The organism is Exiguobacterium sp. s59 (assembly GCF_018617475.1).
Classification (GTDB): domain Bacteria; phylum Bacillota; class Bacilli; order Exiguobacteriales; family Exiguobacteriaceae; genus Exiguobacterium; species Exiguobacterium aestuarii.
Window position 1 is genome coordinate 340,680 of the sequence record NZ_JACSKG010000002.1, and the last position, 57,671, is coordinate 398,350.

Below are 57,671 nucleotides of genomic sequence, written 5' to 3' on the forward strand. Positions count from 1 at the left end.
TCGAACTGAACGATTTCATCAAAACATCCTACGAAGTTGCCGATAAAGAAGGCAAACCCGTAGGATGTTTTTTAAGTCTTTTCATTGTAGAAACTACCAGATACTTGTACAATCATGTAAATGAAAGTCAGAATTTATTATAATTTAAAGTAGCATTTGAATGGAAATGGATGAACCCATTTTTTTCGGCGTATGCCGCACTCTTCGGACGTTGCTTCGAAGACACGGTCAACGCCTTGATGCCGTATCGTGCATCGAGGTCACGTAGTTCTTGGATGCGGTCTTTTGACCATTGGTCTTTCGAAATAGTCGTATAGTTGAAGCTCTCCCACATGACGCCATCCACGTACGGGTACGTATACGTCTTGAGTGTCGCAAATCCCCAGTTTTGAATGAGAGAAAGGGTAGGGTGGTTAGCCTTGATCGTCTTCATGAACTGACTCATCCCGTCACGCTGTGCTTTCAAGATGGTCGGTTGTTCCGAATGCTCGTTGTCGATATTGCCGACAGTATCTAAGAACGCCCCGTCTAATCCTTTGGCGACGATTTGTTTCTCCACTTCACGCGTCAATAGCTCACGATAGTGCGTCGACGTCATGTCGACCAAATACGAATCCCACTCCGCATAATGGACACGTTGTCCGTTGCGATGGAAGAAGTCCGACTCGTTCATCTGCTTGATGAAATCGACGTTCCAATTGTCAGCTTCCATCGTATTGATGTAGCCGTACACTTTCGTGCCGTATTTTTGTAACTCTTTAATTTGAGCTGCAGTATAATAGACAGGCTCGATGATGACCAGGTCATATTGTTGCATCTTTTTGATTTTACTCTTGCTCGGCATGTCGTAATAAATCTTGTATGATTCGACGTTCGCGAGCGGGTTGCTCGCCTTGGCGACCGCTTGTTGCGGCGTCCATAACGCGAATCCGACGACGAATGCACAACAGATGGACACGATGCGTTTGACTGAGAAAATACCCATAAAAAACCCTCCTGATAATCATCAGAGAGCGGCCGCGGCTATTGCAGACTGGCGATCGGTATCTAACAAGATCGACGACCCATGTCTTTGCGCCCTTACTTTTCAGTAAGTTTGCCCGTCTCGATATGAAATTTTTTGAACAATCCATTGAATGTCCTACTACTAAAATACCACGCAAAGGAATGAGTGACACTATGATTTATACCCAACATCGCACATCAATCAAATGGATTGAAATGATTGTGACTATTTTACTTATCGGCATTTTGGACTATACGTTTAGTCTTTCTTTGGCTGATTGGGCGATTGACCCATTAATTTTTTATATTCTCCTCTTCTCACTTCGCTACGGTCTACTTGGAGCGTTCGTCAGTTTCGCATTGACGAGTCTCTATCATTTCTCGTTCCTCTTGATGGAAGGGTCTGATTTACTCTTATTCCTTTATGATACGAATGAACTTGCGTGGATCTTGCTTCATTTCTTCGTCGCCTTGAGCGCCGGGGTCTTCAGCACGTCTTACCGTGAACGTTACCAGTCGCTCCACATCCGTCAGGAAGAAGTGGTCGATGAGAACGAACAGTTGAAACAGACCGTCCAACAACTGCAGGAGTCACAAGGCGAGATGCGGAAGCGTGTGCTCGACTCGACGTATACGCTCTCGAAAATCTATGAGGTCGGTCTCAAGCTCGACCAGGACGCGACCGACTTGGTGCGCGACCACTTGATTGGCACGTTTACACGCGTGTTCCGGGCACGACAACTCGCGCTTTACCACGTCGACACGTCACGCCGTACGCTTCGCCTTCATGTCCGTTCGGGAGAAGTCGAGCGGTTGCCACAGACGCTCTTCATCGATTCGGAGCAGGGCATCTTCGCACGGATGTTCCAGTCACAAAAGCCGACGCTTCGCTTGGCCGATGAGCTCGAAGGTCCACTCCTCGTCGCCCCGATCTGTTACGAGGGAACGGTGAAAGAAGTGTTGATCGTTCATGAAATCGATATTCTTCGGTTGCGCAGTCACGAGATGAACATGATGAAGCTCGTCCTCGATTGGGCGGGCACGCGCATTGAGAAGGCGGATGCGCTCGAATGGATGCTCGTCAGCGACCAGCTTGTCGAGGGGACGCGTATGTTCCGTATGGACGCGTTCGAGCAGAAAGTCGCGCAGCAAGTGTTGCGCCATGAACAGTATGACCAACCGTACAGCACGGTCACGATTCCGGTCGAAGGCGTCGACTTGTCACTCATCGAGATGGAGCTCATCCTCCGTCAATCGATGCGGGAAATCGACGTCATCGGATATGACGAAGATGAGCGTGTCCTTCACTTCCTTCTCCCGGGCACACCGGTTGAGTCGGCGGAACGATTCAAAGAGCGGATCGAGCATGTGTTCTATGTGAAAGGTGGGAAACGCCTATGACCGGATGGATGATTCTCTTATTCTTTCTCCTTCATGCCGTGATCTTATTCGTCATCTACCGTCTCGTCGTCCGCCCGAGAGTAGATGCGACCGAGAAGGGCGTCTGGCTCTCGATTTTTCTCGTCAGTGCCGTCGTCCCGATCATCGGCGAACTGTTCGGGTTGATCGCGTACGGGGTTGCCCGTCGCTTCGCCTCGTCGAAGACGCTTCTCGATTATGACGAATATATTAACTTCGACACGGTCAACTTGGAGCGCTTGCAGCAACAGGCAAAAGAAGATTTAGACCTCGTCCCATTGGCGGAAGCCTTGCAGATGGACGGGAAAAAGCGGAAACAGTCGATCACCCAACTCATGTCGACACCGCTTATGAACACAGAAGAATACTTACATTTAGGTCTCGAGCATGAAGATACGGAAACCGTCCACTATGCGGCGACCGTCCGGAACACGTTGTTCGACCGTTATGATTTGATGCTCAAGCAGCGCATCGCGCAAGTGAACCCGGATCGACCGGAGACGATTTATCCCGTCATCGAGACGGGCGTCTCGTTTTTAGAGAGCGGTCTCTTGGACGAGGATATGAAAGCCCGCATCCAGCAACGGACGATGTTCCATCTTGAACAACTAGGGGAACACGATGCGACAGACGAGACCTATTTGCGTACGAAAGCCCGTCTATCGTTTCAAGCAGGTGACGTCGAGACGGGGGAACGGTTGGCGGAGGCACTCACGTTGTATCATCCGGAAGTGCCGGATGGTTATATCTTATTGATTGAACATCATATGACGAATGGGGACTGGGCGTCATTACGTCCAATCCTCGACCGACTCCATCAACATCTCGACCTACGAGACGTTCCAGAAGATTATCGCTTTGTCATTCAACAGTTAGAAGGTGCAAAATCATGAATAAATCGATTACGACGTATCTCGCGTCCTTGTTCTCTTTAATCATCGCGATGATTGTCGTCGTCCAGTTTTTACGGCTCGACTACGGTCACCGGCTCATTCCGAATGAAGCACATGAGCCGACGACGTTTACGACACTCGCAGGCGAGGTGAGAGCAGTGGAAGGGAAGCCAGCTCAAATCTATATCCATCAAAACGAGGACGACTTGTCGACGTCCGTCTTGAACAACTTGAAATACGCGCTCGACTACGCGAAGTTGCCATACACGTCCATCGAGGCAGATGAGATTGCCTCGATTGAGCCTTCTCCGCAACACGTCCTTGTCGTCAGTGGAGAAAATACGAAATCATGGCCATATGAGACGATTCGGTCGTTCGTCGAGAACGGGGGACGCCTCTATGTCGCTGGTCGTTTCATCGATCAAGAGTGGGCCGATCTCATCGGTGTCGCTGATTTCGGGGACTTTAAGGATGGCATTAACGGATTGATTTTTGAGAAAGAAATCTTCCCCGGTTATGTCGACTTACCGCAAGACTCTGGCTTGTTCGTCCATAGTATCGCCGACGTCGAATTAAAAGAGGAGGCGGATGTCCTCATCTCGGCGAAAGACGAACCGATTTTATGGCAGTCCTCTTACGGGAAAGGAGAGGTCATGTTTTGGAATACGACGTCCTTGACCGATAAGAACTCACGAGGTCTGATGGTGCAGACGCTGTCGATGCTGTTCCCGGCGTTTGTCATGCCGCAAGCGGGTATCAAGGTCGTCCACCTCGACGACTTCCCAGCTCCGGTACCGAGTTATTCGAACCCGGTCATCACTGAAGAATACGATCTCTCCATCAAAGAGTTCTTCTCCGAAGTATGGTGGAAAGATATGAAACAAATCGGGGAAGATTATGACGTCACGTATTCCGGCTTCTTGATCGGCAGTTATAAAGCGACGAATGAAGAAACGACCGAACAACTCATTGAGAAGATTCGTGCACCGATGCTCGAATACGGGCGTGGTTTGCTGCAGACGAACGGAGAAGTCGGATTACACGGCTTCAACCACCAACCACTCGTCATGGGTGACGAGGTAATGGATCCAGCGCTCGGTTATACGAAATGGGAAAGTCAGGACGCCATGCGTTCGGCCGTCGACCGTGTCGTCGAGGCGTTCGATTATTACTTGCCGAATGAACGAATCCGTAGCTACGTCCCACCGTCCAATATCATCGGCGACTCAGGGCTCAGTGTGTTGAATGATAAGTTCTCGGAAGGATTGATTGTCGCCGGGCTCTATAGCGGGGATGCGAGTAAAGGAAGTTATATCCAAGAGTTCGGACCGGACCCGGTCTATCCGAATTTGTATGATTTCCCGCGCGTGTCGAGCGGGTACAACGAGACGCCAGATGATATGTTCGTCGTCATCGATGCTGTCGCCAACTTCGGGCTCGTCTCGCACTTCATTCACCCGGATGACGTGTTGGATGAATATCGTTCGAAAGGAAAAGGATGGGGCATCATGAAAGAGTCGTTTGAAGGACTGTTCCAGACACTCTACGCCAAATATCCGCACCTTGAAGGATTGAGCCAATATGACGCATATCGGAAATATAAGTTGTATCAAGAGGCACAAATCGACGTCGCCTACACGAGCGACGCGATTGACATCAACGCCCAGCAATTGCCTGTCCCGTCGACGCTACTCGTTCGGGTCGAGCCTGGGAAACGGTTGGATACAGGAAGTTTCGCGTTTGGCGAAGTCAAACCGTTCGATGAGAGCGATACGTTATATCAAGTCGAATTGAAAGAGACGTCTGTTCGTCTCCCGATATTGGAAGGAGCGCGCCCATGAAGATTGGAATTGTCGTCGAAGGGAGTTATCCGTATGTGAGCGGAGGCGTGTCGAGCTGGGTGCACATGCTGATGCAACAAATGCCAATGCATGAGTTTGAAATCATCTCGATCATGCCAAACTCGAAGTCTGAGGCGGATTATAAATATACGTTACCGGAGAACGTCACAGGTGTGACCACGCTCGCCCTCAACCAGCGCGCGACACGGAAACGTCGTCCGGAAGCGTTGACGCAAGAAGAACGTGACCGAATCAAGACATGGATGACGTTCGGTCACGTTGAGTCATCGATTTATCCGATGTTAGCATCACAAATCGGGACACCGGAACAGTTCTTCTCGAGCCGTCTCTTCTATCAACTCGTGACAGAGAGCTATCAAGAAGAAGGGCAGGCCGGTTCGTTCATCGATTACTTTTGGATGTGGCGCAGCATGTATGCGCCCGTCCTCGACCTCCTCCAGGCAGACTTGCCACAAGTCGACCTCATCCATTCCGCGTCGACAGGCTACGCAGGATTAATTGCGAGTGCGATAAAAGAGCGTCAAAACATTCCGTTCTTATTGACGGAGCACGGCATCTACTCACGTGAGCGGGAAGAGGAACTGTTACAGGCAGCGTGGATTCCACCGGAGTTCCGTTCGCACTGGATCCAGTTCTTCCACCATATTTCCCGGGAAGCGTACCGGAAAGCGGACGACGTCATCACGCTGTTTGAACGAAACGGAGAGTTGCAACGTCAGCTCGGGGCACCGGTCGAGAAGTTGAGCATCATTCCGAACGGGATCGATGTGACGGGCTTGTCGGCACTCGGTCACGTGACGGGGGGAGAGAAACTCCGTATCGGCGCTATCGTCCGCGTCGTCCCCATCAAAGATATTAAGACGATGATTTATGCGGCAAAGCTCTTACAAGACATGCTCATCCCGTTCGAGTTGACCATCATGGGACCGCTCGACGAGGACAAAGAGTATGCGGCCGAGTGTGAGGCGCTCATCCGACAACTCGAGCTCGAACAAGCCGTCTTCTTAGTCGGGAAAGTCGATATCCGCAAACACCTTCCGGAATTCGACGTCTGTCTGTTGACGAGTATCTCGGAAGGGCAGCCCCTCGCCGTACTTGAAGGGATGGCCGCAGGCGTCCCGTGGATCGTGACGGACGTCGGGGCCTGTGCAGAACTCGTGAACGGGCGACCGGACGAGCCGTTCGGTCCGGCCGGATTCGTCGTCCCACCGGTCAATCCGCGCCGAATTGCGGAACGTTGCGTCTGGTTCTATCAGAACCGCGAAGACGCGCGCCGACTCGGACGAAACGGGCAACAGCGCGTCGAGACATATTACCGCACCGACCAGTTCATCGATGCGTACTTAAATCTATATGAAGAAAGGAGAACGGCATATGGCGGGCATCGGGTTTAAGTTACAACAGCTATTCCAAGAAGATTATTTTTCCTCGCGCATTAAAGCGTACGCCTTTGCCGGTCTCGTCACGTCCGGCCCATGGCTCATCGTCATCGTCACGATTGCGCTCATGCAGTGGCTGACGAGTTACCTGTCGATTGCGACGCTTGAGGAACGGACGACGTTCAACTTGATTGTCTCGTATAGCTTCATCTTCTCCCAGGTCGTGCTCGGTGTGCAACAGCTCGTCGTCACGCGCTATTTGGCAGACTGTTTCTATGAGAAGCGGTACGAGGACATCTTTCCGGCGTTCATCGGCATGATGAAGACGACCGTCGCCATTGCCTCGGTGTTGTTCGCCGTCTTCCTCTCGTTCTCCGAGCTGCCGGCGTTGTTGAACGCGTTGGCATTCATCTTGTTCATGACGGTCAACTTGATCTGGGTCCACTTCTTGTTCCTGAGCGCGGCGAAATTTTATCAGGCAGTCGCCTATAGTTTTGTCGCCGGTGGGGTTGTCGCCGTCGTGGCAATCATCATCACCGATCAGTTCTTGATGTCGTATTTGACGGAGTCTTACATGAAGAGTTTCGCCCTGACGGCGAGCATGACGCTCGGACTTGTCGTCACGTTGTTCGGACTGTTCACGTCGATGCTCCTCACGTTCCCGAATCGGAGCACGGTCGGTCAGTTCTCGTTCTATCGCTATTTCGACCGCTATCCGGCGCTGTTTTGGACGAGCTTTCTCTACAACATCGGGATTTGGGTCGGGACATGGATCATCTGGTTCGCCGAAGGTGGGGCCGTCCACCTCGATACGTTCCGCTACCATCCGATTTATGACACGGCCATCTTCTTGTCGTATTTGACGATCATCCCGACGATGACGATTTTCGTCGTGTCGGTCGAGACGCGCTTTTATGAGCGCTATCGCGTATTTTACGGATACGTGAATGAAGGCGGAACGTATCAACAGATTCAACGGTCGAAGGCGGCGATGCTACTCGTCTTACGACAGGAGTTGCAACGCTTGTTCCGAAACCAAGGGCTCGTCTCGCTTCTCTTCGTCATCTTCGCAGCCGTCTTGTTCCCGCTGCTCGGGCTCTCGCCTGAGATTCGCGACGTCTTCCAAATGACGACGATTGGGGCCTTCTCGAACGCGATGGTCCTCGTCCTCACGCTCGTGTTGCTGTATTTTGAAGACCATAAGGGAGCGGCGTATACATCGGCCCTCTTCATCACGATGAACGCGGGACTGACGTTCTTGTTGCTTCCACTCGGACCGGACAGTTATGGGCTCAGTTTTGCGATTGGCTGTACGATTGCCTTCGCCTTTTCGCTCATCCGATTGATTCGATACGTCTCGGAGATTGATTACCATACGTTCAGTCGAAGTGAGGCACCTCCTCGGACGGACACGTTCCGTCGCGTCGGGGAATGGCTTAACGAACGCGCGGCATCATAAGATAAGCCGCCTTCTCACGAGAGAGGGCGGCTATTTATATACTATTTACTAATTCTTTTATCGCTGATGCTTTCCAAACTAATCCAATATCGGATTCACTATTAATTCTTCCACTATATATACCTAAAAATTTTGTCATAGGACCACCAGTAATTGCATATCCACCGGGCATATTAAAGTTTCCGCTAGGACGATATGCTACAACCGCTGACCCGGATTGACCTTGTCTACTCCTACAATCTATAAGAAACAGCGGCAAATTACGATAATCTAATTCTGGCTCTGATGCAATAAATCCCGTTGCCCAAATCGCTGTATTACTTCCAACTTCTATCCCAAAAGGAAATCCTACTACACTAACAGTCTCTGCGACACCGATAATCATATGATTACCTTCGTCTAGATTGTATGGATAGAGTTCAACATCTTCTAGACTGGTCAGTTTTAAGGCAACAAAGTCTACCGAAGAATTCCATTCAGGGTGTTCTATCCATAAGGGCTCATCCAAGCTATCTATATCTCTATATAGATTTTCAACTTTTGCGATGTTAGAGCCTAATTCATCTACTTTGTTATGATAAATTTTAATTTTATTTGGGACTGCGCCGCGTTTTGAAAGACAGTCACCAGTTATATTGTTCTTGCCGGTAACATTATGTCTGTTTGTTAAAAGTACAGGTCCTGATGGTGATGTCGCAATAAAAGCGGTCGCTGATGAAAGATACGACTCATTGTAATACATTTTAATTAATAAAGACTTCACAGATTCCATTCGAAAATTCATAATAATCTCCTTTGTTGTTACAGAAATAGTAGCGGAAATAGCTTCATCATTAGTGTTAAACTCTTTTGGCCTACTACAGATTTAAACTTGATTTTTAATTACTACAAAGTTGGTATTCTACTGAGCACTAGTTGGCGATATCTAAAGATTTTATCATGTACATCAACTCCTCAACCTAGCAGTTCTGCTTCACATGAACAAAATCCTTCGAAAGGCATTAAGAAGCATTGGGAAGGGGAACACGTAACTGTTGGAGATTATTCGAGGAGGGATTCCATGAAAGCACTATTTTTGAACTGCACGTTAAAGGGTGGCGACACGACGTCGCATACAGAAGGATTGATTCGCGACATCTTGCCGCATTTTGATGCGCTTGGGGTCGAGTCGGAAATCGTTCGGATCGTCGACTATAACGTCGCATTCGGGGTGACAGAAGATGAAGGGAACGGAGATGAATGGCCACAGATTTTCGAGAAAGTAAAAGGGGCAGACATCGTCGTCATCGGGACGCCACTCTGGCTTGGCGAGAAGAGTAGTGTCGCGACGCAAGTGGTCGAACGGTTATATGGCGGCAGTGGCTTAACGAACAAGTCAGGTCAGGCGATCTACTACAATAAAGTCGGCGGGGTCGTCGTCACCGGGAATGAAGACGGGGCGAAACACGCATGTGCCGGCATTCTCTATGCCTTATCCCATATCGGATTCACCGTGCCACCGAACGTCGATACGTATTGGGTCGGGGAAGCGGGACCAGGCGACTCGTACATCGATGCCGGGCGCGACAACGCGTTCACGAAGTCACACGGGAAGACGATGGCGTACAACCTCGTCCATTTTGCGCGCATGTTGAAGGCGCATCCGATCCCAGCAGAAGGAAATACGATGGAATAAAAAATGGCTTCGGCAATTGCCGAAGCCATTTGGATTACTCTTTCTTCTCCACCGCATGTCCTCCGAACTCATTTCGGAGCGCGGCGACGACCTTACCAGAGAATGTGTCGTCTTGAAGCGAGCGTTGGCGCATCATGAGCGAGAGGGCGATGACCGGTGTCGGCACGTCGTATTCGAGCGCCGTCTCGACCGTCCACTTGCCTTCTCCTGACGCATGCATGACCCCGCGGATGTCATCGAGCTTCGCATCTTTGGAGAAGGCACTCTCGGTCAATTCCATAAGCCATGAACGGATGACGGATCCATGATTCCAGACACGGGCGACGTCCTCATATTCATAGTCGAACGGACTCTTCTCGAGCACTTCGAACCCTTCGGCAATCGCCTGCATCATGCCGTACTCAATCCCGTTATGGACCATTTTCAGGAAGTGGCCACTCCCACTTGGTCCGGCGTACAGATAACCGTTGTCGGTCGAGACGTCTTGGAACAGCTGCTCGATTTTCCCGAACGCCTCCAAATCCCCACCGATCATCGTACAGGCTCCGTTTCGTGCCCCGTCCATGCCGCCACTCGTCCCGACGTCAAAGAAATAGATGAGCTTCTCTTTGAAGTGGTCGGCGCGACGCATCGACTCTTTATAGTTCGAGTTGCCCCCGTCGATGACGATGTCCCCAGGTGAGAGAGCTTCATATAAATCGTTCAACACATGCTCGGTCACGTCTCCTGCCGGTACCATCACCCAGATGACGCGTGGCGCCTTCAGTGTATCGACGACTTCTTCCAATGACTGTTTCGTCTCGAACTGACTCGTCGAGACGTTCCCCGGGTCATAGCCAAAGACGCGATGTCCATTATCCGTCAAATTCAATGCCAAGTTCAGCCCCATCTTCCCGAGCCCAATCATTCCGATTTCCATTCGTTCCACCCCACTTATCAGATTTGTTCTCCTAATAGGGTTACCCGAAACAATGGAGATTCAAAAGAGCGGCTTGATTGAATCGACGCGATAAGCGAGTATACGTGATACCGGGATGGCTTCGCCGTCTGATAGTACGATTTGTCCGCTTAATGAATTTAAAGATTGAAGAGTCTGTTCAAATGTTCGGTAAGCATCGTACTCGGAACTGCCGTACACGATAAACTCACAAGTTTGTTCTTTGTCTAAAAAACACGTCACGATGAAGCGCATCGATCAATCCCCTTATGTATGAAATGGATGACTATTACATTTATGTTAATTATCAATACGTATTTTACAAAAAATAAAACGAATGTACCATTATGTTTTCTGGAAATAAGGAAATGGTCCTACGAAAAGTGTTGAATCGTCAAAATTCTTTCAATATTAGCACAAAAAAGGTAGATATCTATTGGAATCGCGACCAATGGCTTAGTGCCGTCGTATGAAACGAAACAAACTTTCGAAAAAGCGTATGTTATGATAGACAACAACTTGCTAAACTTTCAAAAAACCTTGTCGATACTAGCGATGTGAGCAATCGACAAATGGTGACAAGTATTCACCTCTTTTATAAAAATACGGAAAAAACTGTCGATTCAGCGTGATAAAATAAAACCTGTGTCAATTACGGTCAATTGGGGATAGAAAGGTGCTATGTCATGGAAGAGCAAAAGCCTAAAAAGAGAGTCAAGAAACGTCGTCGTAAAGTGTCACCCGCGAAGCGCATCGCCATCATCGCAGGTGCTGTCATCGGAGTGTTCCTGCTCATCGGAGCTGGGATGGCCTACTATTTATATAATCAAGTCGATACAACGGTCGACCGTTTGAATGAATCGGCCGGGCTCAGCCCGGATCGGATGAATCAACAAACGATCTCAGATAAGAAGCCGGTCTCAGTACTGTTACTTGGGGTAGACCGTCGTGCGGACGAACAAGGGCGCAGCGACTCGATCATCGTCATGACGCTCAACCCGAACTCGGATGAGAGCGCAATGCTCAGCATCCCGCGTGATACGAAGACGGAAATCGTCGGTAAAGGCACGATGGACAAGATTAATCATGCCTACGCATTCGGTGGCGCAGAGATGGCGATGGATACGGTCGAAAACTTCCTCGACATCCCAATCGATTATGTCGCGGAAGTCGACATGAAAGGTTTCCAGGATGCCGTAAACTTATTCGGTGGTGTCGAAGTGACAAACAAGTTCGCTTTCACTTCGGGTGAGTACACGTTCGAACCGGGAACGGTCAATCTGGACGGGGCGGAAGCGCTCGCCTATACACGGATGCGCTACGATGACCCGAACGGGGACTTCGGTCGTCAGGAGCGTCAACGTGACGTCATCACGGCGCTCGTCGACAAAGGAACGGACAGCTTTTCGATTTCTCGCTTTAACAATATGCTCGACGTCCTCGGCAATAACGCCAAGACAAACGTGACGTTCAAAGACATTCGAACGCTCTCGAGCGACTACATGACGGCTTTCAAAAACCAAAGCGTTCTTCGTTTGGAAGGAAGCGGCGGCAAAGAGGGCGACGGCATCTACTACTGGAACCCGGACGAGGCATCACTTGATGAAGTGAAGTCGTATCTCGGACAATTGATGGAACAATGACAGCGGCACTCGATTCGGATGAATCGGGTGCTTTCGTTTGTGGCATAATGAAAAGAAAAAGGAGTGACGGCCGTGCTCGATCGACTGACCCGACTTGCCATCGATGTGAGACATCGCTTCAAGGACCATCATATTAACGACTATAGCGCCACGCTCGCTTTCTTCTGGTTTCTCGCCATCTTCCCAATGTTCTTCGTCCTGTTCGCGGTCATGGCGTGGTTCAAAATCGACCAGGCGCTGTTGATCGAGCAGATCGAGACGCTCGTTCCGGGATCGAGCGTGCGAGAGCTGTTGTCGATTGTCTACGACGTCAGTGGCAACTTGAATAGCGGACTCGTCTCGGTCAGTGCCATCATCGCCTTCTGGTCCGCCTCGAACGGGACGGCCCGTCTCGTCAAACTGACCGTCTTCGCTTACGGGGAGACGGAGGCGCGCGGCTATGTATGGCGTCGTCTGATTGGACTCTTAACAATCCTTGCCAGTAGCATCGGGGCCGTCATCCTCGTCGTCTTTCATGTGTTTGGACAGGAATTCATCGACTTGTTGTATGCGCTCTATCCTCAGGTAGAGGAGTTCGATCGTCTCTCGACGCTCACGCGCTATACCGTCTCGACGATCATCTTAATCTTTGCGTTCTCATTCTTTTACATGATTGCTCCGCAACAACGAGTCCGATTTATCGAGACGTTACCGGGCGCCATTTTTGCCGTCATCTCATGGCAACTTATTTCGACGGGCTATAGCGTCTATGTCGAGCAATTCTCGATTCTCGGTGATACGTACGGCACGATCGGGATCGTCATCCTACTTCAAGTCTGGCTCTATTTGACGGCAGCGACGATGCTCATTGGGGCGGAAATCAATGCCGCCTGGCCGCATCATATGCACCGCACACCGACAAAAACACATTTTCCGTGATAACTGGAAAGAAATGATTAGCATTTTTTGGAGACATGCTATAATCCAATGTGCAGTCTGGGAAAAGATATACAAACTGAATTTACGGAAGAAGGTGGCCCGATATGGCGAAACATCAGAAGAAATCACGGTGGAAACTCATCCTTGGCATCACAGCGGGCGTACTGACACTCATGCTTGTCGCAGGTGGTCTATTCGTCTGGTCGATGGTCGACGAGGTCAATGACACGGTGACGAAAGTGAACGATAACTTACAGATCAGTCCGGAACGAAAACAAGTCGAGACGATCGAAGAGAAGCGCTCGGTGTCCGTGCTCTTACTCGGGATTGACCGGCGAGGGACTGAACAAGGTCGAAGCGATTCGATCATCGTTTTGACCTTGAACCCGGAACTGAACGAAGGGGCGATGCTCAGCATCCCGCGTGATACGAAGACGGAGATCGTCGGGCGCGGATATCGCGATAAGATCAACCACGCTTATGCGTTCGGTGGGGCCGAGATGGCAATGGACACGGTCGAGAACTTTTTAGACATCCCGATCGATTACGTCGTCGAGGCGGATATGGAGGCGTTCACGGAAGTCGTCGATGCGCTCGGTGGCATTACGGTCATGAACAAATTCGCCTTCACTTCGGACGAGTATACGTTCCCAGTCGGCGAAGTGACGCTCGACGGACAAAAGGCGCTCTCGTATACACGGATGCGCTATGATGACCCGAACGGGGATTTCGGTCGCCAAGAACGACAGCGTGATGTCGTCGCCGCCATCATCGAGAAGGGGCGCTCGGACTTCTCGCTCGACAAGGTGACGAACTTGCTCGACGTCGTCGGCAACCGGGCGAAGACGAACATCGAGTTCAACGAGCTCGTGACGCTCTCGACCGACTACATGGGTGCGTTCCGCAACGCGAGCACGCTCCGTATCGAAGGTGGGGGTGGACTCGAGTCGGACGGCATCTATTATTGGAACCCGGACGCCGAGTCACTCGACGGGATTCAGACCGAATTGAAGCGCTTGATGGAATGAGTCGTCCAATAGGGACGGCTTTTTTGTTTTGAAATGGGCAAGAAGTGAAAAAAGGTAGAGAGAACAGAAGGAGGGAATCGTATGAACTGGCAACGGATTGAACCGATCATCATGAAATGGACGACGCATTCACAAGAGGAATGGCAGCGTTTGTTCGATAAATGGGAGAGTCACACATGGCATGACCACGAGGCACCGAGCGAAAAGACGAATGTCCTGCTCGTCGATGCGAGTCTCGTCACGACGGAAGGGAAACCGGACATGGGGGCACTTCATGACGTCCTCGCCAAGCATGTCGCAGGTACGATCAGCGACTTGCACCTCGTGTCCCTCTTCCCGTATATCGGACGGCAAACGGACACAGCGGTCGACCCGCGTATCCGATTATATGAGGACCTCGGCGAATTGAGCGACGACTTTCAACTGATGTATGAACTCGACCCGGTCGCCTACAATGCGGAGCAATTCGACGTGCTTGCCGAGACGGACGCACTCATCGAGCGCCTCGCTTACGGGGCGACGAAAGTTCGGGTGCATGCCCAGTCGTTCAAAGGGATGACGAAAGAGCAAGTAAGGGACGTGCTCCATCTTTGGCATACGGTCTTACATCACTATAAGCCGAACGGGCAGCTCATTCTCGCAGAGGATTCGCTCGACGAGGCCGAGAGCTATATCGAAGTGGTCGATGCCGTCTGTCATTTCGATTTGGCAAGCCATGTGACGCTCGGCCTCGCGCAAGGAGAGGCGACGCGATTGACCGAATGGGCACGGAAAATCGGTACACCACCTGAAGGGAAGACGTACTTCCACTTCTTGTCGAGTGCGGAGCGTGACCCGTTTGAGAAGAATTTGTTGGAGTCTCACGAACCGATGCTTCTCGCGGCCCACAGCATCCTGTTCTCGCTTCAAGGAATCCCGTCGGTCGACTATCGGACGCTCTTCGGGGTTAGTGGACCGACCGACCGTGACGAACTCGTCCATGCCTTGAAGAAAGAAGAGACGCGACTGAATCGCTTCTCCGGCATCATGGGGCAATTGAACGTGAAGCGGGCAGAACCAGCCTTGTCCCCATACGCTACGCAGCACATCTTGGACGTCGACAAGCACGTCTTTGCCGTCGAGCGTCAAGTAGACGGACGGACGGTCCGCTTGTATACGAACGTGAGCGATAAGGAAGTCAATTTGGAGATTCGAGGGACGAGCTTATTTACGGGAGAGCCGGTCGACAGCGCGCGACTTCAGCCGTTTGGATATGTGTGGGTGAGTATATGAAAATAATAGCCCTTAGAAATCTTAAATGACTGGAGACCTCAATCTCTACCCGAGTTTATGAATTAGAAAGATGAATCAAAAAGCCAGCTGACTGAAGAGTACTTCTTCTAATGTCAGCTGGCTTTTTTAGTGGATTATTGTAAAATGAAATTTGTTACGATTTGGTAGGAGGATGAGGTATTTGACAAGAGAAAAAGACAATAAAGATTCTCAGCAAGACGCGAACAGTGTCGAGACAGTTACACTGACAACTTCAAATGCAAATAGCGGTGCAAATCAATTTCTTGTGAACGGGGGCGCCCTGTTTCTGATTTCTTTACTGGGCTATTACTACTACACTACATATTTAAGAATTGAGGCAAAGATATGGAGTCACCCCTTAGAATACATCAGTGTCCCGTACATTAAGGAATTAGATAAGTTGAATGACGTCATTACTTATATGATTCCTGCAATCATCATCTTTTCATGTTTGCTTTCTTTAGTTTTTAAGCGAAAATACTTTACAAAAAAAGACCATTTATCAGATGATGATTATGATCGATATGATTATGATTCATGTAATTTTTATAGGAGACACATAGGTATAACATTACTTTTTTTATGTGTTCTTGTAATTTTTATCATATGCGCCCCGAAGTATGTAGAAATTCTACTACCTGTTTATTTATTGAGTATGATATTCACAGTTTCATTAATGTTTTACGTTGCAATTAAGGTTGATCGTTCCTCGTATAAACAATTTTATAGACAGGAAAAAATATTTAAGTTGCTTGTTAATTTATATGGTTTGATTTTCTTACTACCAATTACTATGATTCTTTTGTTTGCTCTGAATGATTACTCTAAACCAACTCTTTTGACTACTTCCTGCGAAAAAATTGTTAAGGACACAGAAAAAGCAGCTTGCGAAAAATATGGGAAGTTATACTTAGTCTCTGAAAATAGAGGGATTGGTGTGTGGCGTGCCTTTTCAGAACAAAATAACAATATAGTCGAGCTATCCGATCAATATTTTCACATTGAAATGAAAAATACTCGTGTTGAATCAAAAACATATACTCATGTTGAAACAAAAACAACTAATAATGAATAATCTGGCACTCTGTCGACAGAAAAAGATGACTTCGAAACAATCGAAGTCATCTTTTTCTTGTACATCAAAGTACGTATTTTTTAGTTATATCCATCCGGGTTGTTCGACTGCCAGTTCCAGGCGTCTCGGCACATGTCACGAATGTCATGCTTCGCTTCAAAGCCGAGCATCTGTTTCGACTTCGTCGGATCGGCGAAACACGTGGCGATGTCACCAGGACGACGATCCGTCACTCGGTAAGGGACCGATTTCCCACTCTCTTGTTCGAACGCACGGACGAGGTCGAGGACACTATATCCCGTGCCCGTACCGAGGTTGAACGCCTCGACACCCGTTTGGTCCATCACGTAGTCAAGTGCCTGCAAATGACCTGATGCGAGATCGACGACGTGAATATAGTCACGGACGCCCGTCCCGTCCGGTGTGTCGTAGTCGTCACCGAAAACGCTCAGTTCGTCCAGCCTGCCGACAGCGACTTGCGTGATGTACGGCATGAGGTTGTTCGGCACATCGAACGGGTCTTCGCCGATCTGACCGGACGGATGTGCCCCGATCGGATTGAAGTAACGAAGGAGAGCGATGCTCCAGTCGGAGTCAGCGACGGCAATGTCACGCAAGATGTCCTCAATCATCAGCTTCGAACGACCATACGGGTTCGTCGCGCTGAGTGGGAACGATTCGTCAATCGGTGTCCGTTCGGGCATTCCATATACGGTCGCTGATGAACTGAAGACGATTCGTTTCACGTCAAACGCCTGCATGACCTCTAACAGGACGGTCGTGCCGACGACGTTGTTTTCATAGTAGCGGAGCGGCTCTTTCACCGATTCACCGACAGCTTTCAGCCCTGCGAAATGAATGACCGCATCAATCGTATGCGTCAAGAAAATCTGTTCGAGTAATGCTCGGTCGAGGATGTCACCAAGATAGAAGGCGACTTCTTTTCCAGTCATCGCCTCGACCCGGTTCAGTGCCTCTCGGCTACTGTTCGATAAGTTGTCGAGCACAATCACCTCGTGTCCGGCTTCAAGTAATTGGAGGACGGTATGGGTACCGATATAGCCGGCACCACCCGTCACGAGAATCGTTTGAGTCATATGAAATACTCCTTTATTGATTGAGTTTCGTCAGACGAATGCGTGTTGAGTCGTCTTCGCCCACGAAGAGACGTAGTGAGTACGTCTCACCTTCATAGACGACACTGTCTTCGGTCTCGTACGTCGGTTCACCGAGCTCGAGGAACGCTTCTTTCGTCTGATCCGTATTTGACCAGTCTATTGCCTCGACTTGTCCACTCTTCATTGTGAAGAAGAGACCAGGGTAGACGAGATACTCGTGTAGAGCATCTGAGTCGAAGCCACTTGCGGCGCCGACATTTCCGACCAATTCATTCTCGTCCATTCCGAAGTAAGTTTCCGGCGATTCGTCAAATAACGTTTGGTTGACAGAAGTCGACAACCACTCCAACACATCAGCGTCATTGATGGAGGCAGCTGTCCATTCCGTCACGACTTCATCGCGTGACACCCAGCCCGTCAACTCATTCAATCCAAGGTCGAGTAAGAGCGCATCGTCGCGCTCTTCGATGACGTCATAACGATCACCGATATCAGCGACATAGACGACGTCTTCACTGGCTGGTTCACTTACGAGTGGTGCATTTTTGACACCAATCCATACTTCCTCAAGTGCCTTCGTTTCAACGACCGGATCAGGTTCTGGTGTGACCGGTTCTTCCGTAGCAGTCGGTGTCGATGAAGGTTGGATGAGGTCCTTGACCGTCGGATAAGCGGCATAACCACCGACGGATAAAAGAATGATGGCAACTAGACCGATCAACCAGCCACGACCTTTATTGCGGCGTGGATGTGCCGGTTTGATCTCACGATGTAATTTCATACGTTCTGTCCGTGATGGAATCGTCGACTCTGGGACGTAACGTGGTTTCGGTGGCGTCGGGTCAACGGGTGTCTCGGCTTCTAGTTCCATCGTTTCTTCGGGAGATGGTTCCATTACCGGTTTCGAAACGACTGGTTCAGCAATAGGCTGTGGTGTTGGCTCCACCGTTTGTGGCAAGGCTTCCTCAGATTGAAGCTTCTCGCTCTTTTCTAACAAAGCGACATAATAGGTCAAAAGGTCTAGCTCCGTCTTTCCGTCTTTCAACCAGTTCGAAAAATCTGTAGCTGACTTTTCTTCATCGGAGAGGGAGTCGTTCGTCTCTCCGGTCAGTTCATGATAAGAGGCGGCAAGCGATTTGCCGTCTGCTAAATTTGTCTCAATACGTTGCTGCACGATGTCTCGTGTTTGTCGGTCGAGTGTGGCGTACAGCTGGAGTAGGCGCTCACTTACATGCACTAGGTGTCTCCTCCTTTGTTAAGTTCTTCCTTTCAAAGTTTAGCAGATTTGCATGTCAAAAAACCCATTTTTTAAAAAACGGGTCATCAACCCATGAAAATTTTGCTATACTGTTCTGGTATTGTCATTTTAAATATTATCTGCGGGAATTTTCCAGCAGTGAATTTACTGAAACAAAGGAGAGAAGGACAAAACATGAACGAAGAAACGATTTCCCTTGGAGAATTGTTCTCCATCTTGAAGCGGAGCAAGTGGCTCATCGCAAGTTTAACCATCCTCGCAGCACTCATTGCCTTTCTAGTGAGCTCATTTGTAATTAGCCCTACATATGAGGCGTCGACACAAGTACTCGTCGCACCAAAAGAATCACAAAACAACATGATCGACAGCAGTCAAATTCAATCGTCAGTCACACTCGTCAATACGTATCGTGTCATCATTCAAAGTCCAGCCATCCTTGAACAAGTCCAAGAAAATGTCGTCGGGGCACCTGACAACATCAGTAACTTGATCACCGTGAACAGCGAACAAAACTCACAAGTCATCAACATTGCCGTCCAACATACGAGCCCGGTCATCGCAACGGATATCGCCAACGAGATTAGCCGCGTCTTCTCGAAAGAAGTGCCTGAACTCATGAGCGTCGATAATGTCAAAGTATTATCGGATGCGAACGTCCCGATGTTTCCGGTCAAACCGAATATTTTACTTAACACGGCAATCGCGGCCGTACTTGGGATGATGATCGGAGTCGCCATCGCCTTCCTCAAAGTCGTGCTTGATCGTCGTATCAAGACAGAGCAAGATGTCGAGATGATTCTTGAACTTCCGGTGCTAGGATCGATCCCTGTCATCGATCGTGTCGAGATGAAGCAACAACGCCAAGCGAATGTGAAAGGGGAAGAAGTCCGTGTTTAAGTTTGGAAAGAAGACATCAAAACATGTTCAGTATGATAAGACAGGTCGCGACTTAATCACGGTCCATAAACCGAAGTCACCGATTTCGGAGCAATATCGAACGATCCGGACGAATCTCGAGTTCACCGCAGTCGACGACGAGTTGCAGACAATTGTCATCACATCATCAACTTCTGGCGAAGGAAAGTCGACGACAGCGTCGAACTTGGCGGTCGTTTATGCCCAGCAAGGTAAGCGTGTCTTGTTGGTGGACTGCGATATGCGCCGTCCGACGGCACACTTCACATTCCGTCTCTCAAACGGGATCGGACTCTCGACAGTGTTAGCTAAGAAGACAACACTCGATAAAGCGATTCACTCGACACAAGTCGAGAACTTGGAATTGATGGCAGCGGGACCAATCCCACCGAACCCGTCTGAGTTACTCTCGTCGAAAATGATGGACCGCACGCTTGAAGAGTTGAAAGAACATTATGACGTCATCATCTTGGACGCACCACCGATGATGCAAGTCGCAGACACACGTCTCTTGGCACGTAAAGTAGACGGCGTCGTCCTCGTCGTCGGTTGTGACAAGTCAGACCGTCAGATGGTCGTCAAAGCAAAAGAACAGTTGGTCTTAGCGGATGCGCACATCCTTGGCGTCGTCCTCAACAAGCGCGAGCCACAAGGCAGCGATGATTACTACTATTACTACGCATACGAATAAAAGGAGAATCACGCCATGATTGATATCCATTGTCATCTTCTCCCGGCCGTCGATGATGGTCCGGGAACGGTCGAACAAACAATCGAGATGGCGAGACGCGCTGTAGACGAAGGGGTGACCGCGATCGTGGTCACCCCCCACGCGTTTCACCCTCAATTTGAGACGGAAAACTTGAACGTCCAGGAAGCCGCAGCAACACTTCAAAACGTCTTACATCAAGAAGGAATCAAGCTCGATATTTACCCGGGCCAAGAGATTCGTGTGTTCGGTGATCTTGTTCAGGCGTTGGAAGACGGGGAAGCGCTATCGCTAGCGGGGTCACGTTACGTCCTCGTTGAGTTCCCGAGTGACACGGTCCCAGCTTACGCTGAGCAATTGTTCTTCCGATTGCAGACGGAAGGCTATACACCGGTCATTGCTCACCCAGAACGGAATAAGGAACTGGCGACCAATCCCAAACGATTAATGGACTTTGTCTCATCAGGCGCGTTGTCACAAGTGACGACGAGTAGTTTGACAGGGGAGTTCGGTCAAAACGTGAAAGAGATTGCATTCGTTTTCTTACGGAATGGATTGAGTCAGCTCGTTGCCTCGGATGCGCATAGTACAGGACGTCGTACGTTTTACTGGGAAGCCGCAAGACAAGCGGTTACGGAAGAACTGGGTATGGAACGCTGGGAAACGTTAAAAGAAAACGCGGCATCTATTGTGAAAGACGAGTTTGTCTTCGTGGATCCGCCAATCCTTCCCACGAAGAATTGGCGAGGGAAATGGAAGAAGTAAATCCCCTATTTTTACATATTTTGTTGACAAATAATGACTCTTATGATTTTTGTCGACACTTGTCGAACGAAAATAGGTTTTAATTCCCTTACCTTGGTTTTTTCATTAGGTCAAAAGTGTTAACCTTAGAATATATTTTAGTAAGGATGTTAAAAGCATCCTTTTTTCTATAATTATCTAAATCATACAGATCCATTCATGGGAGGGGCATCATGGTACATAAACAAGTGAAAAAGGCAGTTATCCCGGCAGCAGGTCTGGGTACACGTTTCTTGCCGGCAACAAAGGCAATGCCAAAAGAGATGTTACCGATCGTTGATAAGCCGACCATCCAATACATTATCGAAGAAGCAGTCGCTTCAGGAATTGAAGATATTTTGATTGTCACGGGAAAAGGGAAGCGTGCGATCGAGGATCACTTTGATTCAGTACCAGAACTCGAACAAACACTCATTGAAAAAGGGAAATCAGAATATTTGGCGCTCGTCGAAGAAACGACGAATATTAACATCCATTTTATTCGTCAGTCAAAACCGATGGGACTTGGTCACGCTGTGCTTCAAGCGAAGGCATTTGTTGGAGACGAACCATTCGTCGTCATGCTCGGAGACGATATCGTTCAAGCTGAAGTGCCTTGCACACGTCAGCTGATTCAACAATACGAAAAAACCAAGAGTTCAATCATTGGCGTTCAACCCGTATCGAATGATGTGACACATCGTTATGGCATCGTAGACCCACAAGAATCGTTAGAAGACGGTTTACATAAAGTAGCTTCGTTTGTCGAGAAACCAGCACCTGGAACCGAACCATCGAATTTGGCGATTCTCGGACGTTATTTATTCACGCCTCAAATCTTTAAGTACTTAGAAACGCAAGAAGCGGGTGCTGGTGGCGAGATTCAATTGACGGATGCCATAACTCGGTTGAATGAGATGGAAAGGGTTTTCGCTTATGAATTTAACGGTAAACGCTATGACGTTGGTGAAAAACTTGGATTTATTCAAACGACGCTTGAGTTTGCGCTTAAGAGAGAAGACTTAAAAGAAGACTTGTTGAAAATGCTAAAAGAGCTTCTTTTAATAGAGAGTAAAACTAATTAACATTGGAGGATTTAGCTTTGGAAGATATTAAGTACAGTACATCAAGCGATGAATATGTTTCAATAAACAGTTTCGATTTAACAAGTAACACTAAACCAGAGACGACTTTAAATAAAAAGTCAAAATTATATATAATGTTTAATTTTACATTTGATATTTTATTTTCAGTAGTACTCTTGTTAACAACATTTCCAATCATGATTCTTTTTGCAATATTAATTAAAATCGAGTCAAATGGTCCAGTTTTTTATTCACAAGTAAGACTTGGGAAAAATAATAAACAAATCACTATTTATAAATTTAGATCAATGAAAGTGAATGCTGAAAGTGAAGGACCTGTATGGGCAAATGTAAATGACTATAGAGTTACAAAAATAGGTAAATTTATGAGGAAAACTAGAATTGATGAGCTTCCACAATTATATAATGTATTAAAAAGAGATATGTCGATTGTAGGTCCAAGACCTGAACGCGAATTTTTTGTTGATGAGTTTATGAAAACAAACCAGCTATATGGTTACAGAACTAAAGTTAGACCAGGTTTAACAGGATGGGCACAAGTAAACGGTGGATATGATATTGATCCATTTGAAAAACTAGAAAAAGATATTTACTACATAAATAATCAATCTATTATTTTTGATTTAAAAATCATAATAAGAACTGTGTTTGTTGTTTTAAGCGGTAATGGTGCTAGATAAAAACTATATTAATACTAATTTATGTAAAAGGTTGAGGTAAATAATGAAAGTACAAGTATTAATGTCAACAATGAATCAAAATTCAATTAATTTTTATAAAGAAAAAGGTCTGAAAACAGATACTATTATTATTAATCAAACTGGTGTTTTTTCTTATGAAAGTACAACTATCGAAGAGAAAAAAATTGAGATGTTCTCTTACAATGAATTCGGAGTCGGAAGAAGTCGGAATAGCGCTCTATTAAAGTCAAATGCGGACATTTGTCTTATGGCAGACGATGATATGAAGTATGTTCAAAATTACGAACAAATTGTTTTAAAAGCATTTCATGATCATCCAAAAGCAGACGTGATTTTATTTAATGTTGGAATCGAAAACGAATTTGGAGAGATGAATTATAAAATAAAAAAACATAAAAAAATTAACTATACTAATTACATGAAGTTTGGAACAGTTAACATTGCATTTAGGAGAGAAAAAGTAATTAATAATCATATATTTTTTTCTTTGCTTTTTGGAGGTGGGGCGAAATATGGATCAGGAGAAGATACATTGTTTTTAACTGATTGCTTAAAAAAAGGTTTGACTATCTATTCGACTCCAGAAATAATTGCGTATATTCACTACAGAAAATCTTCTTGGTTTTCGGGTTATAATGAGAAATATTTTTACGATAAGGGAGCTTTATACCGAGCTATTTCAAATAAGTTTTGTCATTTTCTAATTTTATACTTTGCTCTGAAAAAACGGGAAAAACTAACTCAATTAAATTTTTGGAGAGCGTTATGTATGGGGTGGAAAGGCAGTAGAGATTATAAAAAACTATTAAAGAAAGCATAAGAAATGTTAGCGAGAGTGGCATATAATGATAAAAAAAATGCAGTATTTAATCGGTGATTTATTTGTAGCAGCATCACAGTGGGGAATGCTGGTTATTGTTGCTAATTTACTTGAACTTGAAGATTTAGGTTATTTCACTTATTTTTTAGCTATAATAGCTCCATTAAGTTATTTAATACAAATGCAACATAGAGTAGTCTATGTGACAGATGGTTTTCCTGAATTTAATCTCTATGATTACATCATATCTAGAATGATACTTTTCATGATTGCGATTTGCACTAGTGGATTATTTATATTTGAATATCAGAAAGATGCATTTGACATTTTCTTGTTACTATTTATCTGGAAGTTTATAGAAATGATTGATGATTTAGTTTATGGATATTGGCAAAAAAACATGGCGATTGAGAAGATATCCAAAAGCAAAGTTATTAGATCAATTGTTCAAATATCTCTTTTTGCAGTTTTCAGTTTTATTACATCAAGTTTAGAGTTTTCATTATTTGTAATGATTTTATTCACAATTTTTTGGTTATTTTACAATCTTAATAAAGTGGAACTTGATCGAAAAATATCAATAAATGCTGAGAACTTTTTTAATCTTGTCAAAATCACTTACCCTTTAGCAATATACTCATCCTTAGCAATATTGTACTCAAACATTCCAAAGTATTTTATTGAACTAGAATTAGGAATTGATGAGGTAGCAATTTTTTCAACGTTAGCATATTTTTTAGTTATAGGAAATTTATTGATAAATTCTATGGTTCAAGTTAAGCTCACGTTTCTAAGTGGATTATATATGTCATCAAATATAAAAAAAATATATAAAGAGTTGTTAACAATTATTCTTCTTCTCTGTACCTTCTCCTTCATTTCTATTTTTATCACAATTATATGGGGAGAAGACTTATTAAATTTCGTTTATAATGAAAAAATTGCGGAGCATACAGGATTATTAGTTCTGTTATTTATAGCTTCTATATTTAGCTATTCTTCGAGTGTTTTAGGTATGATATTAACTATTGCAAAAGGTTACAAACTTCAAGCATATCTATCAATTGTCTGGTGTTTTATTTACATAGGCTTTAGCATATTTTGTATTGACAGATACGGTTTGATTGGAAGCGGTTATGCTTATGTAATGTCATCTATAGTACAGTTAATCTCATTAATTATAGCTATCAAGTTTTATCTTCACAGAAAGAAATATAATTTTGGAAAGTGAGATAATAAAAAATTGAAATACTATTATGAAAACATTGGAGCAGTAGAAATATTAATTGCTCCTACATATTTGGCAGTAGTTATTATGTTTTTATATTTGATATCAAAAAAAACACTTCTCAATGATCCGTTCAATTTAATTTATTTTATAAGCATTTCTTTTTTGTATACAACTATATTACTTGTCGATGTAGTTACAAATATAATTCCGTTTTTTCCAGATACCATTCTGTACACCAATATCATTACTGACTATAACTTTGATATCAGTAATCAACCATCTGAAATTTTTTATTTCAAGCTGTTTGCTACATTCTTTTCGTGGATAAGCTTAGGGAGTCCATTTCTCTATTTATTTTTTAATTTTTTAGTGAATCAGATTGGTATATTACTATACTGGAAATCCTGGACAAATTTTCGGGGAGAACGTTCAGTAAACATAATTCAACAAAGGATTTATTTAATAATAAGTGCTTTATATCCTTTATCAGTTGTTTATTCCTTAACTCCTTTGAGAGAATCATATTTTTTATGTGCTTTTGGTCTTTTTCTAGTTGGTCTTACTTCGAAAAAGAAATTTAATATTAGTATATTCGTAGGATTAATGCTGATTTACTTTTTTAGAAAAGAAATTTTCTTTTTAAGTTTTGCTTTATTTTTAATAAATGTATTTTTTGTTCGCGATAAAAAAATTTCATTGAAATCTTTAGGCGCGATAGGTATTATGACTCCGTTATTGTTTTCGATTATAAACCTACTCTCTATTAAAATCTTAAATATACCTATAAGCCCTATTGCACTCTCAACTTTCAGAAATTATCAAAGAATTGTGTATTTTGAATCAGGAATGGTATACCCAGTAGTAGATTGGAATACCTGGTGGTCTATGTTTGTTGACCTGCCTGGATTAGTTATACAATTTACGGTAGCTCCTTTACCAATTCTTGTTGAAATTGATTATTTAAACAGCACAATATATTTCTTAGATGCAATTTTTATTATATTTTTAATTGCTATTATTCTAAGCAATATTAAGCTTATATGGGAAAATATAACATGGGTTTCGATTATGTTACTATTATTAATTCCAAGTTCAATTTTTGAATATTATATCACCGGAGCAGTTCGACATAGATATTTCATTTTTCTTATGATAATTCCTTTGGTTGCCTATGTTTTAGAAAAACTAGTTACAAGGAGGATTAAGAATGATAGAAATTTATTTCTAAATAGTTTGAATTAAAAAAGATGGAAAAAGAGTGAATGACTTTATGAATATTCGTCAAGAAATAACACACTTAGAAAATTTGATTTAAAGTTAGGGGGAATTTTGTGAAAAATGATTTGGTTTCTATTATTACGCCTATATACAATGCTGAAAAGTTCATAAACGAAACGATTCAATCTGTTATGGAACAAACGTATGAGAATTGGGAATTAATATTGGTAGATGATTGCTCTACAGATAGTTCTGCAATGTTAATTTCTAAATTCGCAAAGCAAGATACCCGAATTAAATACTTTAAGCTCGATCAGAATAGTGGAGCTGCCGTTGCCCGAAATATTGGAATAGAAAAAGCTTCAGGACAGTTTATAGCTTTTTTAGACAGTGATGATATTTGGGTAAATACCAAATTAGAAATACAGATATCCTTTATGAAAGAAAACAATATAGCCTTTTCATTCACATCCTACAAAACAATAAAAGAAAATGGAGAGAAGTCTGAAAAGTCGATTAAAGTTCCGTTAACAGTTACTTATAAGCAATTATTAAGTAACACTATTATAGGCTGTTTGACTGTAATTATAGACAAATCTTTAGTTGGAGAATTTAAAATGCCTCTAGTTAGGGCTGGGCAAGACACAGCCACTTGGTTATCAATCTTAAAAAATGGAGTGATCGCCCATGGCATAAATCATCCGCTGGCGTATTATAGACTGGTAGATGGTTCGATATCACATAATAAATTCAAAGCTGTAAAAAGAACTTGGAATATTTATCGAAATATTGAGAAATTGTCTTTGGTTAAGTCACTTCAAAATTTATTTTTGTATATGGTTAATGCGTCTTATAAACGTGTTTTTTATTATTAAGGATAGGAGACGTTACAATGAAAATCGCAGTAGTAGGGACGGGTTATGTTGGTCTTTCGATGTCAATATTACTAGCTCAATATAATGAAGTTATTGCACTTGATATTATTCAAGATAGAGTGCGTATGATTAACTCGAAGCAATCCCCAATCATTGACACAGAAATTGAGGAATTCCTAAAGAACAGAAAATTAAATTTATTTGCGACGACAGATAATCTTACAGCTTTCAAAGATTCAGAATACGTTATCATCGCAACGCCAACAGACTATGATCCCGAGCGAAATTATTTTAATACACGAACTGTCGAAAGTGTAATTGCAACGGTTCTTGCAATTAATCCTAATGCCATTATGGTAATTAAATCAACAGTACCAGTAGGTTATACGGAGGAAGTCAAAGAAAAATTTGATACAGATAATATCATTTTTTCTCCAGAGTTCTTGCGTGAAGGACAAGCGTTACATGACAATCTCTATCCATCACGTATTGTTGTGGGTGAGCAGTCAGAGCGTGCTGAAGTCTTCGCAAACTTATTGAAAGAAGCTGCGATTAAAGAAAATATTGAAGTACTGTTAACTGATTCAACTGAAGCAGAAGCCATAAAGTTGTTCTCGAATACCTATTTGGCGATGCGTGTTGCGTTTTTTAACGAACTCGATACATATGCTGAAGTTCGTGGTTTAAATTCGAAACAAATTATTGAAGGTGTGGGACTTGATCCCCGTATCGGTTCTCACTACAACAACCCTTCATTTGGATATGGTGGATACTGTTTACCGAAAGATACAAAACAGCTTCTCGCTAATTATGAGGATGTACCAAACAATATTATTGGAGCCATTGTAGATGCGAACCGTACACGTAAAGATTTTGTTGCGGAGTCAATTTTAAAACAAAATCCAAAACGAGTTGGTGTTTATCGTTTGACGATGAAAACTGATTCAGACAATTTTAGAGCTTCTTCGATTCAAGGGATTATGAAGCGTATCAAAGCAAAAGGTGTCGAAGTTGTCGTATACGAACCAGTATTAAAGGAAGATACTTTTTATAATTCGCCTGTTATCAATGATTTCGAACAGTTCAAAGAGACTGCGGATGTCATCGTCACGAATCGATTGCACCCTGAACTTGAAGACGTTGTTGATAAAGTGTATACGCGTGATTTATATAGTCGTGATTAATAGAGAAAACACTACTTGCACTGACAGTTAAGTAATATGCTTCAACAAAAGCGGAGTTCGGTTTATGCTCGGAACTCCGCTTTTGTGCTTGTTTAATTTTACGTTGATACGTTAATAGTTATTTTACTCGTCTATCCACCTCCCGATTCTTCGCATTCAACACTTCAATCGTTTCTTGATTCTGTTCTTTTGAGATGTGCAGGTACAGCTCGGTCGTCTCGGTCGAGGCATGACCGAGTAATCGACTGATCTTTGTGACTTTGACATCGGCGTTATAAAGCTCCGTTGCGAAGCTGTGACGGAGGACATGGCTCGTGATTCCGAAGCCGAGCTGTTCCTCTGATACTTTCAGGAGATATTCATTCACATAGTTCGCGCGGACTTTTGAGCCGTTCGGCATGATGAACAAGTATCGCGAGTCCTTGTCTGCTTTTGGCCGCTCGACCTGAATATAGCGCTCCAACGATTTACGGATCCGTTCGGTCATCGGCACTTCCCGCATTTTATTCCCTTTCCCGTGTCGAATGATGATGTCGTTCGACTCAAACGATACATCCTCGAGTTTTAAATCTAACGTCTCACTGATTCGGAAACCGGCATCGCAGCCGATCAAAAAGATGTTATACAATGTCGCATTGTGTGCATGATGTAGCAGCAAATTCACTTGTTCTCGGCTTAAAATGATGGATTGTCGTTTTGCTTCGGCACCGGGTACGTTGACGAGTACGAACGGATTACGTGTGATCCATCCTCGTTTGACCGAGTAGGACATGAACGACTTGAGTACACTCACATATTTTCTAATCGTGTTGAACGCTAGCTCTTCGTCTACAAGTTTGTCTCGATAAGGGAACGCGTGGTCAGTTTCATCCACGTCTTTTAAGAAAGTCACGTTCGACTGCTGCATCATCTGCTCGAATCGACGTAACGTGTTCCGATACGTCTTCACCGTCTCGGGTGAACGTTGTTGCCGTATCTCTACATCTTCCAAGTAACTTGTGATTGCTTCTTTGATTTGAATCGGTTCCATTGTTTTCACTCCTTCGAATACAACTCTTCTCGCAACTCACGTTGAACGTCGGCCTTATACGCGCGCAATCGGCTTGCGGAGTAGTCGAGCGTCTGTTCCGTGCCGTCAATCAGGTGACAGAGAAGTTCGAAGTGGCGTGGGGATAGGTTCTTTCGTTGTTCGTCGAGCCAGCCAAACAGATGACGCTCGGATGTCATACATTGTTCGGGGAGCCGTTCGGCCGCGACTTCATGTTTTAAGTGCCGTGCATTTTTTTGTTGATGATTCAAAATCGCACCGCGTATACGTTGGAAGCAGTACGTCTTCGATAGCGTGCAGCCCCGATTCAAGGCTTCCCATAAGGCGATCCGTGCAATTTGGACACAGTCATCCTGCTCGTTCGGGTGGATGTTCAAGTGGCGGATGACGTAATGGATCATCGGCTCCCATTCTGTGATTTGTTCGTCAATCGTTTTCATCGTCGGTTCTTTTCCGAGCGCTCTTTCGTATTCCTAGGTTGAAGCGAGTATAAACGCTATTCTTCTCCTTTCTGTCGTTGTTACACCAATGCCTAACGCCTCTGTCACCTTAATCTCCATGTTATCGGAGATATCCCCTGGGCTTATGTGTGATAAGGGCGGTCGCTAAGCGGGGGGAATAGCGTTTCTTTCCTGATGGCGTTGTATTAACCAGCGAAACGATACGAGTGACCAGTTTTGGTTAGGATTCAACGAGCTGTTTTTAATCCTCATGAAAGTTGCAAAACATACGGCGTAAGCCAATCGATACACGCAAGAATGAGTTGGTCCAAGGCCTTCCTGTTCTTGCGTTTTTTATGTTTTAAACGACGAGAAGTCACGAAAAATGGACTAGGCATGACTCGTCCTTGAGATTCAAATCATCAAAGAAAGGTCTTGGCGTCTGAAATACTTGTGCTATGCTTTTGGTGGAAAACTGTCAAAGGTGGAATGCATAATGACGGAACGGCAGCAAAAGTTACTCACGTTGTTACAACATAAAGAATGGATGTCGACGAAGGATATCGCATGGGCGCTCCATTGCTCGGAACGAACGGTCCGGACCGAGCTGCGTACGCTCGAGAAACTGTCCGACGTGCAGATCGAGACGAGTCGGGGGAAAGGGGTGCGTCTCCTTGAAAATCATTACGTCCCGAAGCAGGAGGCGGAGCACGATGAGGGGCGCGTCGAACAAATCCTCATCCGACTCTTGTTTGATGAGATCGCGTCATCTGCCGCTATCGCCAGCACCTTCTACATCAGTGAGGCGACGGTCAAACAAGACATCGATACACTCGAACAGATGCTGAAGGACGCACACTTTACGTTTGATCGCCGACATTGTCGCGTCGATGGGGAAGAGCTCGTCAGGCGGGAATGGTTGACCCAGCTCTTGGTGAAGACGCGTTCCCCTCAGGCACACGCGCAAGACGTGAGACTCATTGAAACGTTCCTAACGGATTGGGAACGAGAGGTCGACAAACAATATTCCGATACGGCGTCCGAACTCTTGCAGGCACGCCTGCTCGTGTCGCTCAAACGGATGCGACGCCGCGCCTATGTGACCTTATCACCATCAGGACTAGAGATGGCACGTGCGACACGCGGGTTTGATACACTGATGCGCCGGATGGATACGTTGGAACAATCGCTCGGGATGAAGATCCCGACAGAAGAGCGGGCTTACTTCATGCTGGCGCTATCGGGCGCGCAAGAGTTCAATCCATCCGAAGACGATGTGACGACAGAAGTCGCACGAGCCGCCAATCGCTTCGCTCTCGCCGTGAACGGGACGATTTACGGGGGTGCCTTACAGCGGGAGTTATATCGGTCGCTCCTCGCCCACATCCGACCGATGGTGTATCGCCAACTGATCAAGGCCTATGTCGAAAACCCGCTCCTCGATCAAATCAAACGTCGCTTCACTGCCACATATGCGGCTGTCTTGCGACATGCCTCAATTTTAGAGAGCGAGCTCGACCTGTATGTCACGGAAGATGAAGTCGGATTCTTGACGCTCCATTTCCAGACGATGCTCGAAGAACGTCGGCGCCAGGAGAAAAAACGGATCCTTCTCGTCTGTACATATGGGATGGGGACGAGTAAATTGATTGCGGCACGACTCCACAATCAGTTTCACGACGCCATTCACATCGTTGGGTATTCGTCGCTGCGTGAGCTCGAGAAACAGATTGAACGGCATCAGCCAGACTTGATCGTATCAACGGTCCAGCTAGGAGAACGGGAGACTCCGGTCCATGTCGTATCCGCCGTCTTGACCGAACAGGACGTGCACCAATTGAGACAGCTGATCGGGGTGAACGGGAACTCCTATGCGACCATCGCCTCACTCGTCGGACACGTTCAATTCGTCGATGACGTCTTGTCACGCGGTCATGCCTTACACGTACTGATGGAAGCGGCACATATTGACGAACATTATTCTGAAAGCGTATACAATCGTGAGCGGAACGGCTCGACCTCAATCGGGCAGAGTGTCGCCATTCCACACGGAGACCCGGAACTCGCGACGACGAACCGAATCGACGTGCTCGTGTCGCGGACACCGATCGCCTGGGGGGACGAACAGGTCCGGCTCATCTTTCTCCTTCAATTCCGGGATTCGGACCAAACCTTCTCGACCCATCTGTTTGAGGAGATTGCCGCATTGACGGAAAATCCGAAGCTCGTCCGAAAATTAGTCGAGTCGAAAGATCCGCGTGCCTTCCGTGATTTGCTGTTGCCGTAGTCAACGGCAAAACGTTATCTGAAACCCCTTTCATATTCAAGTAAAGTATACATGTAGCCAAGCACGGATCCATTCCATTTGAAAGGGGAAACCACTATGAAGATTGTTGCCATCACCGCTTGTCCGGTCGGCATCGCCCATACGTACATGGCCGCCGAAAAGTTGTCAAAGACGGGTGCGGAGCTCGGACATGACGTGAAAGTAGAAACGCACGGGTCAATCGGGATTGAGAACGGATTGACCGAACAGGAGATTAAAGAGGCGGACGGTGTCATCATCGCCGCAGACAAGGCGGTCGACTTAGAACGTTTCGCTGGGAAGCGCATCGTCGTTGTCCCGGTCGCCGAAGCGATCAAGCAACCGGCAGAACTGATTGAACGCGTCAAGACCGCTCCGACCCAAAAAGGAGCAACGAAGGACGTCAAGAAAGAAAAAGACGGAAACATCGTCTATCGGGCGCTCATGAACGGTGTGAGTCATATGATCCCGTTCGTTGTAGTCGGAGGTCTATTGATTGCCTTGGCGCTCGCCATCGGGGGGGAACCGACCGCGAACGGGTTAGCCATTCCGGAAGGGTCGGTCTGGCAGAAGGTGTTAGATGTCGGGTCCGCTTCCTTCATGTTCATGGTACCGATTCTTGCCGGATATATCGCCTATGCCATCGCCGACCGTCCGGCACTCGCACCGGGTATCGTCGGTGGATACATCGCGGCGAACGGTAGCTTTTATGGGTCAGAGGCCGGGGCCGGGTTCCTCGGGGGAATCTTGGCAGGTTTCGCAGCCGGATATCTCGTCCGTTGGATCAAAACGTGGAAAGTACCACAGATGATTCAGCCGATCATGCCGATTCTCGTCATTCCGATCGTCAGCATGGTCGCCATCGCGGCACTCTTCATCTTCGTCGTCGGCGCACCGATTGCCGGACTCATGGATGGCTTGACGTCCATGCTTCAAGGGATGGAAGGGTCAAGTAAGATCGTGCTCGGTCTGTTGCTCGGTGCCATGATCGCCTTCGATATGGGAGGCCCGGTCAATAAGGTCGCCTTCCTATTCGGAGCATCGATGATTGCCGAAGGACAGACAGGCATTATGGGGGCGATTGCGGTCGCCATCTGTATCCCACCGCTCGGGATGGGCATCGCGACATTCCTTCGTAAAAAATTATTCGTGAAAGAAGAGCAAGAGGCAGGAAAGGCGGCCTTCATGATGGGGCTAGTCGGCATCACGGAAGGGGCCATCCCATTTGCGGCGGGTGACCCACTGCGTGTCATCCCGGCCAATATGATCGGAGCCATGGTCGGTGCGGCCATCGCCATCACGGTCGGTGTGACGAACAACGTTCCTCACGGGGGACCGGTCGTGGCGGTACTCGGTGCTGTAGACAACGTCATCATGTTCTTCGTGTCGGTACTCATCGGTTCGCTCATTACGGCGTTCACGACCATCTTCTTGAAAGAGCGTGCCCAGCGGAAAAATACAAAATCAGAAGCCTTGAAACAAGTCAGCTAAGGGAGAGATCGAGATGAAACTAATGGATTACATGGAAACGTCACTGATCGAACTGGATTTGGATGTCACTTCACGGGAAGAAGCGTTCGATGTGTTGACGCGTAAATTGGAAGGTGCCGGCTATTTGAACGACCGGTTGTCGTACTTGGAGGCGTTGGAGCGTCGGGAAGCGCTCAGTTCGACCGGGATCGGCTTTGAAGTCGCCATTCCACATGGAAAAACGGATGCTGTCAAACGTCCTGTCATCGCGTTCGCAAAAGCACGGAACGGCATCGAGTGGGACAGTCTCGACGGGGAACCGGCCAAGCTGATTTTCATGATTGGGGTCCCAGAGGCGGCGGAAGGGGACGAACATTTACGGATGCTCGCCCTCTTGAGCCGGCGTCTCATCGATGATGAGTTTCGCCGTCATCTTCAAGAGGCGACGACGGTCGAGGATGTCATGGCACAACTTGAAACGGTACATGCGTAAACTTTTAGGGCGCTCACGGAGAGCGTCCTCTTGGTGTAGACACAGAAATGGGGGAATGAATCATGATCTTAACATGCACACCAGTCTTTCAGGAACGACTTTGGGGAGGGCGTAAGCTCGAGACGACGTTCGAGTATGACCTGCCGCAAGGAAACATCGGCGAGTGTTGGGGCATCTCGGCCCATCCGAACGGGATGAGCGTCGTCACTTCCGGCCAATTTGCAGGGCATACGCTTGCTGAACTGTGGGAGGAGAAGCGCGAGTTGTTTGGCGCGTACACGCTCGACAGCTTCCCGCTCCTCGTCAAACTGCTCGATGCGGCGGACGACTTGTCCGTCCAGGTCCACCCGAACGATGAGGAAGCGATGCGTCTAGAAGGAGAGCCATACGGGAAGACGGAATGTTGGTACGTCGTCGAGGCTGAGCCAGGCGCGGAATTGATTCTCGGACATACGGCGGAGACGAAAGAACAGTTGGCCGAAGCGATCGCGCACGGTGAGTGGGAGACGTTGTTACGTCGTCAACCGGTGAAGGCGGGCGACTTCATTTTCGTGCCGAGCGGGACGATCCATGCGATCGGGGAAGGAATCGTCATCCTTGAGACGCAACAGTCTTCAGACACGACGTATCGGGTATATGACTTTGACCGGACAGACGACGAAGGGAATGTCCGTGAGCTCCATCTGGAACAAGCGATTGAAGTGACGACGGTACCGGATATGCCTACAATCGTTCATCCGACGACGAAAGACGTGACGGGCGGTACGGTTCAGACATTGATCGAGACGGACGAGTTCAACGTCTATCGGATGGACGTCACAGACGGATTCGTGCTCAGACCACTGGACCGCTTCCGTCTCATCAGTGTGTTGAACGGAGAGGGGGCGTTGGACGGGGTCCCGCTCGAGAAGGGCGATCATCTCGTCGTGACGGTGAGCGACCAACCGCGTGTCGTGGCAGGTAGCATGGAGTTAATTGTAAGCGATTGCAATCTGAAGTGAGTAGGACACCACACTGGAAAGGGGAGCTACATATGTTTGGAGCGATTGAATTAGGGGGGACGAAAATCGTCTGTGGCATCGGGACGGAGACAGGGGACGTCATCCGTCACGCGTCCATCCCGACGACGGACCCGGAAGAGACGATGGCAAGCGTGTTCGAGTTCTTTGAAGGAGAAACAATCGAGGCGCTCGGTGTCGGCACGTTCGGTCCGGTCGACTTGAATCCGTCGAGTGAAACGTATGGATGCATTACGACGACACCGAAAATAAAGTGGGCGAACTACCCACTTTATGACGTGTTGAAGGCACACTTTCAAGTCCCGATTGTGCTCGATACCGACGTGAACGGAGCGGCATTCGGGGAGATGGCGTTTGGCGGGGCGACTGACGTCTCAAGTTGTCTCTACATGACGGTCGGTACCGGAATCGGAGCGGGTGCCGTGATTGACGGGGAACTCGTCCACGGGATGGGGCATCCGGAGATGGGACACATGATGGTCCGTCGTCACCCCGATGACATGTCGAACGGTGTCTGCCCGTATCACGGAGACTGTCTTGAAGGATTGGCATCCGGTCCTGCCATCGAGGCGAGACATGGCAAGAAGGCGCACTTGCTCGACCCGAGCGACCCAGTGTGGGACATCGAGGCGGATTATTTGGCACAGGCGCTCGTCAACATCGCCCTCATTCTCGTCCCGGAGCGGATGATTCTCGGCGGTGGTGTCATGAAGCAGTCGCACCTGTTCCCGAAAGTGCGTGAAGCGTTTCGACAGAAGATGAACGGCTATATTCAAAATCCGTATGTGAATGAGTTGGAGACGTATATCGTCCCACCGACACTCGGTGATTTCGCCGGATTAAAAGGAGCCCTCGCCCTCGCCATCAAGAAAGGGGATGTCGTCCATGCCGGGCGTTGATGTGTCGGTCAGTGAGTTAGAGGCTTACCGCTCGAGTGTCACGATGCCGGACGACTTTGATCGATTCTGGGAGCGAGAACTCGAGACGTTACGAGAGATTCCGATGCAGATCGAACGGAATCCAATCCCCGCTTACGTCCGAAACGTCGAGATGGAAGACATCCGTTACTTGTCGCATGGGGCGCTCGTACACAAAGCGACGTTCATCAAACCGACAACGATTGACCGCTCGCTTCCCGTTGTCGTCCTCTATCACGGGTATAACTGGAATACGCACGAGCCTCATATCGCCATGAAGTATGTCGTACAAGGAATGGCCGTGCTGCTCGTCGAGACACGTGACCAAGGAATGGACCCGGAGCAGTCCGTGCTCATGCCTTTGGGTGGTGCTGCCGGATGGATGACGCGAGGGATTTTCAAGAAAGAGACATATTATTATACGCGGGTCATGCTGGACGCGGTCCGAGCGCTCGATGTCGCCCTCATGCTATCGGGTGCAAAATCAGCGATCGTCGAAGGGGGGAGCCAGGGTGGTGGCATCACCCTCGGAGTCAGCGCCTTGCATCCGAAAGTGAAGGCCGCATTGGTTGATATCCCATTCCTTTGTGATATGCCGCGAGGGGTCGAACTCGCGACGGACGGTCCGTACTTAGAAATCTCGCACTACTTCAAAGTACACGATCCTCTTCACGAGGCGGAAGAGAGATTGTACGACACGCTTCGTTATGTCGACGGGATCAATTTTGCGAGACGTATCACCTGTCCCGTCATGGTCGGGATTGGTCTTTTAGATGAGGTCTGCCCTCCGTCGACGGGGTATGCGCTATTCCGTGAACTTTCAGACGAGAAGGCGTTCCGTGTCTATCCGGAATATGGACACGGCCTCTCGAGCCGACACGAGGAAGAAAAACTGAAGTTCATCGCCCCGTTACTGTGAGTACTCCGTCATTTGACGGAGTTTTTTTCATTCTGAATGAATAAGTCAGACTTCATGGAGATATTGGGACGAAGGAACTAGTCATTCAGAGAAACGAACGTAAGACAAAACGCTCTATTTTATAAATGAAAATTATTTTCAATAAATTCCATAAAAGTAAAATGATTATTTTTACCTATCACCCTCTATGCTATGTTGTTTTTGTAAGCGGTTACTTATTAGAAGAGGGAGTGAATGGGATGAACAAACGTAACGTAGTCGGTACGGCACTTAGCCTCACGTTGTTGGGAAGTTTATTACCGATGCAAGGAGCGGCAGCTGAAGAGGTGATGAAAGTCATCGATGCCTCGGGTGACGAGATGCGTGTCGGGGGCATCAACAAACTCGCGAACCAGCAACAACTCATCATCTTCAACGATCAGTTCAGCTACTACACGGAGACGAACCCGGCGAGTACGGAAGTCGTGCTAGAGAAAGTCGGAATCAATACGTACACGGTAGCGGAGAAACGAGGCGGGAACAGTCCGATCCCAGAGAACGGTCTCGTCCTGTCGACGGGGAAAGACACGACGGAAGCGGTCGCTTCGTTCTTGCGTCAGCTCGAAGTCGGGGAGCGCGTCATGCTCGAGGAGCCGGTCGTCAAACAAGAAGAACGCACGGCGAACGCCGTCGATCCGACGCGAACATCGAACCCGGACGGGGCACCGTTCGATGGATTCCGCGGCCCGGACCAGTTGATCGTCTATACGCCTGCGTTCGGGGAGTCGACGAAGACGAACGTATATGGCTATGAGATCACGGTCGAGGATGGCTATGTGACGAAGCTTGGGGGCGGGAATTCAAGCATCCCAGATAACGGATTCGTCGTCAGTGGCCATGGTGTCAGCTCGGCATTCCTTTCAGGGAACAGCATCATCGGGGCGAAAGTCGACGTGACGGACGGGGTCGTCACGATCACACAGGATGTGGACAGCTATGCGTTCCAAAGTGAGAAAGCGATCGAGAAGGCTGAACAGTCGATTGCAAAAGCGCGTACGGAATGGATTGACGTCCCGCTCGACTTGGCGGACGAGGCGCTCCGTTCCGCTCGGACATATTTAGATCAGGCGGATGGGGAGTCAGACCCGGTCATCGCCTTAGATGCGGTAAGGCAAGCGACGCAGCGTGCGTATGATGCCTATTATTACTCCATCGACTCCGGTGTCGCTGAGCAACGTGCGGTGTGGCATCGTCCGAAAGAATCGACGTTAGCAGGCGTCGAGACCGTCTTAGATCGAATGGAAAAGGCCGGGTTCAATGCGGTCTATCTCGAGACGACGTTCTGGGGATACCCGATCTATCCGAGTGCGGTCCAGGAACAGTATGGACTTCCCACCCAGCACCCGAACTTCAAAAACGGTGATTTCGGCGAGCACGGCACCGACATTCTCGCCGCCTATATCGCGGAAGCGAAAGAGCGAGGCATGACGGTTCACGCATGGACAGATGGATTCATGGTCGGGGAAGCGAGCCTCGGTGTCCCATCTCAGTTCAAACAGTATCCGGAATGGGCGGCCGTACAACGGACGAATACGACCGGACAGCCGGCGCCGGACACGTCGAGCCGCTATTATTGGCTAGATATCATGCAGCCTGAAGTGCAAGACTATATGCTCGCGCTCTATGAGGAGATGGAATCGACTTACGACATCAAAGGGTTGAACATCGATTACATGCGACTCCCGCATCATGGTTTTGACAAAGCGTATGGATTTAGCGAACCGACGCGGGCGTTCTATGAGCAAGTGAGCGGCATCGACCCGGTCGATTTGAAGAAGGACACGCTGGAATGGGAGGCGTTCCAAGCATGGGTGCGCGAACGAGAGAACGAATTCGTCGACAAGTTACATGACGTCTCCAAACAAAACGATGCGAAGTTCATGCTGACGGCGACGCCAGAACCAGGCGCGGAAGAAGTGTATATCAGTGACTGGAAAGAAGACATCGATGCCGTCATCCCACAAGCATACGGACATGACTTCAATAGCATTCAAAAGACGGTCCAGGCGAGTAAGAAGCTGATGCCGGAAGGAACGATGTACTTCACTGGGATCTACTCGTTCTATCACCACCTGAACGAGGGAGCGGCGGTGGACGATGTCCTGTCGGCGAAGTTTGGCACATCGGGTGTGAACATGTTCGCATTCGGTCAAGCGAGCGCCCCATCCGTCGATGCGCTAGGGAAAGGTCCTTGGCGTGACACGGCCGTCAACCCGGGGGAAGAGCCGCTCCTCGCCATCGAAGCCTTGTTGAAAGACACGCGCCGCGAGATGAACAGCCTGTATATGCCAAAAGGAGCGATGGATAAAAAAGCGGGTCGTGCTCTCGCCAAAGAGATTCAGCGTCTTGAGAAGGCAGCGAGAAAACAGTCTCTCAACCTAGAGGACGTACAACGAATCGACCAGTCGTTAGAAGTCATGAAAACAAACAAGCAACTCGAGCCGGTGTTATATGACCGTTTACAATCACGAACGGCTGACATGAAACAATGGTTACAATACGCCATCGACCGTCAAGGGTTCTAACCGTTAGACTCGTCTCTGAAAAGGGGCGAGTTTTCATTTAGAAAATTATTTTCATTTTGATTTTAGTATTGCAAATAGATTTCTAAGGCGATATGATGAATTTGTGAAAACGCTTTCTATTTTATCTCGGGGAGGAAATGAAAGATGAAAAAACGTACGAAACAACTCGCGGCGAGCGCATCGATCGCTGCCTTGTCAGTCGGCTTGATGGCTTGTAGCAATGAAGAGTCTGGTAGCGGTTCGGCATCGAGTGACGGGGAACTGTCGGGGAAGGTGACGATGTGGACGGCCTCACTCGCAGGGGAGCCATTCGATTCGTATTTTGACGAGATTGAAAAAGAGTTTGAAGAGATGCATCCAGATGTGGATGTCGTCATCGAAGACGTGCCACAAAATGAGATGGAGCAAAAAGTATTGACGTCGTTGACGGGTAGTGACGTCCCAGACGTCGTCAACTTGAACCCACACTATATGTCGAACATCGCGGCACAAGGTGGATTGCTCGAACTCGACGACATGTTGTCTGAAGAAGCGAAAACGGCTTATGTGGATGGTCCATACAAGTCTGGTATGTTCGAAGACAAACTGTACGCCCTTCCTTGGTACTTGACGACGACCGTCTCTTGGTACAACGGGGACCACTTCGAACAGGCGGGCATCAAAGAAGTCCCGACTTCGACAGAAGGCATTTACGAAGCGTCGAAAATGTTGACGGACAAGACGGGTAAACCGGCGTTCTATCCGGTCATCAATGACGGGAACGCCATCATGGAGAAAATGGTCTCCATCGCGGGTGAACCAATCGTCGAAGATGGAAAAGCGACGTTCGCCGACAATGCGGACATCATCAACTATTTCGAGACGATGCAAAAAATGTATGACGAAGGATTGATCCCGCAAGAAGCGGCTGAAGGCTCAATCAAGACAGGTCAAGAACTCTACATGGCAGGCAACACGTCATTACTCGAAGGTGGCGTCACATTCCTCGGACCGGTCGAGAGCGGCGCACCGGACATTTATGAAGTCTCAAAAGCAGGACAGCCGCTTGAAGCATCAGACGCACCGGTCAACGTTGCAGTCATGAACTTCGCCGTACCGGCGAAGACGAAGAATAAAGAGGCAGCGGTCGCATTCGCCGAGTTTGTCACGAATGCCGACAATCAGCTCGAATTCGCGAAGACGGCAGGAACGGTCCTCCCATCTACGAAAGCTTCACTCGAGGATGACTACTTCACGAATCCGGGCGACTCACCGAAAGCACTCGGTATGATGGAAGCTTCGAAATCACTCGAACGTGCTGAGGTTCTTGTCCCACCGACAGAGAACAGTGCGGAACTCCGTGAAGCGACGAAGAACATATTCGTTCAAAACTTACAAGGAAAAATGTCAGGTAAAGAAGCAGTAGAAGCACTTGCGAAAGCTTGGGATGACGCGTTCGAGAAATCTGGAGAGAGCGTGACGTTCTAAACGTTGAGAGCTGAATCAAAAGGAGACCCCTCTTTTGGTTCAGCTCGTTTTATTGGAAGGAGACCTGAAGATGAATAAAGAGAATATAGCACTCCCTGTATCGACCACGAAAACGAAGGTCGTCAGACGGAAGAAGAAAAACCTCCTCACCCCTTGGCTGTTCCTACTCCCATCGATTGTTGTGCTTGGCACGTTCCTCGTCATTCCAATCGTCGAGGCGTTCCACTGGAGTTTGTTGGACTATAAAATCATTGCGGGGACTGGAGAGTTCGTCGGACTCGCCAACTTCAAAGAGATTTTTACAGATACGTCGTTCTGGCTTGCCTTATGGAATACGATTTTATTTTTGATCATCGTCCTTCCATTGAATATCTTTTTGCCAATGATTTTAGCAGTTCTCGTCAATCAGGCCATCAAAGGCGTCTCGACGTTCCGGATCTTGTATTACTTGCCGGTCGTCACGCCGATGGTCGTCGCCGCGCTCATGTGGAAGATGCTTTACTCACAGAGTGGTCCGGTCTCATCGATCTTCGTATCGCTCGGCCTGTTTGACAATCCGACAAACTTACTCGTCCAAAGCTCGACCGCTCTCGTCGCCGTATCCGCGATCACCGTGTGGAAAGGCTTGGGCTACTACATGATTATCTATTTGGCAGGACTTCAGTCGATCTCGAAAGACGTCTATGAATCTGCCGAGATTGACGGAGCGAACGCCTTCCAAAAATTCTGGCGTATCACCGTACCGATGCTCACACCATCTGTCACTCTCGTCTCGGTCATGACGATCATAGCCGGGATGAAAGTGTTCGAAGAAATCGCCTTGACGACAGGTGGCGGTCCGGCTGGCGCGACTACGACGCTCGTCATGTACATCTACAACAAGTTCATGTCACTGGACGTCAGTATCGCATCCGCCGCTGGTGTCGTCCTGCTCCTTCTCGCAATCGGCGCTTCATTGCTTCAGATGAAATTGACGAGTTCACGAGAAGAAGATTTACGGGCATAAAGGAGAAGTGAAGATGAAACGTAAACAAACGACACAAAAAATCATGTTGTATCTATTGATGATTTTCATTTCGGTCATCACGGTTGGACCGTTCCTCATCACGTTGTTCATGGCACTCAAGTCGCCAGGGGAAAGCATTTACGGGACGGTCTATCCGACAGACCCGACACTCGCGAACTTCACCGATTCGTTCTCGAAAGCGAACTTCGGTCTCTACTTTTTGAATACGTTCATCGTGACGGCGATCGCCATCCCGTTGAACTTGCTCTTCTGTAGCCTCGCGGCATATCCGCTGGCACGAATGGACTTCCGGGGGAGAGGTGTCGTCCTCTCGCTCATCATCGCGACGATGATGGTCCCGTTCCAACTGTACATGGCACCACTTTTCCAACTCGCGGGAGAGCTCGGTCTACGCAACTCTTACATCGGTCTCGTCGTGATGCAGGTGGCGACAGCGTTTGGGATTTACTTGATGCGTCAAGCGTACTTGCGTATCCCGAAAGAGCTTGAAGAGTCAGCTTACTTGGACGGGGCGAACCGCTTCCAAGTCTGGTATCGTGTGGCGTTGCCGCTCGTCAAACCGACACTCGTCACGTTGGCGATTTTTACGTTCATGGGGACGTGGGGCGACTACTTGTGGCCACTCCTCAACTCGACGGAGAGTAGCATGTACACCCTCTCGATCGGATTGGCGCAACTGTCACAAAACTTCGATGGCTCGAACTTGAAATTGATTAGTGCGGCCTCGATCTTGACGACGATTCCGACATTGATTTTATTCATGGCGCTCCAAAAATACTTTATCTCCGGTGCGACAGATGGCGCCGTGAAAGGTTAAGAGAGAAAGGACGCGGAAGAGATGATTCATTACGCAGGACACGAAATCAAAGTAGTACGAGAAGTCGGGTGTGTCGTCGTTGGCGGCGGGACGTCTGGCGTGACGGCGGCCTATACGGCAGCAAACGAAGGAATCGATACACTTCTCATTGAAAAGACAATCGCACTCGGGGGGACGCAGACGAACGCGCTCGTCTCTCCGATGATGCCGACGCACGTCCAGCCTCGGGGCGTCAACCGGCACATTCTAGACCGACTAGAAGAACGTGGCGTCAAAACGGACGATGGGACGACAAACTGTCGCTGGTTCAACGTCGAGACGCTCACTTCGGTGCTAGATGAGTTGTTGGAACAAGTCGGATGTCAGGTGTTATACGATGCCGTCGTCATCGATGTGCTAAAAGCCGATGACACCATCACCCATCTGATCGTCCAGACATGTGCCGGCCTCGTCGCGATTCAGACGCAGACGATCATCGATGCTTCGGCGGACGCCGTCGTCGCCCGTGTGTCGGACATCCCGACGTCTTCTGGGGATGAGAACGGACATAATCAACAGATGACATTCCGTTTTGAGATGGGCGGTGTCGACCTCGCTCGTGTCCGAGATTACGTACTCGGGCTCGGCGAAACGTTCTGTCAGATTGAGGACCCAGACTTCTTCGAGATCGTCATGGTCCCCGGGAAAGGGCATGTGCTCGAAGGGTTATTCCGGGACGGGTTGGCAACAGGCGAGCTCACGAATGACGACCTGAAATATTTCCAAGGGTTCACACAACCGGGCAAACTAGGGGTCTTCTCTTTTAACTGTCCTCACATCCCTGGATTGACGGATACGACCGACCCGTTCGCTCGCTCTGAAGCGGTGCGGATCGGGCGACAGATGATGCAGCGTCTCAGCCGATTCTTGGTCCGTCATTTACCAGGATTTGAGTCGGCGTTCTTATTAAAAGAAGCGACACAGCTAGGCATCCGTGAATCGTATCGGATTCAAGGGAAGTATGTATTGTCCGAGACGGACTATGCAAATCGGGCCCGTTTCCATGACGCCATCGCCAAAGGTGACTGGTACGTCGATGTACATCGCGTCAAAGGGGACGAGGCGTTACCGAAGAAATATACGGCGGGTGAATATTATGAGATCCCGTACCGTGCCCTCATCGTGAACGAAGTGACGAATGTCATCTTCGCCGGACGACACATCTCGAGCACGTTCTTGATGCAAGCCTCCCTTCGGATTCAACCGACGCTACGAGATGTCGGGGAGGCGACGGGACTCGCCGTCGCACTCGCGTTGAAAACGAAAACGGCATTGAATGAACTCGACGGTGGGTTGATCCGGGAACGAATGGAGGTCCTCCAATGAAACAAGTGCATGTCTTGAATCATACGCATTGGGACCGGGAATGGTACGAATCGTTCGAATCGTTCCGCTTCAAACTGACGGAAGGGCTACGCTACGTCGTCGACCGGCTACAGGCCGGACAATTCGATAACTTCTTCTTAGACGGACAGACAATCGTGCTCGACGATTACCGGGAAGTGGTCAGTGCAGACGAATATGAACAGCTCGTCGAGTGGATCCGGGCAGGCAAAATCGAGGTCGGACCGTGGTATTTGCTCGCCGACGAGTTTTTAGTGGCAGGAGAGTCGCTCATTCAAAACTTGAAGATTGGGACGAAGATGGCACGCCAACTGGGTTCGAAACATGATATCGGCTATTTACCGGATACGTTCGGACATATCGGACAGGTGCCACAGATTCTAGAACAGTTCGGGATCGGTCACGCCATCCTCTGGCGTGGCGCCGTATCGGATTCATTCGAGAATACGTGGATTGCGCCGAACGGTTCGCACGTCAAGACGTTCGTCCTGCCTTTGTTCGAAGGCTATTATCAGACGTTCTTAAAGCACGAGGGCTTTCAAAAAGAGATGGATGACTATTTGACACGTAACGAACCGTTCGTGAAAAGTGGTCATTACCTCGTTATGAACGGGGCCGACCATACGTTTACTGCACCTGACATCAAGGATCGGCTCGATGCCATCGATTTGCCGATCCGTCAATCACTCATGTCCGATTACACGGACGCGGTTTCGACACATCGTCCGACCGCCACGATACACGGTGAACAGCGGGACCCATCGAAAATCTTCATCTTACCAGGTGTTCTCTCGACACGGACGTATCTGAAGCGGGACAATCAACTCATTGAAGATGAGGCGCTCAACACACTTGGATTTTTGAACGCCTTCCTCGGCACGGAGACACGAAATGATTCATTCCGAGAGTATGTGTGGAAACTGATTTTACAAAACCAACCACACGACAGCATCTGCGGATGTAGCATCGATGCCGTCCATGACGAGATGGAGACACGTACGGCACGTGCACTCGCTGCCATGAGACAGTTCGAACAGACGCAACTCGACAAGCATTATCCGGCACCGTATTTTGGTGAAGGATATAACGATCAACTCGTGGTGATCTCGACCGTCCCGATTGAGCGGACGCTCCCGGTGGAAACGACGATTCGCATTCCGAAACGACTCGACCTCGGACAGATCCGCCTCAGCATGAACGGGCGACCGATTGAGGTTGACGTCTTGCGCCGGGAAGAGAAGGAAGTGTTTCTACGACACATCTTGGCAGAGCCGCATTACGATGAGTATGTCGAGTATGACGTCGTCTTTTCGATCCCGGTCGAAGGGGCAGGAGCCTATGTGTGCGAGATTGAACGGATTGAAGCAGAAGTCGCGTGGGCCGACCGAACAGATGACGCCGTCGAGAATGCGTTCGTCAAAGTTGAAGTGGACGGCGATGGCTTGACCATCACCGATGTAGAGACGGGGACGCGCTATAAAGGACAGCATGTCTTCTACTCGAGTCTCGATGCAGGAGACACATATAACTATTCACCACCACGTGAAGACCGTTTGACGAAAGCGACGCTACGCCATGCCACGGTGGAGCGTGGTCAAGCCCATCAAACGATGCGTCTCGAATATGCGTTGACGGTCCCCGCATCTTTGGATGATTCACGTCAAACAGGAAGCGAACAGATGGTGACGATGCCGATCACGACGACGGTCACACTTTATGAACACGACCCGCTCATCCGCTTCAAGACGACGGTAGATAACAAAGCGCAAGATCACAAGCTCCGTGTCGCCTTTGATGTCGGAACGTGCGAAGTCACGACAGCGGACACGGCGTTTGATTGGAACGAACGGAAAACGATGCGGGACAAGCGATTTGATGCCGGGAAAAATGAAGAGTGCGTCATGGCGCAAGCACCGACCTATTCGTTCGTTCAGGCGAATGCGCACACCCTCGTCCATCGCGGTTTGCAAGAATACGAAGTGAGCACATATGACGGCCGAGACGTCGTGGAGCTGACGATGCTCCGAGCGGTCGGCTGGCTGTCTCGACGGGATTTGCGCACGCGAGGAAACGGGGCTGGACCAGGATTTGAAGTGCCGGGTGCACAATGTCTGCGAACCGACACGTTCGAATACGGACTTGTGTTGAACCGAGAGAACGAGTCGGCGACACACATCACGAGCTTCCGTCGACGACCGATTGTGCAGCAAACACGCGCAACGGCACCGAAGCATTGGTTCACGATGACAGGTGGCGTCTTCTCGAGTGTGACAGGAATTGAACCGAATGTAAGTGAGATTCGCCTATTCAATCCGACGACGGAACGTGTTTCGGTTACCATGACGTTCGAACAACAGGTAACATTAGAGAGAGTAACGTTAACAGGAGACGTCATCGAACGAGTGGGTGAAACGTTCACGGTCCGACCGAAAGACATCGTGACGATCCGGGTGACGAGCGAAGAGAAATAGACTTTAACGAAGAAGGTGACAAAGATGAGAAAATTCGTAGCGCTCGACATTGGCGGGTCGTTTATCAAGTACGGTGTGTTGACGGAAGATGCGATCTTTATCGAAAAGCACGAGAGTATGACCGAAGCCAACCAGGGCGGGGCTCACATCTTAGAGAAGGTGACGGGATTCATCCGTGACTTGCAGACGCGTCACGACGTACAAGGCATCTGCATCTCGACGGCAGGACAAGTCGATTCGAAAGAAGGGATTGTCGTCTATGCTTCGAAATTGATTCCGGCCTACACGGGCACGCGATTAAAGGAAACGTTAGAGGCGACGTTCAGTCTGCCGGTCGAGGTCGAAAACGATGTGAACTGTGCCGGACTGGCCGAGTCATGGATTGGGAGCGGCAAAGGAGCGAAAAGCTTATTCTGTCTGACAATCGGAACAGGAATCGGAGGCAGTTACATTCTCGACAACAAGCTCCATACGGGACATAGCTTCAGTGGGGGCGAGATTGGATACATCCCGATCGAAGGATATGCGTTCGAAGAATTGGCGTCGACGCGTGTCCTCATCGAACGTGTCGAGGCGAGAACGGAACAGACGGGACTGAACGGGAAAGACGTGTTCGAGATGGCGCATGCGGGTAATCCGATCGCCATCGAAGAAATCGACCGCCTCGTCTATTACTTGTCAAAAGGGATCGCGACGGTGACGTATATGATGAACCCAGAAAAAATCATCATCGGTGGCGGAATCACGGCGCAAAAAGACTACCTGTATCCTCGCATCATGAAGCAACTGGCTGCCGACATCATCCCGGCCATCTTAGAGAAGACGACAATCGAGATTGCCCGGAACTTGAACAACGCAGGCATGATTGGGGCGCTTCGTCACTTCTTGCTCCAGGAATCGATGCGACCGCTCCGGAGCATCACGACGATCATCGAGTCGAACCATCATCGTTTCACGAAGCGAGAACAGCTCGTCGCAGACTTTATCATCCAGAACCTCGAGGCCGTTCCGAACAAGACGATCACGGAGATGTCTCGTCAGATCAACGTCTCGGAAGCGACGATCACCCGTTTTTGTCAAAAGCTCGAATTCGGGTCATATAACAAGTTGCGCCTACTCGCCAAAGAGGCGACCGTCAGCAATCGCTATTACGGTCCCTCGAATATCGATGGGCTCGATGATATCAATGAAGCGTACTTCATGATGATGAAGAAATACGAGTCGTTGTACGACCAAAAAGCGATGAATCGACTGAAGGAAGTGCTTGAATCGACGAACCAGGTCGTCTTATACGCGACGGATGAGTGGTCACCGCTCTTACCCGCCATCAAGACGAAACTCCTCGAATTTGGCGTCATGACGGACGGATTCTCTGGCGCCCAAGCGATTCAATTGTCGAAACGGGCGATTCGTCCGGAGACACTCGTCATCGGACTCAGTCGCGATGGCTACAGTGAGGAGGTCATCGACGGATTGACACACGCGAAACGAATCGGTGCCGTCACGGTCGGTCTATCGACACAGAGCGATTCACCACTCTTCTCTGTCTCCGACGTCCGCTTGACCGTCGCCTCGACGGAAAACGCGAACGTGACCTCCATTCGGGAAGTGGCCCTCTTTTATCTATTAGATGTCATCACGCACACGGTTCGGGTGGAAGAGCCGAGCAGTGAGACGATTTGAGGTGTGACGATGAAGATCGTATATGTACCGATTGATGAACGACCATGTAATGTCGATGTGGTGCAACGCATCGTCGGGGTGACCGACGAGGTGACGCTGCTCACGCCACCCGATCATTTATATGGACACAAAAAAGAAGCAGCCGACCAATTCGGGATGCGGGAGTGGGTGCGCAGTGTCAACGACTGCGACGCGCTCGTCCTCAGTGCGGACATGCTTTGCTATGGGGGGCTATTGCCGTCACGCCTTCATCACATGACAGACACGGACCGGGATACCTTCATCGAGTGGATCCGGACACTTCAGAGTGAGACGAAGGCACCGCTCTATGTCGCGACGATGATCATGCGCACACCGAAGTATAGCTCGGATGACGAAGAACCTGACTATTACGGGCAATTTGGTGCGGAGATCTATCGACGCGCCTGGTTGCAAGACCGGGACGAACGGGACGGGTTGACCATGGAGGAACAGGACGAACTCGCGAACTTGAATGAGTTGATTCCGACTGAGTATGTCGTGGACTACGAGACGAGACGTGCCTTCAACCGATCCATCAACGAGGCGATGATTCAACTCGTTGAGGAAGGGGTCATCGAACGATTGTTCATCCCGCAAGACGATAGTGCTGAATACGGCTATACGTCGATTGACCAGACGGACGTATTACGACAAATTCAAGAGCGGCGTGTCTTCACGAACGTCCATATGTATCCGGGAGCGGACGAAGTGGGCGCCACGATGGTCGCTCGGGCCTTTTTGGACCGTCAGGGAACAGCGCCGCGTGTGTATCCGATATGGAGTAGTGTCCTCGGTCCGACGTTGATTCCGATGTATGAGGACCGACCGTTTATCGAAAGCATGTATGCACATCTGGACGCGATTGGACTACACCTCGTGGAGACGATGGAAGAGGCAGATTTTGTTCTGGCTTATAACGTACCGGGACGTACGATGCAAGAATCGTGGGATCAAGACGAGCGTGATGTGACGTACACGAGTTTTCGTCACATGCGTCAATTCGTCACCAAGATTGAATCTGCGCTTACGCAAGGGAAACGAGTCATTGTCGCCGACAGCGCCTATGCTAACGGCGGGGATCAAGAGTTGATCATGTGGCTCGATGCGTTGAATCTTCTCGAACAGTTGGACTCTTATAAAGGTTGGAACACGAACGGGAATACGCTCGGGACAACGCTTTCTCAAGGTGTGTTTGCCCAATTCGGGAAACGAGAGCGGATTCGCGAGAACGTCCTCTATCACGTCCTTGACGATTTCGTCTATCAAGCGAAAGTTCGGATGAAGATGACCGATACCGTGTTACCAGAGTACGGAGCCAACTATTTCGATCTAGGTTTACATGCCGCAGCGATTTCGCAAGAACGCGATCAGATGATGACGGAAGTGGCGCGACATGTAATCCGTCATTCTTTCAAAGAAGCATGGACATTCAACACATCGGCACCTTGGAATCGTATGTTCGAATGCCGATTAGAGTTTGGAGGAACAACCCAATGATTGAACAATTAAAGAACCAGTTGATCGTGTCCTGTCAGGCGCTCCCGGATGAACCGCTCCATGGTTCGGTCATCATGGCCCGCATGGCTATCGCCGCAAAAGAGGGTGGGGCGAGTGGGATTCGCGCGAACGGGATCGAAGATATTCAGGCGATTCAAGCTGTCATCGATTTACCGATTATCGGCATCATCAAACGGGAATACGATGGTTCGGATGTTTACATCACACCGACGCTGGAAGAAGTCGATGCGCTCGTATCAGCAGGGGTTGATTTGATTGCACTCGATGCGACGCATCGGGAGCGTCCGGACGGTTCGACGATTGCGACATTCTTTCCATTAGTAAGAGAGAAATATTCGAATCAACGCTTCATGGCGGATTGCGCCACACTGGAAGATGCGGTCCATGCCGAACAGCTAGGCTTCGATGTCGTCGCCCCGACGCTCTACGGGTATACCGCAGAGACGGCAGGCAAGAAAGTGTATGAAAATGATTTTCAATTTTTAAGGGAAATGGTGCAGATCGTCTCGATTCCAGTCATTGCGGAAGGGAACGTGATCACACCGGAACACGCGCGACGTGTCCTTGAACTCGGAGCACATGCGGTCGTTGTCGGTGGCGCCATCACAAGACCGCAACAGATTGCGAAGCGATTTGTGGAAGGGATTTCAATGTGAACTGAAACATGTAAAGAATAGGTTGGGTGGTGGACAGGATATTGTCGATTGCCCAGGCTATTTTTTTATATGATCAAACAAAAGCAAAAGCGCTTTCGGTCATTTCAGACATGCTATACTAAAAGAAAATGACAGGAATAGGTGGAATGGTCATGGGGAACACAACACCACGCAACTCCAAATGGATGAGGTCCTATAATAGGGCGCTCATCCTTCGGCTCATCCGGCTCCATCAGCCGGTGTCGCGCGTCGAACTTGCCAAGAAGACGAGTTTGACGAAACCGACAATCTCGAACATCGTCAATGAATTGAAAGAAGAAGGACTGATCAATGAGCGGGAGCTCGGTGTCTCGAGTGGGGGAAGACGCCCAATCATGCTCGAGCTCGCGGCGAGCGACCGTTTCGTCATCGGCATCGATGCGACACAGCGAAAGCTGCATGGGGTCGTCACGAACATCCATGGGGAACTGCTCGACGAGGCATGGCATGACGAACGGTTCGATACGAACGAGGAGTTCATCGACGCCATCGTCGCGCTCTACATAACGTTGAACGAACGCACGCAAGGCGATGTCATCGGACTCGGCGTCTCCGTGCACGGGATGGTCGAGGCAGGTGACGGGGTCGTCTTGTTCGCGCCACGTTTTCACTTGCACGACATCCCGCTCAAGCGCGAACTCGAGAAGCGGCTCGGCCAGCACGTCTTCGTCGAGAACGACGTGCGGACGCTCGCCCTCGGCGAACTATATTTTGGGGAAGCGATCGGCATTGAGGAGTTCTTTTATGTGTATGCGGGATACGGGATTGGGGGAGCGTATGTCCATGCAGGCGAGTTGATCGATGGGGAGCATCACATCGCCGGTGAGATCGGGCATATGCGCATCATGCTCGACGGACCAATCTGTTCATGCGGGAATCGTGGCTGTTTAGAGGCGGTCGCAGGTGAGCGTGCCATCTTGAACGAGGCCCGTCAACTCGCGCATGACCTGACGCTCGACGACCTCCGTGATTCTGTAAGCTCGAATCAAGACGTCCGAAAGCTGTATGAACGGGCCGGTGAATATATCGGCATCGCCACGCTCAATATGATCCATCTGTTGAATCCGGGTCGCATCCTTCTCGGGGGACCACTCTTCAACTATGCACCGGACGTCGTGACGAACATCCAAGAGCGTGTCGCCCAGACGGCGCTCACCCTCGATGCCCGTCAGACCGACATCCGTGTCGTCCCGTGGAACGTCAGCCAAGGCGCGCTCGGGGCTGCGGCACTCATCACGAACGAGATGTTCGGTGAAATCCAATGAAACAACGAGTCGTCTTTCTATTGCAGAAAGGCGATTTTTCATTTCTTCATAAGAAAGCGTTTACAACATAAACGAGAGCATGATATAGTCTATGTGTAGTTAGATAATAAATTTAATTTACTAAGTAAGGGGTGACACTCTCAACGACACGTTTGGAGGGGTAGCGATGCAAAAAGAGACACCATTGAAAGACCAGTTCCACGCGATCTTCGGTCGCTACGGGGCGACCCGATTGTTCGCACGACACGACTTCGCCTTCAACGAAATGGAAGCGTTCACAGGCGAGGAGACGAGCATCATCATCACGCGCTCTAGACGCGACGGCATCTTTCGTCTCTATGACGAGGAGACGCGTGACATCCGATTGTTCCGGGCATCGACGCTCTCTCGCGACGTGTCGTTCGACGACATGGACGGCTTGTTCGAACTGTTGCTCTGGCGATTGAAAGAACAGGACGCATTGCCGTTCGGGGCGGACCTTTACGTCGTCGGCCCATACATAGACGGACCGAAGCTCGATTTGGAACTGATCACGTACACGTTGACACGGCTAGGGGATCGCCCGATGCCAGACCATCTTATTCGGGAGTTATGCCATCGTATCGTGGCGTGACAACACATTCAAAGGAGAATGAACATGAAAAAAACGACGATTGCACTCGCATCATCTGTCTTAATGCTCTCATCTTTACTCGCTGCGTGCGGCGACGACGAACAAGCGGCGGCGACAACGGAAGACGGCAAGCCGGTCATCACATGGTGGGGCTGGGCGCCACAACCTGAAGTCGGGGAAGAAATGGCGAAGGCGTTCAACGAATCGCAAGACGACTACGTCGTCAAATTCAAGCGTCTCGAAGACTACGAGCAACAGCTCCAAGTCGCGATGCTCGGGGGAGATGGTCCGGACGTCATCGGTCTCAAGGAACCGATGATCCCGCAATATAAGGATCGCCTCGTACCAGCGAAAGACTACATGGACAAAGCGGCCGGCGAAGGCTGGAAAGAAAAATTGATCGAGCTCGGCGTCGAACAGACGACGGTCGACGGCGAACAGTATGCGGTACCGGTCGGCTTCACAGGACAGGCATACCTCATGTACAACAAGACGCTCCTCGACAAATACGGCGTGACACCGCCGAAGACGTATGACGAGACGGTCGCAGCGATCGACAAGATCAACGCGTCAGGCGACAAGGTCATTCCGATGCAGCTCGGTGCGAAAGATGCATGGGTCGGCGTCGACGTCTTCAACGTCTTGAGCCACCAAGTCGCACCAGGTTACATCCAGGACGTACTCGCAGGCGACGCGAAGTGGACGGACAAAGAGATGGTCGAGACAGCTGAACTTTGGCAACAACTATACGAAGACAAAGTGTTCCAAGAAGGGGCATTGGGTCTCGCGACATACATGGACGGCATGAACAACTTCTTCGACAAGAAAGCCGCCATGTGGATCATCGGTTCATGGGAAGCCCACTCGATGACGACGGTCGAGAAGCGTGACAAGTGGAACAACTTCGAAGACGAGATCGGCTTCGTCCCGATGCCTAACCTCGCAGGTGGCACAGAACAACCGGTCATCGCATCGATCGACATGGCACTCGGTGTCAACAAAGAGTCGAAACAACAAGAAGGTGCGGCTGCCTTCATCGCTTATATGACACAAGGCGAAGGCCAGGCGCTCTACATGGAGAAGTTTGAGATGGCACCAGCTGTCAAAGACATCGAAGTCGCATACGAAGACAAGTTCACGAACGACGTTGAGCGTGAGTCTTACGAAATCTTGAACGAGACAGTGAAGAATGCTGTCGCGGGACGCGGAATCCGTGACCCGAAAGTGTACGACGCACTCGGGAAAGAACTTCAAAACATCGCTGCCGGACAAGATGCGAAAGAAGCACTCGCACGCATCCAGGCGATTGCGGACCAAGGTAAATAATCGAACGAGCGCCAGTAGCCAGACTCACTGGCGCTCGATTTTTTGAATCTGAAAGTGAGGGAACCTTATGCAACAAGCAACCGATTTGAACAAGTCCAAGCCGAAGCTCGCGTCGGTGCCGCCGAGCGCGCCGAACCCGATCCGGAAGAAGGAGCGGATGAAGCAAAACTTAATCGGCTGGGCGTTCGTCGCCCCGACTGTCCTGTTCGTCATCGCCTTCATCTATTACGGCATCTTCTATAACGCCTATCACTCGCTCTTCTCGTGGGATGGGATCTCGTTTGAGAAAGTGTATGTCGGCTTCGAGAACTTCGCACGGATGTTCCAAGACCCAGAATTTTATAACGCGCTCAAGAATACGGGCATCTTCACGATCTTGACGGTCACGATTCAGGCGGGTCTCGGGCTCGTGTTGGCCTATTTGCTTCACACGAAAGGCGCGGGCCGGACGTTCTTCAAATCGGTGTTCTTCTTCCCGGTCGTCTTGAGCCCGGTCGTCCTCGGGGCGGCTTTCACACAAATCTTTGACTTCCAATTCGGTTACATCAACGAATTCCTTCGCATGATCGGACTCGGTGCCCTTGAGCAGAACTGGCTCGGCGACCAGGATGTCGCACTCTATGCCATCATCTTGATCAACATCTTCCAGTGGACGGGCTCGTCGATGATCATGTACTACATGGCGATGCTTGCCATCGAACGGGAAGTGTTCGAGGCGGCCAATATTGACGGGGCCGGCTTCTGGCGCACACTGTGGAGCGTCGTCTTCCCGAACTTGAAAGGAACAACGTTCACGCTGACGATTCTCGGGGTCATCGGTGGTCTGAAGACGTTCGATATCGTCTGGATCTCGACGCAAGGAGGACCGGGTAACTCGACCGAGGTCATCTCGACGTATTTGTTCCGGAAATCGATGCTTCATCAAGAGGTCGGTTACGCCAGTGCCGTCGCCATCATCTTGCTTGCGATCGCGCTCGGTATCACGTACTTCCAGATGCGTGTACAGAAGAAAATGGACTAAGGGGGAGTAACTATGGAACTGCAAACGAAAAAAGGAAGATGGTTCACGAACATTGGTCTGTCACTCATGGCAATCCTCTGGTTGTTCCCGATCTTCGTCATGTTCAAGGAAAGCTTACGTGTCAACGGCTTTGAAAACTATATTGCGACGCTTCAAAACCCGAACTTCCCACAGTTCGTCATGAACAGCTTCATCGTCGCGTTCTTCATGATTTTGATTTCCATCTCATTCCTCGCCTTCGCGGCGTTCGGCTTCTCGAAACTTCAGTTCGCCGGGAAGCGCCTATTGTTCAATCTCGTCTTGGCAGGGTTGATGCTACCAGTCGCCTCGCTCATCGTGCCGCTCTTCTTCACATTGCGCACACTTGACGGGCTCAACAGCTATTGGGGATTGATTGGTGCCGAAATCGCCTTCTTCCTCCCGTTCGGGCTCATGCTCATCAAGAGCTACTTTGACGAACTGCCGAACGAATTGATGGAAGCGGCGCATATCGACGGGGCGTCGACGTTCCAAATCTTCTATAAAGTCATGATGCCGCTCGCCAAGCCGGCGCTCGCGACAGCGACGATCTACGCGTTCCTCAACTCGTGGAACGAGTACTTGATGGTCCTCACGTTCATGACAGACCCGGCCAAGCAGACGGTGACGATGGCACCGACCTTCTTCACAGAAGCGCTCGGCGGGGACCCTGGTAAACTGTACGCCTCGCTCGTCTTGATCAGCTTGCCGACGATGGTGTTTTATATCTTCTTCCAACGCTTCTTACAAAAAGGTATGACTTCGGGAGCGGTCAAATAATCGATTGAGGTGAACAGCATGTATTTAGGAGTAGATTACTATCCAGAACAGACGGACCGTGCGCTTTGGGACGAGGACGTACGCCTGATGAAAGAGCTTGGCGTCAACGTCATCCGTATGGCCGAATTCGCCTGGACGATGATGGAGCCGGCAGACGGTGAGTTCGACTTCTCATTTTGGGACGAGGTCGTCGAGACGTTCGGCGAACACTTTGATATCGTCCTCGGCACGCCGACGGCGACACCGCCCGCATGGCTCATCGAGAAGTATCCGGACATCCTCCCGGTGACGAAAGACGGCGTCCACATCAGTTTCGGTGCCCGTCGTCATTATACGGTCAACAGCCCCGTCTACCGCGAGTACTGTGAACGCATCACCCGCAAGATGGCGGAACGGTACGGTCGTCATCCGCGTGTGATCGGCTGGCAGACGGACAACGAGTATGGACATGAACAGTCGGATCGCTCGTACGGTGATGTCGATCAAGTGGCGTTTCAGGAATGGCTGAAAGAACGTTACGAGACACTCGACGCGCTCAACGCGGCTTGGGGGACCGTCTTCTGGAGCCATACATATACGGCATGGACACAGATTCCGGTTCCTCGCACCGTGTTCCAGGAACACAACCCGTCGCTTCTTGTCGATTTCGACCGTTTCTGTTCGGACGCGTATCGCTCGTTCAACAAGCTCCAAGTCGACACGCTCCGTCCGCTCATCCACGAGGACGCGTTCATCACGCATAACTTGGTGTATAGCGACATGGCAATCAATCAGCAACAGATGGCCCAAGACCTCGACTACGTCTCGTTCGACAACTACCCGGTCTGGGGCGGGTTGCCGGAACCGAACCGTTTCGAGAAGACGGCGCACGACCATGACCTATGCCGCTCATCAAAACAAGGAAAAGGGTTCTGGGTGATGGAGCAACTCAGTGGGGCCCAAGGATGGAGCCGCATCGGCTACTTGCCACGACCAGGACATATCCGTCTTTGGACACATCAAGCCGTCGCCCGTGGCGCCGAGGCGATCGTCTACTTCCGATTCCGTGCCGCTGACTTCGGGACAGAGGAGTTCTGTCACGGCATCATCGACCATGATGGGAAGCCAAAACGGAAATTCGAAGAAGTGAAGCACGTCATATCAGAGCTTCACGCGCATGGAGACATGATCAACGCGGCTGCGTACAAGTCGGACGTCGCCGTCTATTTCGATCAGGAGAACTTATGGGCGTGGACGCATCAACCGCACTCGGACGCGTTCAACTTCAAACAAGAGTTCGTCCGCTTCTATGGTGCCGCTGTCCGTCAAGGGGTCAACACGGACATCGTCTTCCCAGGGGATGCGCTCGACGCGTATAAACTCGTCATCGTCCCGCTCTATTTCCTCGGGAATGACGTATTCGACGAAACGCTCATCGACTATATCGAGAACGGTGGCAACGTGATTTTCACGTATCGCACTGGGGTGAAAGACCCGATCAACCGTTGCCATAACTTGACGCTCCCAGGCAAGTTCGCTGAGTACGCGGGTATCGAGATTGACGAGTACGAGAGTTTACAAGCCGTCCAGTCGAACGAGGTCCGCCTCGGCGACCAAGTATCTGAGGCGAACATCTGGTGCGACTTGATCACACCAAAAGGTGCAGATGTGCTCGCGACTTACGGGCAGGCGTTCTATAAAGGAACGGCGGCCATCACGCGCCACACGTATAAAGGTGACGTGACGTATATCGGCTCATCGGTCGACGATGCGATGCTCGACACGGTCTATCACGAGGCACTCACACGTGCTGGCATTGACGCGCACCGACTCCCGGACGATGTCGAGAAAGTCGACCGTCATGGGGACGGACAGTTGATCCGCTTCTATTTGAACCATTCGACCGAG

50 protein-coding genes and 1 riboswitch (1 of these 51 only partly in view) are annotated in these 57,671 nt (G+C 49.1%); of the genes, 42 read left to right on the top strand and 8 right to left on the bottom strand.

The window, feature by feature from the left end; translation table 11 throughout:
- Positions 1-127 precede the first annotated feature (127 nt).
- Complete coding sequence (locus KNO91_RS05125; protein ID WP_214816602.1) at positions 128-985, bottom strand: glycoside hydrolase family 191 protein; 858 nt, start codon at positions 983-985, stop codon at positions 128-130.
- A 39-nt stretch (positions 986-1,024) separates the two neighbouring features.
- Positions 1,025-1,111, bottom strand: a riboswitch (cyclic di-GMP riboswitch).
- A gap of 68 nt (positions 1,112-1,179) precedes the next feature.
- Between KNO91_RS05125 and KNO91_RS05130 the strand changes: the two genes are divergently transcribed.
- The 5 genes from KNO91_RS05130 to pelG are packed head-to-tail and all read left to right on the top strand — an operon-like array spanning position 1,180 to position 8,017.
- Entirely contained in the window at positions 1,180-2,406 is a 1,227-nt protein-coding gene (locus KNO91_RS05130) for a nucleotidyl cyclase domain-containing protein (RefSeq protein WP_214816605.1), read from the top strand.
- Positions 2,403-3,317 (top strand): hypothetical protein, encoded by a 915-nt coding sequence (locus tag KNO91_RS05135; RefSeq protein WP_214816608.1) that lies wholly within the window; start codon positions 2,403-2,405, stop codon positions 3,315-3,317. Before KNO91_RS05130 ends, KNO91_RS05135 begins: the two co-directional genes overlap by 4 nt.
- Positions 3,314-5,158, top strand: a complete 1,845-nt coding sequence (locus KNO91_RS05140) for a DUF2194 domain-containing protein (protein WP_214816611.1) — start codon at positions 3,314-3,316, stop codon at positions 5,156-5,158. Before KNO91_RS05135 ends, KNO91_RS05140 begins: the two co-directional genes overlap by 4 nt.
- Positions 5,155-6,573 carry a GT4 family glycosyltransferase PelF gene (gene pelF, locus KNO91_RS05145; protein ID WP_214816614.1) on the top strand — a complete coding sequence of 473 codons (1,419 nt, stop codon included), beginning with the start codon at positions 5,155-5,157 and terminating at the stop codon, positions 6,571-6,573. Before KNO91_RS05140 ends, pelF begins: the two co-directional genes overlap by 4 nt.
- Positions 6,554-8,017 (top strand): exopolysaccharide Pel transporter PelG, encoded by a 1,464-nt coding sequence (gene pelG / locus KNO91_RS05150; protein ID WP_214816617.1) that lies wholly within the window; start codon positions 6,554-6,556, stop codon positions 8,015-8,017. The genes pelF and pelG overlap by 20 nt, the downstream gene beginning before the upstream one ends.
- A gap of 34 nt (positions 8,018-8,051) precedes the next feature.
- On the opposite strand, the gene KNO91_RS05155 is transcribed toward pelG, so the two are convergent.
- On the bottom strand, positions 8,052-8,801 hold the full coding sequence (locus tag KNO91_RS05155; RefSeq protein ID WP_214816620.1) for a serine protease: 750 nt from the start codon (positions 8,799-8,801) through the stop codon (positions 8,052-8,054).
- 276 nt (positions 8,802-9,077) lie between these two features.
- Between KNO91_RS05155 and KNO91_RS05160 the strand changes: the two genes are divergently transcribed.
- Entirely contained in the window at positions 9,078-9,692 is a 615-nt protein-coding gene (locus KNO91_RS05160) for a flavodoxin family protein (RefSeq protein WP_214816623.1), read from the top strand.
- A gap of 34 nt (positions 9,693-9,726) precedes the next feature.
- Here the strand turns inward: KNO91_RS05160 and gnd are convergent, their stop codons facing one another.
- Both gnd and KNO91_RS05170 read right to left on the bottom strand, forming a co-directional pair.
- Positions 9,727-10,629: a phosphogluconate dehydrogenase (NAD(+)-dependent, decarboxylating) gene (gnd, locus tag KNO91_RS05165; RefSeq protein WP_371816642.1), complete on the bottom strand. Its 903-nt coding sequence runs from the start codon at positions 10,627-10,629 to the stop codon at positions 9,727-9,729.
- A gap of 42 nt (positions 10,630-10,671) precedes the next feature.
- On the bottom strand, positions 10,672-10,884 hold the full coding sequence (locus KNO91_RS05170; RefSeq protein ID WP_214816627.1) for a hypothetical protein: 213 nt from the start codon (positions 10,882-10,884) through the stop codon (positions 10,672-10,674).
- A 431-nt stretch (positions 10,885-11,315) separates the two neighbouring features.
- Between KNO91_RS05170 and KNO91_RS05175 the strand changes: the two genes are divergently transcribed.
- From KNO91_RS05175 to KNO91_RS05195, 5 genes are all read left to right on the top strand, one after another.
- Entirely contained in the window at positions 11,316-12,272 is a 957-nt protein-coding gene (locus tag KNO91_RS05175) for an LCP family glycopolymer transferase (RefSeq protein WP_214816629.1), read from the top strand.
- Between the two features lie 72 nt (positions 12,273-12,344).
- Positions 12,345-13,190, top strand: a complete 846-nt coding sequence (locus tag KNO91_RS05180; RefSeq protein WP_214816631.1) for a YihY/virulence factor BrkB family protein — start codon at positions 12,345-12,347, stop codon at positions 13,188-13,190.
- Between the two features lie 104 nt (positions 13,191-13,294).
- Complete coding sequence (locus KNO91_RS05185; RefSeq protein ID WP_214816633.1) at positions 13,295-14,218, top strand: LCP family glycopolymer transferase; 924 nt, start codon at positions 13,295-13,297, stop codon at positions 14,216-14,218.
- A gap of 81 nt (positions 14,219-14,299) precedes the next feature.
- The gene (locus KNO91_RS05190; protein WP_214816635.1) at positions 14,300-15,490 is read left to right on the top strand and encodes an alpha-amylase family protein; all 1,191 of its coding nucleotides are present in this window, start codon (positions 14,300-14,302) and stop codon (positions 15,488-15,490) included.
- Positions 15,491-15,671: 181 nt separating this feature from the next.
- On the top strand, positions 15,672-16,586 hold the full coding sequence (locus KNO91_RS05195) for a hypothetical protein (RefSeq protein WP_214816638.1): 915 nt from the start codon (positions 15,672-15,674) through the stop codon (positions 16,584-16,586).
- Positions 16,587-16,666: 80 nt separating this feature from the next.
- On the opposite strand, the gene galE is transcribed toward KNO91_RS05195, so the two are convergent.
- Complete coding sequence (gene galE / locus KNO91_RS05200) at positions 16,667-17,683, bottom strand: UDP-glucose 4-epimerase GalE (RefSeq protein ID WP_214816640.1); 1,017 nt, start codon at positions 17,681-17,683, stop codon at positions 16,667-16,669.
- A gap of 13 nt (positions 17,684-17,696) precedes the next feature.
- On the bottom strand, positions 17,697-18,941 hold the full coding sequence (locus tag KNO91_RS05205) for a hypothetical protein (protein ID WP_214816643.1): 1,245 nt from the start codon (positions 18,939-18,941) through the stop codon (positions 17,697-17,699).
- Positions 18,942-19,136: 195 nt separating this feature from the next.
- Between KNO91_RS05205 and KNO91_RS05210 the strand changes: the two genes are divergently transcribed.
- From KNO91_RS05210 to KNO91_RS05255, 10 genes are all read left to right on the top strand, one after another.
- On the top strand, positions 19,137-19,859 hold the full coding sequence (locus tag KNO91_RS05210) for a YveK family protein (protein ID WP_214816645.1): 723 nt from the start codon (positions 19,137-19,139) through the stop codon (positions 19,857-19,859).
- Positions 19,852-20,568: a CpsD/CapB family tyrosine-protein kinase gene (locus KNO91_RS05215; RefSeq protein WP_214816648.1), complete on the top strand. Its 717-nt coding sequence runs from the start codon at positions 19,852-19,854 to the stop codon at positions 20,566-20,568. The genes KNO91_RS05210 and KNO91_RS05215 overlap by 8 nt, the downstream gene beginning before the upstream one ends.
- A 15-nt stretch (positions 20,569-20,583) precedes the next feature.
- Complete coding sequence (locus tag KNO91_RS05220; protein ID WP_214816651.1) at positions 20,584-21,351, top strand: tyrosine-protein phosphatase; 768 nt, start codon at positions 20,584-20,586, stop codon at positions 21,349-21,351.
- A gap of 212 nt (positions 21,352-21,563) precedes the next feature.
- Complete coding sequence (gene galU / locus KNO91_RS05225) at positions 21,564-22,454, top strand: UTP--glucose-1-phosphate uridylyltransferase GalU (RefSeq protein WP_214816653.1); 891 nt, start codon at positions 21,564-21,566, stop codon at positions 22,452-22,454.
- A 17-nt stretch (positions 22,455-22,471) separates the two neighbouring features.
- The gene (locus tag KNO91_RS05230) at positions 22,472-23,155 is read left to right on the top strand and encodes a sugar transferase (protein WP_251126546.1); all 684 of its coding nucleotides are present in this window, start codon (positions 22,472-22,474) and stop codon (positions 23,153-23,155) included.
- Between the two features lie 43 nt (positions 23,156-23,198).
- Positions 23,199-23,996: a glycosyltransferase family 2 protein gene (locus tag KNO91_RS05235; protein WP_214816656.1), complete on the top strand. Its 798-nt coding sequence runs from the start codon at positions 23,199-23,201 to the stop codon at positions 23,994-23,996.
- Positions 23,997-24,033: 37 nt separating this feature from the next.
- A complete protein-coding gene (locus KNO91_RS05240; RefSeq protein WP_214816659.1) occupies positions 24,034-25,227 on the top strand; it encodes a lipopolysaccharide biosynthesis protein in 1,194 nt (397 codons plus the stop codon).
- Positions 25,228-25,239: 12 nt separating this feature from the next.
- Positions 25,240-26,469, top strand: a complete 1,230-nt coding sequence (locus KNO91_RS05245) for a hypothetical protein (protein WP_214816661.1) — start codon at positions 25,240-25,242, stop codon at positions 26,467-26,469.
- Between the two features lie 89 nt (positions 26,470-26,558).
- Entirely contained in the window at positions 26,559-27,320 is a 762-nt protein-coding gene (locus KNO91_RS05250) for a glycosyltransferase family 2 protein (RefSeq protein WP_214816664.1), read from the top strand.
- A 17-nt stretch (positions 27,321-27,337) separates the two neighbouring features.
- On the top strand, positions 27,338-28,504 hold the full coding sequence (locus tag KNO91_RS05255) for a nucleotide sugar dehydrogenase (RefSeq protein ID WP_214816667.1): 1,167 nt from the start codon (positions 27,338-27,340) through the stop codon (positions 28,502-28,504).
- A 118-nt stretch (positions 28,505-28,622) separates the two neighbouring features.
- On the opposite strand, the gene KNO91_RS05260 is transcribed toward KNO91_RS05255, so the two are convergent.
- Positions 28,623-29,534, bottom strand: a complete 912-nt coding sequence (locus KNO91_RS05260) for a tyrosine-type recombinase/integrase (RefSeq protein ID WP_214816669.1) — start codon at positions 29,532-29,534, stop codon at positions 28,623-28,625.
- Between the two features lie 5 nt (positions 29,535-29,539).
- On the bottom strand, positions 29,540-29,992 hold the full coding sequence (locus tag KNO91_RS05265) for a sigma factor (protein WP_214816671.1): 453 nt from the start codon (positions 29,990-29,992) through the stop codon (positions 29,540-29,542).
- Between the two features lie 496 nt (positions 29,993-30,488).
- On the opposite strand from KNO91_RS05265, the gene KNO91_RS05270 reads away from it, so the two are divergent.
- From KNO91_RS05270 to KNO91_RS05370, 21 genes are all read left to right on the top strand, one after another.
- Positions 30,489-32,279: a BglG family transcription antiterminator gene (locus tag KNO91_RS05270; protein ID WP_214816673.1), complete on the top strand. Its 1,791-nt coding sequence runs from the start codon at positions 30,489-30,491 to the stop codon at positions 32,277-32,279.
- Between the two features lie 96 nt (positions 32,280-32,375).
- Positions 32,376-33,788 carry a PTS fructose transporter subunit IIC gene (locus KNO91_RS05275; protein ID WP_214816675.1) on the top strand — a complete coding sequence of 471 codons (1,413 nt, stop codon included), beginning with the start codon at positions 32,376-32,378 and terminating at the stop codon, positions 33,786-33,788.
- 13 nt (positions 33,789-33,801) lie between these two features.
- Complete coding sequence (locus KNO91_RS05280; RefSeq protein ID WP_214816677.1) at positions 33,802-34,260, top strand: PTS sugar transporter subunit IIA; 459 nt, start codon at positions 33,802-33,804, stop codon at positions 34,258-34,260.
- 62 nt (positions 34,261-34,322) lie between these two features.
- Positions 34,323-35,261: a mannose-6-phosphate isomerase, class I gene (gene manA, locus KNO91_RS05285; protein ID WP_214816679.1), complete on the top strand. Its 939-nt coding sequence runs from the start codon at positions 34,323-34,325 to the stop codon at positions 35,259-35,261.
- A 32-nt stretch (positions 35,262-35,293) separates the two neighbouring features.
- Positions 35,294-36,178 (top strand): ROK family protein, encoded by an 885-nt coding sequence (locus KNO91_RS05290; RefSeq protein WP_214816681.1) that lies wholly within the window; start codon positions 35,294-35,296, stop codon positions 36,176-36,178.
- A complete protein-coding gene (locus tag KNO91_RS05295) occupies positions 36,165-37,115 on the top strand; it encodes an acetylxylan esterase (protein ID WP_214816684.1) in 951 nt (316 codons plus the stop codon). The genes KNO91_RS05290 and KNO91_RS05295 overlap by 14 nt, the downstream gene beginning before the upstream one ends.
- A gap of 239 nt (positions 37,116-37,354) precedes the next feature.
- On the top strand, positions 37,355-39,679 hold the full coding sequence (locus tag KNO91_RS05300; RefSeq protein WP_214816687.1) for a glycoside hydrolase family 10-like protein: 2,325 nt from the start codon (positions 37,355-37,357) through the stop codon (positions 39,677-39,679).
- Between the two features lie 144 nt (positions 39,680-39,823).
- Entirely contained in the window at positions 39,824-41,146 is a 1,323-nt protein-coding gene (locus KNO91_RS05305; RefSeq protein ID WP_214816690.1) for an ABC transporter substrate-binding protein, read from the top strand.
- Between the two features lie 70 nt (positions 41,147-41,216).
- A complete protein-coding gene (locus KNO91_RS05310) occupies positions 41,217-42,152 on the top strand; it encodes a carbohydrate ABC transporter permease (RefSeq protein ID WP_214736631.1) in 936 nt (311 codons plus the stop codon).
- Between the two features lie 13 nt (positions 42,153-42,165).
- Positions 42,166-42,990 (top strand): carbohydrate ABC transporter permease, encoded by an 825-nt coding sequence (locus tag KNO91_RS05315; protein WP_026825194.1) that lies wholly within the window; start codon positions 42,166-42,168, stop codon positions 42,988-42,990.
- 21 nt (positions 42,991-43,011) lie between these two features.
- The gene (locus KNO91_RS05320; protein WP_214816694.1) at positions 43,012-44,355 is read left to right on the top strand and encodes an FAD-dependent oxidoreductase; all 1,344 of its coding nucleotides are present in this window, start codon (positions 43,012-43,014) and stop codon (positions 44,353-44,355) included.
- Positions 44,352-46,844, top strand: coding sequence for a glycoside hydrolase family 38 N-terminal domain-containing protein (locus tag KNO91_RS05325; protein WP_214816697.1), 2,493 nt, complete (start codon positions 44,352-44,354; stop codon positions 46,842-46,844). Before KNO91_RS05320 ends, KNO91_RS05325 begins: the two co-directional genes overlap by 4 nt.
- 24 nt (positions 46,845-46,868) lie before the next feature.
- Positions 46,869-48,527 carry an ROK family protein gene (locus tag KNO91_RS05330; protein ID WP_214784484.1) on the top strand — a complete coding sequence of 553 codons (1,659 nt, stop codon included), beginning with the start codon at positions 46,869-46,871 and terminating at the stop codon, positions 48,525-48,527.
- 9 nt (positions 48,528-48,536) lie between these two features.
- Entirely contained in the window at positions 48,537-50,045 is a 1,509-nt protein-coding gene (locus KNO91_RS05335; protein WP_214816700.1) for a DUF4127 family protein, read from the top strand.
- Positions 50,042-50,722, top strand: coding sequence for an N-acetylmannosamine-6-phosphate 2-epimerase (locus KNO91_RS05340; RefSeq protein ID WP_214816702.1), 681 nt, complete (start codon positions 50,042-50,044; stop codon positions 50,720-50,722). The genes KNO91_RS05335 and KNO91_RS05340 overlap by 4 nt, the downstream gene beginning before the upstream one ends.
- 152 nt (positions 50,723-50,874) lie before the next feature.
- A complete protein-coding gene (locus KNO91_RS05345; RefSeq protein WP_214816705.1) occupies positions 50,875-52,026 on the top strand; it encodes an ROK family transcriptional regulator in 1,152 nt (383 codons plus the stop codon).
- 166 nt (positions 52,027-52,192) lie between these two features.
- A complete protein-coding gene (locus KNO91_RS05350) occupies positions 52,193-52,639 on the top strand; it encodes a hypothetical protein (protein ID WP_214816707.1) in 447 nt (148 codons plus the stop codon).
- Between the two features lie 24 nt (positions 52,640-52,663).
- Complete coding sequence (locus KNO91_RS05355; protein ID WP_251126547.1) at positions 52,664-53,965, top strand: ABC transporter substrate-binding protein; 1,302 nt, start codon at positions 52,664-52,666, stop codon at positions 53,963-53,965.
- 67 nt (positions 53,966-54,032) lie between these two features.
- Positions 54,033-54,986: a carbohydrate ABC transporter permease gene (locus KNO91_RS05360; RefSeq protein ID WP_214694278.1), complete on the top strand. Its 954-nt coding sequence runs from the start codon at positions 54,033-54,035 to the stop codon at positions 54,984-54,986.
- A gap of 12 nt (positions 54,987-54,998) precedes the next feature.
- The gene (locus KNO91_RS05365; RefSeq protein WP_214816709.1) at positions 54,999-55,784 is read left to right on the top strand and encodes a carbohydrate ABC transporter permease; all 786 of its coding nucleotides are present in this window, start codon (positions 54,999-55,001) and stop codon (positions 55,782-55,784) included.
- Positions 55,785-55,802: 18 nt separating this feature from the next.
- A protein-coding gene (locus KNO91_RS05370; RefSeq protein WP_214816711.1) for a beta-galactosidase crosses the window boundary here: on the top strand, positions 55,803-57,671 show its 5' portion. Its footprint extends 120 nt past the window's final position; the window shows 1,869 of its 1,989 coding nt (coding positions 1-1,869); it begins with the start codon at positions 55,803-55,805; the stop codon falls past the right edge of the window.

Excerpts from the sequence above, each read along its gene's own strand:
- KNO91_RS05125 (WP_214816602.1), bottom strand. The coding sequence starts at position 985 with ATGGGTATTTTCTCAGTCAAACGCATCGTGTCCATCTGTTGTGCATTC.
- KNO91_RS05130 (WP_214816605.1), top strand. The coding sequence starts at position 1,180 with ATGATTTATACCCAACATCGCACATCAATCAAATGGATTGAAATGATT.
- KNO91_RS05135 (WP_214816608.1), top strand. The coding sequence starts at position 2,403 with ATGACCGGATGGATGATTCTCTTATTCTTTCTCCTTCATGCCGTGATC.
- KNO91_RS05140 (WP_214816611.1), top strand. The coding sequence starts at position 3,314 with ATGAATAAATCGATTACGACGTATCTCGCGTCCTTGTTCTCTTTAATC.
- pelF (WP_214816614.1), top strand. The coding sequence starts at position 5,155 with ATGAAGATTGGAATTGTCGTCGAAGGGAGTTATCCGTATGTGAGCGGA.
- pelG (WP_214816617.1), top strand. The coding sequence starts at position 6,554 with ATGGCGGGCATCGGGTTTAAGTTACAACAGCTATTCCAAGAAGATTAT.
- KNO91_RS05155 (WP_214816620.1), bottom strand. The coding sequence starts at position 8,801 with ATGAATTTTCGAATGGAATCTGTGAAGTCTTTATTAATTAAAATGTAT.
- KNO91_RS05160 (WP_214816623.1), top strand. The coding sequence starts at position 9,078 with ATGAAAGCACTATTTTTGAACTGCACGTTAAAGGGTGGCGACACGACG.
- KNO91_RS05170 (WP_214816627.1), bottom strand. The coding sequence starts at position 10,884 with ATGCGCTTCATCGTGACGTGTTTTTTAGACAAAGAACAAACTTGTGAG.
- KNO91_RS05175 (WP_214816629.1), top strand. The coding sequence starts at position 11,316 with ATGGAAGAGCAAAAGCCTAAAAAGAGAGTCAAGAAACGTCGTCGTAAA.
- KNO91_RS05185 (WP_214816633.1), top strand. The coding sequence starts at position 13,295 with ATGGCGAAACATCAGAAGAAATCACGGTGGAAACTCATCCTTGGCATC.
- KNO91_RS05190 (WP_214816635.1), top strand. The coding sequence starts at position 14,300 with ATGAACTGGCAACGGATTGAACCGATCATCATGAAATGGACGACGCAT.
- galE (WP_214816640.1), bottom strand. The coding sequence starts at position 17,683 with ATGACTCAAACGATTCTCGTGACGGGTGGTGCCGGCTATATCGGTACC.
- KNO91_RS05210 (WP_214816645.1), top strand. The coding sequence starts at position 19,137 with ATGAACGAAGAAACGATTTCCCTTGGAGAATTGTTCTCCATCTTGAAG.
- KNO91_RS05220 (WP_214816651.1), top strand. The coding sequence starts at position 20,584 with ATGATTGATATCCATTGTCATCTTCTCCCGGCCGTCGATGATGGTCCG.
- galU (WP_214816653.1), top strand. The coding sequence starts at position 21,564 with ATGGTACATAAACAAGTGAAAAAGGCAGTTATCCCGGCAGCAGGTCTG.
- KNO91_RS05235 (WP_214816656.1), top strand. The coding sequence starts at position 23,199 with ATGAAAGTACAAGTATTAATGTCAACAATGAATCAAAATTCAATTAAT.
- KNO91_RS05240 (WP_214816659.1), top strand. The coding sequence starts at position 24,034 with ATGCAGTATTTAATCGGTGATTTATTTGTAGCAGCATCACAGTGGGGA.
- KNO91_RS05255 (WP_214816667.1), top strand. The coding sequence starts at position 27,338 with ATGAAAATCGCAGTAGTAGGGACGGGTTATGTTGGTCTTTCGATGTCA.
- KNO91_RS05260 (WP_214816669.1), bottom strand. The coding sequence starts at position 29,534 with ATGGAACCGATTCAAATCAAAGAAGCAATCACAAGTTACTTGGAAGAT.
- KNO91_RS05265 (WP_214816671.1), bottom strand. The coding sequence starts at position 29,992 with ATGAAAACGATTGACGAACAAATCACAGAATGGGAGCCGATGATCCAT.
- KNO91_RS05270 (WP_214816673.1), top strand. The coding sequence starts at position 30,489 with ATGACGGAACGGCAGCAAAAGTTACTCACGTTGTTACAACATAAAGAA.
- KNO91_RS05275 (WP_214816675.1), top strand. The coding sequence starts at position 32,376 with ATGAAGATTGTTGCCATCACCGCTTGTCCGGTCGGCATCGCCCATACG.
- KNO91_RS05280 (WP_214816677.1), top strand. The coding sequence starts at position 33,802 with ATGAAACTAATGGATTACATGGAAACGTCACTGATCGAACTGGATTTG.
- manA (WP_214816679.1), top strand. The coding sequence starts at position 34,323 with ATGATCTTAACATGCACACCAGTCTTTCAGGAACGACTTTGGGGAGGG.
- KNO91_RS05290 (WP_214816681.1), top strand. The coding sequence starts at position 35,294 with ATGTTTGGAGCGATTGAATTAGGGGGGACGAAAATCGTCTGTGGCATC.
- KNO91_RS05295 (WP_214816684.1), top strand. The coding sequence starts at position 36,165 with ATGCCGGGCGTTGATGTGTCGGTCAGTGAGTTAGAGGCTTACCGCTCG.
- KNO91_RS05300 (WP_214816687.1), top strand. The coding sequence starts at position 37,355 with ATGAACAAACGTAACGTAGTCGGTACGGCACTTAGCCTCACGTTGTTG.
- KNO91_RS05305 (WP_214816690.1), top strand. The coding sequence starts at position 39,824 with ATGAAAAAACGTACGAAACAACTCGCGGCGAGCGCATCGATCGCTGCC.
- KNO91_RS05310 (WP_214736631.1), top strand. The coding sequence starts at position 41,217 with ATGAATAAAGAGAATATAGCACTCCCTGTATCGACCACGAAAACGAAG.
- KNO91_RS05315 (WP_026825194.1), top strand. The coding sequence starts at position 42,166 with ATGAAACGTAAACAAACGACACAAAAAATCATGTTGTATCTATTGATG.
- KNO91_RS05320 (WP_214816694.1), top strand. The coding sequence starts at position 43,012 with ATGATTCATTACGCAGGACACGAAATCAAAGTAGTACGAGAAGTCGGG.
- KNO91_RS05325 (WP_214816697.1), top strand. The coding sequence starts at position 44,352 with ATGAAACAAGTGCATGTCTTGAATCATACGCATTGGGACCGGGAATGG.
- KNO91_RS05330 (WP_214784484.1), top strand. The coding sequence starts at position 46,869 with ATGAGAAAATTCGTAGCGCTCGACATTGGCGGGTCGTTTATCAAGTAC.
- KNO91_RS05335 (WP_214816700.1), top strand. The coding sequence starts at position 48,537 with ATGAAGATCGTATATGTACCGATTGATGAACGACCATGTAATGTCGAT.
- KNO91_RS05340 (WP_214816702.1), top strand. The coding sequence starts at position 50,042 with ATGATTGAACAATTAAAGAACCAGTTGATCGTGTCCTGTCAGGCGCTC.
- KNO91_RS05345 (WP_214816705.1), top strand. The coding sequence starts at position 50,875 with ATGGGGAACACAACACCACGCAACTCCAAATGGATGAGGTCCTATAAT.
- KNO91_RS05350 (WP_214816707.1), top strand. The coding sequence starts at position 52,193 with ATGCAAAAAGAGACACCATTGAAAGACCAGTTCCACGCGATCTTCGGT.
- KNO91_RS05355 (WP_251126547.1), top strand. The coding sequence starts at position 52,664 with ATGAAAAAAACGACGATTGCACTCGCATCATCTGTCTTAATGCTCTCA.
- KNO91_RS05360 (WP_214694278.1), top strand. The coding sequence starts at position 54,033 with ATGCAACAAGCAACCGATTTGAACAAGTCCAAGCCGAAGCTCGCGTCG.
- KNO91_RS05365 (WP_214816709.1), top strand. The coding sequence starts at position 54,999 with ATGGAACTGCAAACGAAAAAAGGAAGATGGTTCACGAACATTGGTCTG.